We start from the raw sequence: 57,671 nt of genomic DNA on the forward strand, positions 1-57,671 counted from the left end.
CGCTCCCGCTCCACCAGCAGCGGCAACGGCTCGGACGTGGTGACCAGGTCCCGCAGCGGATACCGGGCCAGCACCCCGTCCACCTCCGGCGTCAGCGCCGCCGCCAGACGAGCCGCCGCGGGACGGTTCTCGTCCCGCAGGGCGTCGACGGCGGTGAGGATCACGTCGCGCAGTCCCTCCTCCTCGGGCACACCGGCGGCGGCCCGCTCGTACAGACGCGCCCCCTCCTCCAGGACGACGTCCGTGTCCATGCCGGCGGGGATCTTGATCCGGGCGTGGTGGCGCCAGGTAGAGACCGGGTCCCCCCATGCCTCCACCGTGAACGTCCACAGGCCGGGCTCTCCGGCGGTGACGGTGGCGCCCCACCGGTCCGTCCCCGGGGCCAGCTCACGCAGGGGCGTCCACGGGCCGGGGCGGCCCTCGGGGTCCCTCAGGACGACATTGGCGGCCACCGCGTCGTGCCCCTCCCGGAACACGGTCGCCGAGATCTCGAAGCTCTCGCCGGTGACGGCCTTGGCGGGCCGGCGGCCGCGCTGGACGACCGGGCGGACATCCAGGACGGGTATGCGCCCGACCGCGGTCTCGTCGCCCGGGGGTGGTGGCGGGGCCTGTGGGCCGGCGCCGGCCGGCGGGCGCGTGGGGCGTGCTTCGCCGCCGGGTGCGCGCGCCCCGGTGGTGCGGTGGTCGGGGGGTGCTGGCGAGTGGTGCTTGGCGGGCATGACCGCTCCTGTCCGCGTCAACGTGGGTAGGCGGATGTCTGTGGGGAGGTGGGTCCTGCTTGGTGCTCCTGAGAGGGGTACCCGCAGGAGCCTTCCCACCCTATTCGGGTGAGCAATCCGGCACTTTGTTAACTACTCACGCGTATGTCGACACACAAGACCGGCCTCGTCCGCGACGGACGGGGCCGGTCCCGGGCATGGGTGCTTCTTCGCCCTACCCGGGCGGCACCCGCAGTAATTTGTCCGGCGAACCGGCGCCCCGGCCGGAGACCTTCCCGGTCGTCGCCGAGGCGGTCAAAGCCCTCCCGACCTGCGCCGGAGCAGCTTTTGGATGATCGGCCAAATAGAGGGCGGCCGCTCCCGCGGCATGCGGGGACGCCATCGAGGTACCCGAAGAGACGGCCCGTGCGGTGTCGCTCGCGGCCCAGGCCGAGGTGATAGCGACGCCCGGTGCGAACAGATCGAGGGCCGGACCGTGGTTGGAGAAGGCCGGTTTCTTATCCTCCCGGTCGGTCGCGCCGACCGTGAGTGCCTCTTCGACGCCGCCCGGGGAGGTCAGGCCGGCCGGCGCTCCGTCGTTGCCCGCGGCGACCGTGTAGGTGACGCCGGAGGCGATGGAGGCGCGGACCGCGGCGTCCAGCCGGTCGTTGCGCGGCCCGCCGAGGCTGAGGTTGGCCACCGCGGGTTTCCTCGCGTGCCGGGTCACCCAGTCGATCCCGGCGATCACCCGGGCCGTAGTGCCCCCGCCCGCGGCGTCCAGGACACGTACCGAGACGACCCTCGCCTTCTTGGCGATGCCGTAGGACGTCCCGGCGACCGTGCCCGCGACATGGGTGCCGTGACCGTTGGCGTCGGAGGCGACCGGGTCGTTCCCGACGAAGTCCCAGCCGTGGCTTGCCCGGCCGGCGAAGTCCTCGTGGGTGGTCCGCACGCCGGTGTCGATCACGTACACCGTCACCCCGGACCCGCCCCGCCGCGGCCAGGTGTAACTCCGGTCCAGTGGCAGTCGCGGCTGGTCGACGCGGTCCAGCCCCCAGGACGGCGGGTCGCGCCGGGTGCCCTCGAGCCGCACACGGGTGTCCTGGACGACCGAGGCGACCTGGGGGTCGGCGGCCAGCCGCCCCGCCTGTCGCGCGTCGGCCCGGACCGCGTAGCCGTTCAGGACCGTGCCGTAGATGTGGCTGATCTTCACCCCGTACGTTCGGGCGAGGCCCTGTCCGGCCGCCGACCGGGACCCCGTGCCCTCCTTCAGCGTCACCAGGTAACTCCCGTGCACGGAGCCGGGTGATCCGGCGCCGAGTATCCGCCCCTCCGGTACGGCGTGCGCGGGCAGGGTGGTGGCCGAAAACGCCGCGGCGCAGATCGCCGCCGCCAGGCCCCCCGCCCGGCGCAGACGCCGCTGGCGCGTCCGAGCCATGGTCCGAGTTCCCCTCCTCGACTCGGCGTACGGCCGCCGTGCGGTGCCGCGAGCGGCGGGCACGGGCCGGTACGCCAGAGGCAGCCTCTCGTGACGTGTGAAGCACCACAAGGACGCCTATGGGGGTGGAATCGGCCATATCCGCCGATGGTGCCGTTCCGGCCGATCGAGGGCACCGGCCCTGAGCTCCAGCGGAGGGGACGCCGGCGCCGGTACTGTCGTAGGAGACGTCGTCGAAGCCCTGCGAAATCCAGCGAACGCGCCGAGGTGGAACCCGTGAAGGCGATCCGTCGATTCACCGTCCGACCCGTTCTCCCCGACCCCCTCCGGCCCCTCAGTGATCTGGCCCGCAACCTGCGCTGGTCGTGGCACGCGGAGACCCGTGACCTGTTCCGGTCCGTCGACCCCGAGCGCTGGGCGGCCTCGGGCGGCGATCCCGTCCGGCTGCTGGGCAGCGTGCCGCCCGCACGGCTGGCGGAGCTGGCCGGGGACCGCCCGTTCCTGCGCCGCCTCGCCGCGGTCGCGGGCGATCTGCACGACTACACGAGCGGCGACCGCTGGTACCAGACCCAGCCCGAGGACCTGCCCGCGGCGATCGCCTACTTCTCACCCGAGTTCGGCATCACGGCCGCCCTGCCCCAGTACTCCGGCGGCCTCGGCATCCTGGCCGGCGACCACCTCAAGGCCGCCAGCGACCTCGGCGTCCCGCTGATCGGCGTCGGCCTGCTCTACCGGCACGGCTACTTCCGCCAGACCCTGTCCCGGGACGGCTGGCAGCAGGAGCACTACCCGGTCCTCGACCCCAACGAGCTGCCCGTCGTCCAGCTGGAGGAGCCCGACGGCACCCCCGCGCAGGTCGCCCTCGCCCTGCCCGGCGGCAGGCGGCTGCACGCCCGGATCTGGCTGGCGCAGGTCGGCCGGGTCCCGCTGCTGATGCTGGACTCCGACGTCGAGGAGAACGACCTCGGCGAGCGCGGCGTGACCGACCGGCTCTACGGCGGCGGCAGCGAGCACCGGCTGCTCCAGGAGATGCTCCTCGGCATAGGAGGGGTCCGGGCGGTACGCACGTACTGCCGGCTGACCGGCCACCCCGAGCCGGAGGTGTTCCACACCAACGAGGGGCACGCCGGGTTCCTCGGTCTGGAGCGCATCGCCGAACTCTGCGCCCAGGGCCTCGACTTCGACTCCGCGCTGGAGTCGGTGCGTGCCGGGACGGTCTTCACCACCCACACGCCCGTCCCGGCCGGCATCGACCGCTTCGACCGCGAGCTGGTCGCCCGCCACTTCGGTCCCGACGCCGAGCTGCCCCGCATCGACGTCGAGCGCGTCCTCAGGCTCGGCATGGAGACCTATCCCGGCGGGCAGACCAACCTGTTCAACATGGCCGTCATGGGGCTGCGCCTGGCCCAGCGCGCCAACGGCGTCTCCCTGCTGCACGGCAAGGTCAGCCGGGAGATGTTCGCCGGGCTGTGGCCCGGCTTCGACGCCGAAGAGGTGCCGATCACCTCGGTGACCAACGGGGTGCACGCGCCCACCTGGGTCGCCCCCGAGGTGTTCCGGCTCGGCGCCCGGCAGATCGGCGCCCAGCGCGCCGAGGACGCCCTGACCGTCGGCGGCTCGGACCGCTGGGACGCGGTCGCCGACATCCCCGACCAGGACATCTTCGACCTGCGGCGGGTGCTGCGCGAGCAGCTCGTCGAGGAGGTGCGCGAGCGGCTGCGGGCCTCCTGGCGGCAGCGCGGCGCCCACACGGCCGAGCTGGGCTGGATCGACGACGTGCTCGACCCGGACGTCCTCACCATCGGCTTCGCCCGGCGCGTCCCGTCGTACAAGCGCCTGACGCTGATGCTGCGCGACCGGGACCGGCTGATGGACCTGCTGCTGCACCCCGAGCGGCCGGTCCAGATCGTCGTGGCGGGCAAGGCGCACCCCGCGGACGACGGTGGGAAGCGGCTGGTGCAGGAGCTGGTGCGGTTCGCGGACGACCCGCGGGTGCGGCACCGGATCGTGTTCCTGCCGGACTACGGCATGGCGATGGCGCAGAAGCTCTACCCCGGCTGCGACATCTGGCTGAACAACCCGCTCAGGCCGCTGGAGGCCTGCGGCACGTCCGGGATGAAGGCCGCGCTCAACGGCTGCCTCAATCTGTCGGTTCTGGACGGCTGGTGGGACGAGTGGTTCCAGCCCGACTTCGGCTGGGCCATCCCCACGGCGGACGGCGTGGGGACCGACCCGGACCACCGGGACGACATAGAGGCCGCGGCGCTGTACGACCTGCTGGAGCAGCGGGTGACGCCCCGCTTCTACGAGCGGGGGCGCAGCGGCCTGCCCGACCGGTGGATCGAGATGGTCCGGCACACGCTCAGCCTGCTCGGGCCGAAGGTGCTGGCCGGGCGGATGGTCCGCGAGTACGTCGAGCGGCTCTACGCGCCGGCCGCGCTCTCCCACCGGGCCGTGGGCCCGGACGCGGCGCGGGATCTCGCCGAGTGGAAGACGAGGGTGCGGGCGGCGTGGCCGGGCGTCACCGTCGACCATGTGGAGACGTCGGCGTCGGAGGTGCTGGCCGAGCTGGGGACGACGCTGGGGCTTCGGGTGCGGGTCGGGCTCGGTGAGCTCGGGCCGGACGACGTGGAGGTGCAGGTCGTGTCCGGGCGGGTGGACGAGGAGGATCGCATCGCCGACGCGACTGTCGTGCCGTTGAAGCCGGTGGGGTCTCCCGACCAGGACGGGCGCTGGGTGTATGAAGGGCCTTTGTCGCTGGATCGCACCGGGCCTTTCGGGTACACGGTGCGGATCCTTCCCGCGCATCGGCTGTTGGCGTCCAGCGCGGAGTTGGGTCTGGTCGCCGGGCCGTCCGAGGAGATGGTGGCGGCCGCGGGGTTGCTGATGCGGTGAGTCGGCTGCGGGTGCGTGGGGGCTGAGCGCGCCCACGCGGCGGAGCCGCACATCGATACAGCCCCGCGCCCCTCAGGGTGCCTCGCCACTCCGCGTCGCGAGGTTCCGCAGGACTGTGCCGCACCGTCGCGCATACGCGTGCTGGAAACCCCTGGTCGCCGGGCCGCCCGCCTTGGCGTACCACTTGGCGGGCCGGCTGAAGGCGTCCACCGTCAGCCAGACCGTGCCGTCTCCCGTGCGGTCGACCACGAAGGACTCCTCGCCGGTCTCCGGGTGGCCGGGCAGGGTGCCGTAGGCCCAGCCCGCCCGGCGGGGCTCCTCGAGCGTCCAGACCACACGGCAGGGGGCCTTGATCATCCCGGCCAGGGTGACCGTGACGTCCACGCCGGGGGCGGCGCGGTCCGCGGTCGTGTCGATGCCCACGCCCATGGCCCGGTGCATCTCCCAGGTCAGGACCGCCTCCGACGCCCGGCGGAAGACCTCCTCGCCCTCGCCCAGGCGCGTGCGCACGGTCATGGGGTGGAAGCCGGGCGGGCAGAAACCCCGGTCACGGGTGGCGCCGACATCGGCGTAGGTGAAGTCCTGCGAATCCGTAGAAGACACGGTCCCCAAGAGTAGGGCGGTACCCGGACCCGCCGGGGTCCGGGTACCGCCCGTGGTCGTGCTTCGGTCAGCCGACGTTCACGGCCGACCAGGCGGACGCGACCGCCTTGTACTCGGTGCTGGACGCGCCGTACAGCGCCGAGGCCGCGTTCAGGGTCGCCGTGCGGGCCTGCGCGTACTTGGTCGTCGACGTCATGTACGTCGTCAGCGCCTTGTACCAGATCTGCAGCGCCTTGGTCCGGCCGATGCCGGTGACCGTGGAGCCGTTGGAGGTGGGCGAGTTGTAGGTCACGCCGTTGATCGTCTTCGAGCCGCTGCCCTCGGACAGCAGGTAGAAGAAGTGGTTGGCGGGACCGGAGGAGTAGTGGACGTCCACGCTGCCCAGGCTGGAGGACCAGCTGTCCTTGGACGCGCCGTCCTTGCTGGGCTTGTCCATGTAGCGCAGCGGGCTGCCGTCGCCGTTGATGTCGATCTCCTCGCCGATGAGGTAGTCACCGACGTCGGAGGAGTTGTTCGCGAAGAACTCGGCGCCCGCGCCGAAGATGTCGCTGGTGGCCTCGTTCAGGCCGCCGGACTCCCCGCTGTAGTTCAGTTTCGCCGTGACCGAGGTCAGGCCGTGGCTCATCTCGTGCGCGGCCACGTCGAGCGAGGTCAGCGGGTGGGTGTTGCCCGAGCCGTCGCCGTAGGTCATGCAGAAGCAGCTGTCCGACCAGAAGGCGTTGACGTAGCTGTTGCCGTAGTGGACGCGGGAGTAGGCGGCCTTGCCGTCGTTGCGGATGCCGTTGCGGCCGAAGGTGTTCTTGTAGAAGTCCCAGGTGACCTGGGCGCCGTAGTGCGCGTCGGCGGCGGCGGTCTCGGCGTTGGACGGGCTGCCGGTGCCCCAGATGTCGTCGGCGCCGGAGAAGAGGGTGCCGGTGCCGGAGGTGCCGCGGTTGAGGTTGTAGGTCTTGTGGCCGCCGCGGGTGCCGTCCGTCAGGTTGTACGTGGACCCCGACTTGGTGGTGCTGAGGGTGACCTGGCCGCTGTAGGTGGTGTTGCCGGTGCCGGTCTCGACGCCCTGGTACTCGTAGAGCTTCTTGCCGGTGGCGGCGTCGGTGATGACGTGCAGCTCGTTCGGGGTGCCGTCCTCCTGGAGGCCGCCGACGACGGTCTCGTAGGCGAGGACCGGCTTGCCGCTCGCGGCCCAGATCACCTTGCGGGGAGCGGAGCTCGCCTCGGTCCTGTCCGAGCCGGCGGCCTTGGCGAGGGTCACCGCCTGCTTCTCCGCCTTGGCGGCGGTGACGGCGGGCTTGAGCGAGTCGACCTTGAGGGTCGCCTTGGTGGCTCTGGTGACGCCCTTCGTCGCGCCCGACTTCGACGCGTGCACCACGAGGTCGCCGCCGAGGACCGGCAGGCCCGCGTAGGTGCGCTCGTAGCGGGTGTGGACGGATCCGTCGGCGTCTTTCACGACGTCCTTGACGACCAGCTTCTCCTGGGCGCCGAGGCCTATCTCGCGGGCGGTCCGGGTGGCGTCCGCCTGCTGCTCCTGGATGAGCGCGGTGCGGGCCGGCGCCGACAGCAGGACGGGAGCGGCGGCGAGGGCCGGCTTGCTCGCGGCGTCCGCGGCGACGCTGCTGCCGGAGGTGAGTCCGGTGGTGAGCAGGGCACCGGCGGCGACGGCGGTGGCGATGGCGAGCGTGGCGCGCTTTTGACGCGCGTAGAGAGACGTGGACACACGAGCTCCTCGTTGTGGGGGAAGTGCTGCGGTGCTGTGCGGCGTGGGGGAAGAGTGGCACCGAGGGCGCGTACATGTCAGGAGTGCGGCGTGATGTTGGCCGGAAAACGACGACCAGATGTACGCGAGGGCAGGTGAAACGGACGCCGCCCCGGGGGATTCGAACCCACCGGGGCGACGCCCTGACTCGAGGGCCTACGGGCGGCCTACGGGAACGTCAGCTTCCAGCTGTTGATGTAGCCGGTGTCGGCGGCCGCGTTGTCCTGCACCCGCAGCTTCCACTCACCGTTGGCCACCTCGGAGGAGGCGTTCACCGTGTAGGTGGTGTCGATGTTGTCGGCGCTTCCGCCGGTGCCGTACCCCTTCAGCGTGTACGCCGTGCCGTCGGGGGCGACCAGCTCCACCTTGAGGTCACCGATGTAGGTGTGGACGATGTTCACCGCGACCTGGAGGTTGGACGGGGCGTTGCCGGTCCGGCCGGAGACGGTGATCGAGGACGTCACCGCCGATCCGCGGTCCGGGATCGCCACGTCGGCGGTGTTCTCGAAGGACGTGCCACCGCCGCCTCCACCGCCGGAGCGGGTGCCGACGTTGACGCCCGCCCAGGCGTCCTGGACCGCCTTGTACTCGGCGCTGTCCGTGCCGTAGAGCTCACCCGCGGCCGCGAGGGTGCCGGTGCGGGCGCCCGCGTAGTTGGTGTTCGAGGTGAACTTCGTGGTGAGCGCGCGGAACCAGATCTTCTCCGCCTTGTCCCGGCCGATGCCGGTGACCGGAAGGCCGTCCGAGGTCGCCGAGTTGTACGTGACACCGTTGATGGTCTTGGTGCCGCTGCCCTCGGAGAGCAGGTAGAAGAAGTGGTTGGCGGGGCCCGACGAGTAGTGCACGTCGACCGAGCCGATGCCCGAGTACCAGCTGTCCTTGGACGCGCCGTCCTTGCTGGGCTTGTCCATGTAGCGCAGCGGGCTGCCGTCGCCGTTGATGTCGATCTCCTCGCCGATGAGGTAGTCACCGACGTCGGAGGCGTTGTTGGCGTAGAACTCGACCGTCGATCCGAAGATGTCGGAGGTGGCCTCGTTCAGGCCGCCGGACTCGCCGCTGTAGACGAGACCCGCGGTGTTGGACGTGACGCCGTGGGTCATCTCGTGCGCGGCCACGTCGATCGACGTCAGCGGGTGGGTGTTGCCCGAGCCGTCGCCGTAGGTCATGCAGAAGCAGCTGTCCGACCAGAAGGCGTTGACGTAGTTGTTGCCGTAGTGGACGCGGGAGTAGGCGCCGACGCCGTCGCCCTTGATGCCCGAACGCCCGTGCACGTTCTTGTAGTAGTCCCACGTCAGCGCGGCGCCGTAGTGGGCGTCGGCGCCCGCGGTCTCCGCGTTGGAGGCGCTGCCGTTGCCCCACACGTCGTCGGGACCGGAGAACAGCGTGCCGGTGCCGGAGGTGCCGCGGTTGAGGTTGTACGTCTTGTGGCCGCCGCGCGCGCCGTCCGTCAGGTTGTACGCCGACCCCGACTGCGTGGTGCCGAGCGTCACCGTGCCGCTGTACATGGTGTTGCCGGTGCCGTTCTCGATGCCCTGGTACTCGTAGAGCTTGGCACCCGTGGCGGCGTCGGTGACGACGTGCAGCTCGTTCGGGGTGCCGTCCTTCTGGAGGCCGCCCACGACGGTCTCGTAGGCGAGGACCGGCTTGCCGCTCGCGGCCCAGATCACCTTGCGCGGCGCCTTGTCGACGTCGGCGCTCCTGGCGGCGTCCGCCTTGGCGGCGGCCAGCGCCTGCTTCTTTGCCTTGGCGGCGGGGAGGGCGGCGGTGGTGGTGGCCGGCTCGATGGCGGCGCGGGTCGCCCTGACGACCGACTTCGTCGCACCGGACGCGGCGGTCTTGACGACGAGGTCGCCGCCGAGGACGGGCAGTCCGTCGTAGGTGCGCTCGTAGCGGGTGTGGACCGTGCCGTCGGCGTCCTTCACGACGTCACGGACGACCAGCTTCTCCTTGGCGCCGAGACCCAGGTCCCGGGCCGTCCGCGCCTTGTCCGCCTCTGCCTCGCGGATCAGCGCGGCGCGCTGGGCGGGGCTGAGCCTGACCGATTGCGCGCCGGGGTTCGCCTTGCTCGCGGCCGACGGTGCCTTCTCCGGGGCCGCGACGGCGGAGCCGCTCTGGACGGCGGCGGCTATCAGCGCGGCGACGCCGGCGAGGGCCACGGCCGCGGTGCGGCGGGGAGTGCGTCTGTGGGAGGTGCCTCTTCGCGAGGAACTGCTTCTCAACACTGGCTCCTTCTGCGGGACCGGGGGTCGCCCGGCCTGGGGAGGTGGAGGTGTTGCTGTGGGGTTCCTGTGGAGCAGTCGTGGGAAGCGTGGCAGGGGACCGCGCTTTCTGTCAGGACCGCGTCAAAACTATGGCCGGAAACGGTTCGTTGTCCGGAAGTTCATGTTCGCTATACGGACATGTCGTCAGGAGGACGTGTCGCTCTCCCCGGGCCGGTCCCCGTGCCAGGAGTGCCACAGCGCCGCATAGGCCCCACCGGCCGCCACCAGTTCGTCGTGCGTGCCGAGTTCGGACAGCCGGCCGTCCTCCATCACCGCCACCCGGTCCGCGTCGTGCGCGGTGTGCAGCCGGTGGGCGACGGCGATGACGGTGCGCCCTTCGAGCACCGCGGCCAGGGCCCGCTCGGTGTGCCGGGCGGTCGCCGGATCGAGCAGCGCGGTCGCCTCGTCGAGGATCAGCGTGTGCGGGTCGGCCAGCACCACCCGGGCCAGCGCCAGTTGCTGGGCCTGTGAGCCGTCGGTGCGGTGACCGCCCTGGCCGAGCGGGGTGTCCAGGCCCTGCGGCAGCTCCCGCACCCACCCCTCGGCGCCGACCACGGCCAGCGCGTCCCGCAACTCCTCGTCGCGCGCGGCCGGTTCGGCGATCCGCAGATTGTCGCGGACGGACCCGAGGAACACATGGTGCTCCTGGGTGACCAGGACGACCTGGCGGCGCAGCCGCTCCGGCCCCAGCCCGGCGACCGGCACACCGCCGACCGTCACCGAACCGGCGGTCGGCGCGTCGATGCCCGCCATCAGCCGGCTCAGCGTGGTCTTGCCGGCCCCGGACGGCCCGACCACCGCCAGCCGCTCCCCGGGCCGCACCGTCAGATCGACGCCGCGCAGCACCTCGACGCCCCCGTCGTAGGCGTAGCGCACCCCGCAGACGTCGATGCGGTCACCGTCCGGATCCGGACACTCGCCCTCACCGGCCGCGCGCGGAGCCCGGGCCAGCCCCTCCACCCGGGCGAAGGACGGACACCAGCTGGCCCACGGTGATGTCGCCCTGCGCGGCGAGCCGGGCCGCAGGCCAGGTCACCACCGCGAGGAACAGGGTCGGCAGCCCCAGGCCCAGAGCCTGCACCCAGCTGGTCACCGCCCCCACCCGGTACCCCTGCTCGCACAGGCGTCGCGAGTCCCGACGGAACGCGTCCGCCACCAGCCGCTTGCCGCCCAGACCGGCCAGGACCCGCAGCCCGCCCGCCAGATCACCGATCCGCGCGGTCAGCACGCCCTGCCGCTCGCGGTACTCCGCCTCCGAGCCCTGCAACCGGCCGAGCAGCGGCCCCATCACCACGGCGAGCACCGGCATGCCGAGCAGCACGATCGCGGCGACGAAGCCCGAGACCGACACCAGCAGCACGGCGACCACCAGATAGCCCAGGACCGCGCCGACCCCCGGCCCCACCACGGTCAGCGACTGGCTGATCGTCTGCACATCGCCCACGCCGATGGTGACGACCTCACCGGCGCCCGCCTGCCGCCGCAGCGAGGCACCCAGCCGCACCGCCTGGTCCACGACGACCTTCACCGTGCGGAAGTTGGCGTCCATGCGGACCCGCGTCATGGTGCGGTGCCGCATGACGCTCAGCCAGGCGTTGAAGGCCCCCACCGCGAACAGCGCGCCGCTCCAGAGCACCAGCGCGCCCATGTCGCCGGGCTCCAGACCCTCGTCGATCGCCCGGGACATCAGAAACGGGGTCGCCGCCAGCAGCACCATCCACACACTGGCGAACATCGCCCCGGCGGCACACCGCCCCGGCTGCCGAGTGACCAGCCACCACAGGTACCGGGCGCCGCCGCGCCGGTCGGGTGTGCCGGGGTCCTCGTACGCGTCGATCATCCGCCCGTCCCCTCGCCGGCCCTACGCCAGACTGTCCCGCCAGGCCCGGTGCAGGTCGGCGAACCTGCCGGTGCCCGCGATGAGTTCGCCCGGCTCCCCGTCCTCCACGATCCGGCCGTGCTCCATCACCAGCACCCGGTCCGCGATCTCGACGGTCGACAGCCGGTGCGCGATGACCACGGCCGTACGGCCCTTCAGCACCGTCGTCATGGCCCGCTGCACCGCGCGCTCGCCCGGGACGTCCAGCGAGCTGGTCGCCTCGTCCAGGATCAGCACGGCCGGGTCGGCGAGCAACGCCCGGGCGAAGGCGACCAGTTGGCGCTGGCCGGCGGAGATGCGACCGCCCCGCTTGCGCACGTCGGTGTCGTAGCCGTCGGGCAGGGCGGTGATGAAGTCGTGCGCGCCGATCTCCTTCGCCGCCTGCTCGATCTCCGCGCGGGTGGCGTCCGGGCGGCCGATCGCGATGTTGTCGGCGACCGTGCCGGAGAACAGGAACGCCTCCTGCGTCACCATGACCACCCCGCGCCGCAGCTCCGGCACGGGGAGGTCGCGCAGGTCGACGCCATCCAGCAGCACCCGCCCGTCGGAGGGGTCGTAGAACCGGGCCAGCAGCTTGGCCAGCGTCGACTTGCCGGCGCCCGTGGACCCCACGACCGCGACCGTCTGCCCCGCCGGCAGGGTGAGGTCGAACGTGGGCAGCACCTCGCCACCGGTGCGGTAGCCGAAGCGGACCCCGTCGAAGACCACCCGGCGGCCGGGGTGTTCGCCCTCCAGCGGCGGGAGCTGCCGGGGCGTGGCCGGCTCGGGAACCGACGGGGTCTGGGCCAGCAGACCGGCGATCTTCTCCAGGGAGGCCGCCGCCGACTGGTAGGAGTTCAGGAACATCCCGAGCCGGTCGATGGGGTCGTACAGCCGCCGCAGGTAGAGCACGGCCGCGGCCAGCACACCGAGGGCCAGGGTGCCGTCCGCGACCCGGTAGGCGCCCCACAGCACGATCGCCGCGACCGCCGTGTTGGCGACCAGCCGCGAGCCGGTGACGTAACGGGCCATCTCCAGCAGCGCGTCGCCGTTGACCCGCTCGTGCCGCCCGTTCAGCACGCCGAAGTCCGCGTCGTTGGCGGCCTCGCGGCGGAAGGCCCGCACTGGGCGGATGCCGTTCATGGTCTCTACGAACTTGACGATGACGGCCGCGATGGCCGTCGACCGCGCCCGGTACACCCGGCCCGCCCGCCGCTGGTACCACCGCACGAGCGCGTACAGCGGCACCAGGGACGCCACCGCCACACCCCCGAGGCCCAGGTCGAGCCAGAGCAGCATGACCGAGATGTAGACGAAGGAGAGGACGACCGTCACGAGTTCCTGGAGGCCCTCGTCCAGCAGTTCGCGCAGCGACTCCACGTCGGTCGTGGAGCGGGAGATGAGCCGGCCCGAGGTGTAGCGCTCGTGGAAGTCGACGCTGAGCGCCTGCGCGTGCCGGAAGATCCGGCCCCGCAGGTCGAGCAGCACGTCCTGACTGACCCGGGCGGCGGCGCCCACGAACGCGAACTGGAGCCCGCCCGCGGTCAGCGCGCACACCAGGTAACCGGCACCCACCGCGATCAGCGGCCCGTGGTCCTGCGCCCGGAACGCCGGCACGGCACGGTCGATGGCGTACGCCACGAGCAGCGGGCCGGCCTGCACCACCGCCTGCTGGAGCAGCAGCAGGAGGGTGGTGACCGCGACCCTGGCCCTCAGCGGCGCGAGCAGGGAGCGGAGCAGTGCCCCGGTGGCACCCGGCGGGGTGGGCAGCACGTCCCGGTCGAAGGGGTCGCCGGTGGCGGCGGGCCGGTCCTCGCGAGGGTCGCCGGGCTGGCTGCCGGCCGGTGCGCTGGTGGCCGCCGTCATCGTGCGCCCTCCTCTTCCCCTGACATCAGATGCGCGTACTCCGCGTTGGTGCGCAGCAGTTCGTGGTGGGTGCCGACGGCGGCGATCCGGCCGCCGGACAGCAGGGCGACGCGGTCGGCGAGCAGCACGGTGGACGGGCGGTGCGCCACGATCAGGGCCGTGGTGTCGGCGAGGACCTGCCGCAGGGCGGCCTCGACGGCGGCCTCGGTGTGCACGTCCAGGGCCGACAGCGGATCGTCCAGGACGAGGAACTCCGGCTGCCCGACGACGGCCCGGGCGAGCGCGAGGCGCTGGCGCTGACCGCCGGAGAGGCTGAGGCCCTGTTCGCCCACCCGGGTGTCCGTCCCCTGGGGCAGGGCGTGCACGAAGTCGGCCTGGGCGACGGCGAGGGCACGCTCCAGCTCGGCCGTTCCGGCGTTGTCCCGCGCGCCCATGAGAACGTTGTCGCCGACCGCCGCCGAGAACAGCGTGGGCTCCTCGAAGGCCACGGCGACCTTGGCGCGCAGGGCCTGTCGGGAGAGGTCCGTGATGTCGACGCCGTCCAGGGTGATGCGGCCCGAGGTCAGCTCGTAGAGGCGGGGGATCAGCGCGGTGAGGGTGGTCTTGCCGCTGCCGGTGGCGCCGACCAGGGCCATGGACTCGCCCGGGCGGATGTGCAGGTCGATGTGCTGGAGAACGGGCGCGGTGCCGGGCGGGGCGTCGGGGTAGCGGAACCGCACCCCGTGGAAGCGGAGGCCCCGGTCCCGGGGGTCTGCCGGGCAGGGGCGGGCGCCGCTGCCGTTACCGGGGGCGGCGGTGGTCGTGGAGTCGGCTTTGGTTGTGGCGGTGGCGGTGGCGGTGATCGTGGGGGTGGCTTCGGCTGTGGGGCCGGCGGTGGCCCTCTCCGCCTCCCCCTCCGTGTCCTCGTCCATCACCTCGAAGTACCGCTCGGTCGCCGTCGCCGCCTCCTGGCTCATCGCCAGCAGGAACCCGATCGACTCCACCGGCCACCGCAGCGCCAGCGCGGTCGACAGGAACGCCACCAGCGTCCCCGCCGACAGGGCGCCGTCGGCCACCTGGACGACCCCCACCACCAGCGCCGCCCCGATCGCCACCTCCGGCAGCGTCACGATGACGCCCCAGATCGTGGCCAGCAGCCGCGCCTTGCGCAGTTCCGTGCCGCGCAGCCTCCTCGACAGGTCGCGGAAGGCCAGCGCCTGGCTCCGGTGGCGGCCGAAGCCCTTGATGATGCGGATGCCGAGCACGCTCTCCTCGACGACCGTCGTCAGGTCGCCGACCTGGTCCTGGGCGCGCCGCGCCACCTCGGCGTACCGCTTCTCGAAGATGACGCAGGTGACCATGACGGGCACGGCCGGTCCGAGGATCACCAGCCCCAGGGTCCAGTCCTGGAGCAGCATGATGACCACGCCGACGAGGATCGTCACCCCGTTGACGAGCAGGAACGTCAGCGGGAAGGCGAGGAACTGGCGCAGCAGCATCAGGTCCGTCGTCGCCCGGGACAGCAGCTGCCCCGAGGCCCACCGGTCGTGGAAGGCCACCGGCAGCCGCTGGAGATGCCGGTACAGACCCGCCCGCATCGACGCCTCGACGCGGGAGAGCGGACGGGCCACCAGCCACCGCCGCAGCCCGAACAGCAGGGCTTCCGCGAAGCCGAGCAGCAGCAGGTACAGGGCGCCGAGCCACACCCCTGCCGGATCCCGGTCGGCGATCGGCCCGTCCACCATCCACTTCAGGACGAGCGGGATCACCAGGCCCACACAGGAGGCGACTATCGCGACGGACGCGGCGCTGAACAGCCGCGCCCGCACGGGCCGCACATACGGCCACAGGCGCAGCAGCGCACGCACGGCGGAACGGTCCTGGGCGGGGGCGGGTGTCGTGGCCATCAGCAGCGAGCCTACGGATCGCCACTGACACTGCCCACCGAGTTTCCGCCGGACCCGGACCGGCCGTCGGTCCCGCGACCTGCCTGTTCGACGAGTCGCAGGGCGTCAGCGGCCGGGTCGTACCGCCGCATCAGCCGATCGGCTGATGCCCGTTCGAGCGGGACGGCCGATGCCGCGGGCCCCGCCCCGCCGGGACCCGTCGACGGTGTCTCCTTCGCCGTGCAGGAGGGCGAGATCTTCGGGATCCCCGGATCACCCCGCCACCCGCAGCAGCAGCACCGCCCGCGCCGGCATCGTGATCTCCGTGCCCGCCCGGTGCTCCACCCCGGGCGCCTCCCCCTGCTCCTCCAGGCTGGTGTCGACGACGACCTCGTACCGCTCGGCCCACGGCGGTCCCGGCAGCCGGAAGGACACCGGCTCCTCGCCCGCGTGCAGCACGGCGAGGAAGCTGTCGTCCAGGATCTGCTCCCCGCGCTCGTCCCGCCCGGGGATGTCCCGGCCGGACAGGTACATGCCCAGCGTGGCGGCGGGCGCGAACCAGTCCTGCTCCGTCATCTCCGTGCCCCGGGACGTGAACCAGGCCAGGTCGCGCAGCCCGTCCGCGGTCTGCGCCCGGCCCGAGAAGAACGCCCGGCGCCGGAGCACCGGATGGTGGTGGCGCAGCGCGATCAGCCGGGAGGTCAGCTCGCACAGGGCCTTCCAGCCGGGGTCCTCCAGCAGCTCCCAGTCCACCCAGCTGATCTCGTTGTCCTGGCAGTAGGCGTTGTTGTTGCCGCGCTGGGTGCGGCCCAGTTCGTCGCCCGCGACCAGCATGGGCACGCCCGTGGACAGCAGCAGGGTGGTCAGCAGGTTCCTGAGCTGGCGCCGCCGGAGCGCCCGTACGCCCTCGTCGTCGCTCTCGCCCTCGACGCCGCCGTTCCAGGCCCGGTTGTCGTCCGTGCCGTCCCGGTTGCCCTCGCCGTTGGCCTCGTTGTGCTTGCGCTCGTAGGACACCAGGTCGCGCAGGGTGAACCCGTCGTGCGCGGTGACGAAGTTGACCGACGCGTACGGCCTGCGCCCGCCCCAGGCGTACAGGTCGCTGGAGCCCGACAGGCGGTAGCCCATCTCGCGGACGTCGGGCAGCGCGTGCCGCCAGAAGTCCCGCACGGTGTTGCGGTACCGGTCGTTCCACTCCGTCCACAGCGGCGGGAACGCCCCCACCTGGTAGCCGCCCGACCCCACGTCCCACGGCTCGGCGATCAGCTTCACCCGGCGCAGCACCGGGTCCTGGGCGATGACCGCGAGGAACGGGGAGAGCATGTCGACGTCGTGCATGGAGCGGGCCAGCGCCGCCGCCAGGTCGAAGCGGAAGCCGTCGACGCCCATCTCGGTGACCCAGTAGCGCAACGAGTCCGTGATCAGGCGCAGGACCTGGGGCTGGACCACGTGCAGGGTGTTGCCGCAGCCGGTGTAGTCGGCGTAGCGGCGGGCGTCGTCCTGGAGGCGGTAGTAGCCGCGGTTGTCGATGCCCTTCAGGGACAGGGTCGGGCCGAGCTCGCCGGCCTCGGCGGTGTGGTTGTAGACCACGTCGAGGATGACCTCGATGCCGGCCGCGTGCAGGGAGCGCACCATCCGCTTGAACTCGCCGACCTGCTGCCCGGTCGTGCCGGAGGCCGCGTAGGCAGCGTGCGGGGCGAAGTAGCCGATGGAGTTGTAGCCCCAGTAGTTCCGCAGGCCCCTGCGCAGCAGGTGGTCCTCGTGCGCGAACTGGTGCACCGGCAGCAGCTCCACCGCCGTCACGCCCAGCTTCACCAGGTGCTCGACCGCCGCGGGGTGGGCGAGGCCGGCGTAGGTGCCGCGCAGCTCCTCGGGGATGCCCGGGTGCAGCCGGGTGAAGCCCTTGACGTGCAGTTCGTAGATCACCGAGTCGGCCCACGGGGTCTTCGGGCGGCGGTCGTCGGCCCAGTCGTCGTCGTCGTGCACGACCACGCCCTTCGGCACGAACGGCGCCGAGTCCCGGTCGTCGCGTACGGTGTCGGCGACGTGCTGCTGCGGCCAGTCGCGGACGTGCCCGTACACCTCGGGAGGCAGCGAGAAGTCCCCGTCGACCGCCCGCGCGTAGGGGTCGAGGAGCAGTTTCGCCGGGTTCCAGCGGGCGCCCGTCCACGGGTCCCAGCGGCCGTGCACCCGGTAGCCGTAGCGCTGCCCGGGCAGCACGCCCGGGACGAAGCCGTGCCAGATCTCGTGGGTCAGCTCGCCGAGCCGGACCCGTGACTCCTTGCCCGCCTCGTCGAAGAGGCACAGCTCGACACCCTCCGCCCCGCCCGCCCACAACGCGAAGTTGGTGCCCGCCACCCCGTCCGGGCCAACCCGGAACCGGGCCCCCAGCGGGGTCGGCGCGCCGGGCCACGCGGGCACGGTGGGCGGCGGCGCGGCCCGCCGCGCGCCGTTCACGGCGGCCTGGCGCCCGTTCCCGGTGGCCCGATGGCCGGCCACCGCCTCCTGCTCGGCTGCGCTGGACACCTGTCAGCCTCCCGCGGCTCGTGGAACGACGGGGGACAGAGGGGTGCGGCCTGTGCTGCGGCCCGGGTCGCGGCTCCCCTGCGCGTCGTCCTCCCCACTGTTCTGCCCAGAGCGTGGGTCGCACTCACGTTTCCCCGGGGGCGGGCATGGTCGTTTCCCGGGGACGCGGCCGGTCGTTGGGCACCTCGTGAGGCACGTACAAGGGCGCGCGCGGCGCGCGAGGGCCGCGCTGGCCGCCGTAGTGACATGGGCAGGGCTCCTCGCCGGGGCCACCGGCTGTACCTCGGACGACGGCGGCGGGATCGCCGGTGCCTTCGGCGCGCCCCCGGCGCCCGAGGACGTCATCAAGGTCTCGCCCGGCGACGGCAGCAGGGGAGTGCGCCCCGGCAGCACGCTGCGGGTGCACGTGCCCGACGGCCGGCTGGAGACGGTGAGGGTCGTCAGGTCGCAGGACGCGCAGGAGTCCCCGGTGCCCGGGCACCTCTCCGCCGACCGCCTGACCTGGGAACCCGACGACCAGCGCCTGGCGCTGGCCGCCAAGTACACGATCGACGCGGTGGCCGTGGACGGCGACGGACACCGCTCGGCCCGGCACACCACCTTCACCACCTACGTCCCCGAGGAACGCTTCATCGGCTACGTCGCCCCGGAGAACCGCGCCACGGTCGGCACCGGCATGATCGTCTCCCTGCAGTTCAACCGGGAGATCGCCGACCGCGCCGCCGTCGAGCGCGCGGTGCGGGTCACCGCCCGTCCGGCCGTCGAGATCCGCCCGCACTGGTTCGGCAGGTCCCGCCTCGACTTCCGCCCCGAGGACTACTGGAAACCCGGTACCCGGGTCACCGTCGCCCTGCGCCTGCGCGACGTCCAGGGGGCGCCCGGCGTCTACGGCCTCCAGCACAAGACGCTCTCCTTCACCGTCGGCCGCAGCCAGGTCTCCGTGGTCGACGCCGCCGCCCACTCCATGGAGGTCCGGCGCGACGGCGAGCCCCTCGCCACCGTGCCCATCACGGCGGGCGCCCCCCGCACCACCACGTACAACGGCAAGATGGTGGTGACCGAGATGCTCGACGTCACCCGCATGAACGGCGCGACGGTCGGCTTCAAGAAGCGCGACGGCAAGGGCGAGTACGACATCCCCGACGTCCCGCACGCCATGCGCCTGACCGACTCCGGCACCTTCCTGCACGGCAACTACTGGGCGCACCGCACCGTCTTCGGCCGCACCAACGTCAGCCACGGCTGCATCGGACTGCGCGATGTGAAGGGCGGCGGCTCGGACACCCCGGCCGGCTGGTTCTTCGACCGCAGCCTCATCGGGGACGTCGTCGAAGTCGTCAACAGCAAGGACAAAAAGGTCTCTCCGGACAACGGGCTCGGAGGCTGGAATATGGGCTGGAACGCATGGAAGGCGGGCAGCGCGGTGAAGTGACCGGGCAGGGGGGCGGGTTGAGCCGGTGATCGGTTGGGACCGAACAGTGACAATCGCGGGCCGCCGGTGCCGTGCACCCTGTGGTTACTATTCGCCGACGCGCGGGGGACGCGCGGGGTGCGGGCCTGACCAGGCCCTGGGAGGGGAGAACCACGTGAACGGGCGACCGATATCGGGGGCGTCGGTTGGGCGCAGGAACGGACTGCTCGCGTCGGCGGTCGGCGTGCTGCTGCTCGCCGTCACGGCGTGCGGCGGCGGGGGGACCGGCTCCGGCGGGGGCGACGGCGAGGGCAAGGACTCGGGCGCCGCGCAGAGCAAGCAGTCGGAGGCGGTCGTCGGCATCACCCCGAAGGACGGCGCCAAGGCCGTCGACACGAGCGGTGCGCTGAAGGTCACCGCCACGAAGGGGAAGCTGACCGAGGTCGAGGTCAAGGACGCCAAGGGCGAGAAGGTCGAGGGCGAGATATCCGGGGACGGCGCCAGCTGGACGCCGTCCACCCATCTGGCCGGTGCCACCAAGTACACGGTCCACGCGGTCGCCAAGGACTCCGAGGGCCGCACGGCCGCGGAGGACGCCGGCTTCACCACGCTGACCCCCGAGAACACCTTCACCGGCACCTTCACCCCCGAGGACGGCTCGAAGGTCGGCGTCGGGATGCCGTTCTCCATCCGCTTCTCGCGGGGCATCACAAACCCCGAGGACGTCGAGAAGGCCATCCGCATCACCACGGAGCCCGCCGTCGACGTCGAGGGCCACTGGTTCGGCAACGACCGCCTCGACTTCCGCCCCGAGAAGTACTGGAAGCCCGGCACCAAGGTGACCGTGAACCTGAACCTCGACGGCGTCGAAGGCCGCTCCGGCGTCTACGGCGAGCAGGACAAGACGGTGAAGTTCACCATCGGCCGCAGCCAGGTCTCCGTCGTCGACGCCAAGAAGCTCACGATGAAGGTCATGCGCGACGGCAAGACCATCAAGACCATCCCGGTCACCACCGGCCAGCCCGGCATGGAGACCTGGAACGGCCAGATGGTCATCAGCGAGATGCTCACGGTGACCCGGATGAACGGCGAGACCGTCGGGTACGGCGGCGAGTACGACATCAAGGACGTGCCGCACGCCGTCCGCCTGACCACCTCCGGCACCTTCCTGCACGGCAACTACTGGGCGAGCGGCGCCTTCGGCAACTACAACGCCAGCCACGGCTGCATCGGCCTGCGGGACGTGCGCGGCGGCTGGGACAAGAAGGTGCCGGCCGCCTGGTTCTTCAACCACTCGATGATCGGCGACGTGGTGGTCGTCAAGAACTCCGAGGACCGCGTCGTCGACCCCGACAACGGGCTCAACGGCTGGAACATGTCCTGGGAGAAGTGGAAGAAGTAGTCCCCCGCAGTCCCCGTACGACGTGAGGGCCCCGGTGTGACCGACCGCACCGGGGCCTCTTGTGTTAGCCCCGGTTAACCTGCTGCCCATGACCGTCTCTCTCGAAGTCGCTGAAGGCGTCGGCACGATCCGCCTCGACCGCCCGCCCATGAACGCGCTGGACATCGCCACGCAGGACCGGCTGAAGGAACTCGCCGAGGAGGCCACGCGCCGCGAGGACGTGCGGGCCGTGGTGATCTACGGCGGCGAGAAGGTGTTCGCGGCCGGCGCGGACATCAAGGAGATGCAGGCGATGGACCACACCGCGATGGTCCTGCGCGCCCGCGCCCTCCAGGACGCGTTCACGGCGGTGGCCCGGATCCCCAAGCCGGTCGTCGCCGCCGTCACCGGCTACGCGCTGGGGGGCGGCTGCGAACTCGCCCTGTGCGCGGACTTCCGCATCGCCGGCGAGAACGCCAAGCTCGGCCAGCCGGAGATCCTGCTCGGCCTGATCCCCGGCGCCGGCGGCACCCAGCGCCTGGCCCGTCTCGTCGGCCCCTCCAAGGCCAAGGACCTGATCTTCACTGGCCGCATGGTGAAGGCCGAGGAGGCCCGCGAGATCGGCCTGGTGGACCGGGTCGTGCCCGCCGACGAGGTGTACACCCAGGCGCACGCCTGGGCCGCGAAGCTGGCGCAGGGCCCGGCGCTCGCGCTGCGCGCCGCGAAGGAGTCGATCGACACGGGTCTGGAGACGGACATCGACACCGGCCTCGCGGTCGAACGCAACTGGTTCGCGGGCCTGTTCGCCACCGAGGACCGTGAGCGCGGCATGCGCAGCTTCGTGGAGGAGGGCCCGGGCAAGGCGAAGTTCCTCTGAACCTCCCTCCAGGGGCTTGCAATTGACGCGGTGTCTGACCCGGGTCCCTCAATGGGGCGGTTTATGTCACCCTTAAGCCAGCCTTAAGCGTGTCTGGCCGAGGAGGCCCGGCTCGTGCTTCGCAACGTGCTGCTCTGGCAGGTCGGACGGGGTGCGGCCGTCTTCCACGTGCCGTTGGCATATGACGGACGGCCGTCGGTTCACCCCCCGTTCCCCGGGGCGTATTCCCCGGGAACGGCCCCGTCGGGCGCCGTGGGCGGCCATGATGGGGGGCATGGCGGGGCTGGAGGGTATGGAACAGCCGCGGGGACACGCACATGCGGCCGCGGCGCGCTGGTCGCCGACCGTCGAGGACGAACACGCGCTCAAGGCGCTCGAGTTGTACGGCAACCCGACGGAGGCAGAGGTTCCACTGCCGTCCCGTCCCGAGTCCGCCGCCACCGCCAGACGGCTCACCCAGGTCGTGGTCCTGCGCCAGTGGGGGCTCACCCCCAAGACCACGGAGGACGCGGTCCTGCTCGTCTCCGAACTCGTCGGCAACGCCGTACGCCACACCGGTGCCCGTGTCTTCGGGCTGCGACTGCACCGGCGCCGCGGCTGGATCCGCGTGGAGGTCCGCGACCCCTCCCGCGGGCTGCCCTGCCTGATGCCGGTCCAGGAGATGGACATCAGCGGCCGGGGCCTGTTCCTCGTGGACAAACTGGCCGACCGCTGGGGGGTCGATCTGCTGCCCCGGGGCAAGACCACCTGGTTCGAGATGCGGGTCGCCGACCGCTGAGCGAGCGCACCACCTCACCCGGCCGCCGGACGGGCGAATCACGCCTTTCGCCACGGGGCGCCCCTTAAATGGTGCAATGCACCGCCATCTCGTCAAGAGCACCCTGGTCGCGGCTGCCGCCCTCGCCGTCCTCGCCGCCTGTGGCACCGGGAGCGGGGAACGGACCTCCGAGGCGCGTGGCACCGAGGCCGCTGTGCCCGCCCCGCCCGAGAAGAGGCCCGTGAAGGGCCTGCCCGGCATGCCGCCCGTCCTGGATCCGGAGGACGTCTACGCGGCCGACCGTCCGAACAAACTGTCCCCGGTGGTCAAGGACTTCCCGTCCCGGGTCTACGTCCCCAACACCGAGTCCGACACGGTCACCGTCATCGACCCGAAGACCTACGAGGTGACCGAGACGATCCGCGTGGGCCGCCAGCCCCAGCACGTCGTGCCCTCCTGGGACCTGAAGACGCTCTGGGTCAACAACAACCGCGGCCACACCCTCACCCCGATCGATCCCAGAACCGGCAAGGCGGGCAAGGACGTCGAGGTCCACGACCCGTACAACCTGTACTTCACGCCCAACGGCAGATACGCCGTCGTCATGGCCTCCCTCGACCGCGAACTGGTCTTCCGCGACCCGCACACCATGGAGATCAGGAAGACCGTCCCGGTCTCCTGCTACGGCGTGAACCACGCCGACTTCTCCCTCGACGGCCGCTACTTCATCGTCTCGTGCGAGTTCAGCGGCGAACTCCTCAAGGTCGACACCGAGAAGATGGAGGTCGTCGGGCAGCAACGGCTGCCGTTCCAGGGCGCCATGCCGCAGGACGTGAAGATCTCGCCCGACGGCAAGAGGTTCTACATCGCCGACATGACGGCCCACGGCATGTGGGTCCTGGACGGCGACCGGTTCACCGAGCCCACCCTGATGCCCACGGGCAAGGGCTGCCACGGCCTCTACGTCAGCCGCGACTCGCGCGAGATGTACGTGACCAACCGCGGCGAGGGCACCGTCTCCGTCTTCGACTTCACCCAGGGCAAGCTCACCAAGAAGTGGAAACTGCCCGACGGCGGCAGCCCCGACATGGGCGGCGTCTCCGCCGACGGCAAGGTGCTGTGGCTGTCCGGCCGCTACGACGCCGAGGTGTACGCCATCGACACCCGCACCGGCGTCCAGCTCGCCCGGATCCCCGTCGGCAGCGGCCCGCACGGCCTGGCGGTCTACCCGCAGCCCGGCCGCTACTCCCTCGGCCACACGGGTGTCTTCCGGTGACGCCGGGGCTCACCCGCGTGTGCGGGAACGACCCCCACCACGCACCCCGGCCCTGAGCAGCACCTCCGAGCCCACCGGCCGGTAGCCGGCCGCCTGGAACGCCCGCAGACTGCGGGCGTTCCCCGCCGACACCTGCGCCCACACCGGCGCGCCCCCGGTCAGCTGCCGCGCCGCCGTCACCAGCCGCCGCCCGAGCCGCGGTGGCGCGCCCCCTCCTCCACCTCGACGGCGACCTCCCACCGCCCGGCGACCCCACGGCCCAGCACCAGCACCCCGCCCTGCGCCGTCCACACCCGCACCCCGTCACGCCGCCCGCGGGCCGACACCACACGCGGATGGCCCGGATCACCGAGATCCACCAGCCCGGCCGGCGGCTCTCCGGGCAGCGCGGCACCCGTCAGCAGCACGTCGACCGTGTCCGACGCACGCCCCGTCCGCTCCATGAGGGCCGTCAGGAAACGGGCGTTCATCGTGGCCGCGAGGGCGTCGCAGTCGGTGCGGGCCAGGACGTCGCGCACCCAGCCGGGGTCCTCGTCGGTGAAGACGACCGAGTGCGCCGTGAACGCCAGGACCCCCGCGTCGCGGGGAGAGGGCTGAGGCACGATCGTCGTACCGCCGTCCGGCGGCGGGAAGACACCCCGCGCCGCCGCGTCGAGTATGTCCCCCAGGCTGTCCGTCACCGCCGCGCTCCTTGAGTATCCACCCGCTGGAGGGTCCACACTCGCAGACATGACCGATCACGGCACCGGACTGCTCACCATCGGCGACCTGGCCCGGGCCACGGGACTGACCGTGCGCACCATCCGCTACTGGTCCGACGAGGGCGCCCTGCCCCCGGTGGCCCGCTCCGCGGGCGGCTACCGGCTGTACGACGCGGCGTCCGTGGCGCGGCTGGAGCTGATCCGCACCCTGCGCGAGCTCGGTCTCGGCCTGGGCGACGTCCGCCGGGTCCTGTCCGGCGAGACGACGGTCGCGCGGGTCGCAGCGGCGCACGTGGTCGCGCTGGACGCGCAGATCCGGTCGCTCAAGGTGACCCGTGCGGTGCTGTCGACCGTGGCGAAGCGGGGGTCCGGCGCGGAGGAGATGACGCTCGTGAACAGACTGGCCCGGCTGTCGGCGGCCGAACGGCGCCGGATCCTGGAGGACTTCGTGGACGAGGTGTTCCACGGACTGGACACCGCGGACCCGGTGATCCGCGCCCGCATGCGGAGCACCGCCGCCGACCTGCCCGAGGAGCCCACCCCCGAACAGGTCGACGCCTGGCTGGAGCTGGCCGAGATGCTCCAGGACCCGGACTTCCGGGCGGCGATGCGCAGGGTCGCCGAGTTCAACGCGGCCGACCGGGGGCATGACACGCCCGCCGGAACGTCCCTGTGGTTCTCCCGGCGGCTCGTGCGGCTGGGAGCCGAGGCCCGCGAGCGGGGGATCGCCCCCGGCTCCCCGCAGGCGGCCGGGGTGCTGCGCGACCTGCTGGGCGACGCCGACCCCGCCACCGTGCTCGCCCGGCTGCGGTCGCACGCCACCCACCAGGTCGCCCGCTACCGCGAGTTGCTTGCCGTCGTGAAGGGCGCCGGGCCCGAGGCGGCGTACCGCGAGGAGTTCGCCTGGGTGGTCGCCGCGCTGGAGGCGCACACGGCCGGTTAACCTGACCTCCGTCAGACCTGCGTCACGAAGACGTACAGCACGAGATGAGGGGCGGATCGGTGGCGGACATCGAGGAAGCACGTAAGCAGTTCGAGCGGATCGATACGGACGGTGACGGATTCATCACCGCTGCCGAGTTCAAGACCGCCCTGGCCCGGTCGGGTGACTGGAACGTCACCGAGTCGGTCGCCGAGGTCGTCATCAAGACCCGCGACCTCGACGGCGACAAGCGCCTGAGCTTCGACGAGTTCTGGGCCTACCTGAACAAGTAGGCGCCGGTTCGCCGGAGCGCCGGTTCACCGGGCGAAGGGGCCCGGTCCGTCATGGCGGACCGGGCCCCTCGCCGTGCCCGCGACAGCCCGGAATAGCGGGCCCGACCCGCGGGTTGACCCTTCTCGCGAAGGCTTCACGAGGCGCTGTTCATCTCCGGAAGGGCAAGGCGAGGACATGAAGATCGGCATCATCGGGGCGGGCAACATCGGCGGCAACCTGACCCGGCGGCTCACCGCCCTCGGTCACGACGTCTCCGTCGCCAACTCCCGGGGCCCCGAGACGCTCACGGCCCTGGCGGAGGAGACCGGCGCGACGCCCGTTCCCGTCGGGGAGGCGGCGCGGGGCGCCGAGATCGTCGTGGTCACCATCCCGCTGAAGGCCGTCCCGGACCTTCCCTCCGGTCTGTTCGACGGCGCGGCGGACGGCCTCGTGGTCATCGACACCGGCAATTACTACCCCCGCCAGCGCGACGGCAGGATCGCCGCGATCGAGGACGACGGCCTGACCGAGAGCCGCTGGACGGAGCGCCAGCTCGGTCACCCGGTGGTCAAGGCCTTCAACGGCACCTTCGCCCAGGACATCCTGGACCGCCCGCTCCCGGCCGGCGACCCCGACCGCATGGCCCTGCCGGTGGCCGGCGACGACGAGGCGGCCAAGCGCAAGGTCCGGGACCTGATCGACGCGCTCGGCTTCGACACCGTCGACGCGGGCGGTCTCGACGACTCCTGGCGCCAGCAGCCCGGCACCCCGGTCTACGGCCTGCGCGGCGGCGTGGAAGCGGTCATCAAGGCCCTGGCCGAGGCGTCCCCGGAGCGCACGCCGGACTTCCGCGGCTAGGCCGTGTCGGTAAAGTGCCTCCGTCCGTCCGTCCGGGGAGGGGCAGGAGGGACTTAACGGACACGCCCTAGGTCAGGCGCCCTCGGCCCACTCGCGCAGGGCGGCCCTGCTGCCGAAGTCGGCGACGTTCTTGTCCAGCGGATCGTCGGTGTACTGGTGGAAACGCCAGGGGGCCTTGATCCGGGGCTTGCCCGCGCTCACGTAGTCGGCTATCCACAGCGCGTCGCCCGCATAGGAGGTCGTGTCGACGTTCAGCCAGAAATGCCGGTTGCAGTAGAGCACCACCCGGTTGTCCGGCCGCAGCTCCTTGAGCTTCCGCAGGAACCGGTCCTTCTCGGTGTTGCTCGCGTGCGTGCCCTCGCCGGTCGTCTCCCAGTCGACGGCGAGGACGTCGCCCGCCCGGTCCGGGGCCTTGCTCAGGAAGTACTCGGCCTGGGCGCCGAGGTTGCCGGGCCACAGGAAGTGGTAGAAGCCGACGACCAGCCCGGCGTCGCGCGCCCGCCTGGCCTGGGCGGCGAGTTTTGGATTGACGTAGGAGCGCCCCTCCGTCGCCTTGACGAAGACGAAGGACAGGCCCTCGGTGCCGTAGGCCGAGGACTGGTACGCGCTCACATCGATGCCGCGCAGCATGGCAGCTCCCTGACGTGCTGGTGGGGGAGGGGAGTTGATGCCCACCACCATGGCACGGGCTGCTGCGGCTTGACGGGGAAACGTCAACTCCTGGCCGGCACCTCCGCCGGCCAGGAGCGGCTCAGCACTCGATGATGTTCACCGCCAGCCCGCCGCGGGCCGTCTCCTTGTACTTGACGGACATGTCGGCGCCGGTGTCCTTCATCGTCTTGATGACCTTGTCCAGGGACACCTTGTGGGAGCCGTCGCCGCGCATCGCCATGCGGGCGGCCGTGACGGCCTTGACCGCGGCCATGCCGTTGCGCTCGATGCAGGGGATCTGGACCAGCCCGCCGACCGGGTCGCAGGTGAGGCCGAGGTTGTGCTCCATGCCGATCTCGGCGGCGTTCTCCACCTGCTCGGGCGAGCCGCCGAGGACCTCGGCGAGGGCACCCGCGGCCATGGAGCAGGCGGAGCCGACCTCGCCCTGGCAGCCGACCTCGGCGCCGGAGATCGAGGCGTTCTCCTTGAAGAGCATGCCGATCGCGCCCGCGGCGAGCAGGAAGCGGACCACGCCCTCCTCGTCGGCGCCCGGCACGAAGTTCATGTAGTAGTGCAGGACCGCCGGGATGATGCCGGCGGCGCCGTTCGTCGGGGCGGTGACGACCCGGCCGCCCGCCGCGTTCTCCTCGTTCACCGCCATGGCGTACAGGGTGATCCACTCCATCGACAGGGCCAGCGGATCGCCCTCGGAGCGCAGCTTGCGCGCGGTGTTCGCGGCCCGGCGGCGCACCTTGAGACCGCCCGGCAGGATGCCCTCCTGGGACAGGCCGCGCGCCACGCAGTCCCGCATCACCTGCCAGATCTCCAGCAGGCCCTCGCGGATCTCCTCCTCGGAGCGCCAGGCCCGCTCGTTCTCCAGCATCAGCGCCGAGATGGACAGGCCAGTCTCTTCGGTGAGGCGCAGCAGCTCGTCGCCCGTGCGGAAGGGGTACTTGAGCACGGTGTCGTCGAGCTTGATCCGGTCCGCCCCGACCGCGTCCTCGTCGACGACGAACCCGCCGCCGACCGAGTAGTACGTCTTGGTCAGCAGCTCCGCGCCGGAGGCGTCGTATGCCCACAGCGTCATGCCGTTGGCGTGGTACGGCAGGGTCTTGCGGCGGTGCAGGACCATGTCGTCGTCGAAGGAGAACGCGACCTCGTGCTCGCCCAGCAGGTTCAGCCTGCCGCCGGCCTTGATCGCCTCCACCCGCTCGTCGGCACTCCCCACGTCCACGGTGCGCGGGGAGTCGCCCTCCAGGCCGAGCAGCACGGCCTTGGGCGTTCCGTGGCCGTGCCCGGTCGCGCCGAGCGAACCGTACAGTTCCGCGCGGACCTTGGCCGTAGGTGCCAGCAGCTCCTCGTTGCGCAGCCGCCGGGCGAACATCCGGGCCGCCCGCATCGGGCCGACGGTGTGGGAGCTGGACGGGCCGATGCCGATCGAGAACAGGTCGAAGACCGAGATGGCCACGGGGGGAACTCCTGACTACGGGGGTGGTGCCAAAGGGGTGGGTGCCGCGCCCGCTTGTGGCCGGCGCGGCCCCCGAAAGGTTTCTTCGCGGCCGTTGTGCGCCGCTTGTGGTGCTGTGCCGGTTACTTGTTCAGAGCCGGGTACAGCGGGTGCCGGTCGGCCAGGGCCTTCACCCGGGCCTTGAGGGCATCCGCGTCGTACGACGGCTTCAGCGCCTCGGCGATGACGTCCGCGACCTCGGCGAAGTCCTCGGCCCCGAAGCCGCGGGTGGCCAGGGCCGGGGTGCCGATCCGCAGACCGGACGTCACCATCGGCGGACGCGGGTCGTTCGGGATCGCGTTCCGGTTGACGGTGATGCCCACCTCGTGGAGGCGGTCCTCGGCCTGCTGGCCGTCCAGCTCCGAGTGGCGCAGGTCGACCAGGACGAGGTGCACGTCCGTGCCGCCGGACAGGACGTCCACGCCCACGGCCCGGACGTCGTCCTTCACCAGACGTTCGGCCAGGATGCGGGCACCCTCCAGCGTACGGCGCTGGCGCTCCTTGAAGTCGTCCGAGGCGGCGACCTTGAAGGCGACGGCCTTGGCGGCGATCACATGCTCCAGCGGACCACCCTGCTGACCGGGGAAGACGGCGGAGTTGATCTTCTTGGCCAGTTCGGCCGTGGAGAGGATCACACCGCCGCGCGGGCCGCCGAGGGTCTTGTGGGTCGTGGTGGTGACCACGTGCGCGTGCGGCACCGGGTTGGGGTGCAGCCCGGCCGCGACCAGCCCGGCGAAGTGGGCCATGTCGACCATCAGGTACGCGCCGACCTCGTCCGCGATCCGGCGGAACTCGGCGAAGTCCAGCTGCCGCGGGTACGCCGACCAGCCGGCCACGATCAGCTTCGGCCTGGACTCCTTGGCGAGGCGCTCCACCTCGGCCATGTCGACCCGGCCGTCCTCGCCCACGTGGTAGGCGACCACGTCGTAGAGCTTGCCGGAGAAGTTGATCTTCATGCCGTGGGTCAGGTGACCACCGTGGGCGAGGTTCAGGCCCATGATGGTGTCGCCCGGCTTGAGCAGCGCGAACATCGCGGCCGCGTTGGCCTGGGCGCCCGAGTGCGGCTGCACGTTGGCGTGCTCGGCGCCGAACAGCTCCTTGACCCGGTCGATCGCGATCTGCTCGACCACGTCGACGTGCTCGCAGCCGCCGTAGTAGCGGCGGCCCGGGTAACCCTCGGCGTACTTGTTGGTGAGGACCGAGCCCTGCGCCTCCATGACCGCGACCGGGGCGAAGTTCTCCGAGGCGATCATCTCCAGCGTGGACTGCTGGCGGTGCAGCTCGGCGTCGACCGCGGCGGCCACGGCCGGGTCGAGCTCGTGCAGGGGTGTGTTCAGGACGGACATACGGCTACGACTCCTCAGCCCGCGGAGAACGCGGTGTACTCGTCGGCGGAGAGCAGGTCGCCCGGCTCGTCCGTGACCCGCACCTTGAACAGCCAGCCGCCCTCGAAGGGGGCCGAGTTCACCAGCGACGGGTCGTTGACGACGTCCTCGTTGACCTCGGTGACCTCACCGGAGACCGGCGAGTACAGGTCGGACACCGACTTGGTCGACTCCAGCTCGCCGCAGGTCTCACCGGCGGACACGGAGTCACCGACCTCGGGAAGCTGGACGAACACGACATCGCCGAGCGCGTTGGCCGCGTGCTCCGTGATGCCGACCGTCGACACGCCGTCCTCGGCGGCCGACAGCCACTCGTGCTCCTTGCTGTAGCGCAGCTCAGTGGGGTTGCTCATGGCCTGAATTCTCCTGTACGCGCGGGAGTGCTGTGGAAGGGGGGACTGCTGATGAGCCGGTGCGACGGTGGCCGGGCCGCGGGTGGCGGCCCCCTGGCCAGTGTCTACTTCTGCCGCTTGTAGAACGGCAGCGCCACGACCTCGTACGGCTCGTGACTGCCCCGGATGTCCACGCCCACGCCGGCCGTGCCGGGCGCGGCGTGCGCGGCGTCGACGTACGCCATCGCGATCGGCTTGCCGAGGGTGGGGGAGGGGGCGCCGGAGGTGACCTCGCCGATCACCTCGCCGCCGGCGACGACCGCGTACCCGGCGCGCGGGACGCGGCGGCCCTCGGCGACCAGGCCGACCAGCACGCGCGGCGGCCGGGACTCGGCCCGGGCGGCGGCCTCGCGCAGGGCCTCGCGCCCGACGAAGTCGCCCTCCTTCTCGAACTTCACCACGCGGCCGAGACCGGCGTCGAAGGGCGTCAGGGAGGTGGTCAGCTCATGCCCGTACAGCGGCATGCCGGCCTCCAGGCGCAGCGTGTCGCGGCAGGACAGCCCGCACGGGACCAGCCCGGCGCCCTCGCCGGCCTTGGTCAGGGCCTGCCACAGCTCGACGGCGTGCTCCGGCTTCACGAACAGCTCGAAGCCGTCCTCACCGGTGTAACCGGTACGGGCGATCAGGGCCGGGACACCCGCGACCGTGCCGGGCAGCCCGGCGTAGTACTTCAGCCCGTCGAGGTCGGCGTCGGTCAGGGACTTCAGGATCCCGGGCGACTCGGGTCCCTGGACGGCGATGAGCGCGTAGGCGTCCCGGTCGTCGCGCACCTCGGCGTCGAAGCCGGCGGCGCGCTCGGCCAGCGCGTCCAGGACGACCTGGGCGTTGGAGGCGTTGGCGACGACCATGTACTCGGTCTCGCCCAGGCGGTAGACGATCAGATCGTCCAGGATGCCGCCGTCTGCCCGGCAGATCATGGTGTAGCGGGCGCGGCCCGGCTTCACACCGCCGATGTTGCCCACCAGGGCGTAGTCCAGCAGGGCGGCGGCCTGCGGCCCGGTGACGGTGATCTCGCCCATGTGGGAGAGGTCGAACAGCCCGGCCCTCGTGCGCACGGCGGTGTGCTCGTCGCGCTCGGAGCCGTAGCGCAGGGGCATGTCCCAGCCGGCGAAGTCGGTCATCGTCGCGCCGAGCGAACGATGCAGGGCATCGAGCGCGGTGTGACGGAGTTCTCCTGTACTGCTCACGGTCGGTCGTCTCCCAGGGCGATGACGGGGCGAGGTCGTTCCTCCCCATCTGTCATCGGAACCTGAGAGGTTCGCCATGACCGCACGGGTCCATGGCTTGCACCTTGGGTGGAGCCGCTGTCGCAGCGGCCCGCTTTTCAGATGTGCCTCGCCCGCGCGGTAACGGGGCCTGAGAGATTCAAGGGAGGGACTTGCTCCTTCGGCGCCCCAGCGTCAGCGGTGCTGGGAACTCTCCCGCGCGGATTCAAACGGCCGGTATGCAGTTGGCGGGCACATCATTGCACGCATCCTTCCGGCGCGGCAGGGGGACCTTTCACAGGGAGTGCACGAGTCCCGCCCCCGCGGTGCCGCGACCTGTAGCAGCCCTGTTGCAGGACGCGAACGTAAATGAGAGGCCTGCGGCATTACCTTCTCTTTACACTCGGCGGGGATGGGACTCCGTACCTGGCCCCAGGGGAGGACATCACGGTGAACAGGACCACCGCGTACGCGACGACGGGCATCGCGCTGCCCGAGCAGCCGGCCGGCGCTCCGGTCCGGGCGGTCCGCGCCCCGGCTCCGGCGCCGGCACCGGTCGTCCGCGATCTGCGCGGCCGTGCCGGGCGCGGCCCGCGCGCGTTGCTGTTCGGCCCCCGCGACCTCGTCGTGGTCACGGGTCTGCCCGGCAGCGGCAAGTCCACGCTGATGCGGCGCACGGTGCCGGGCCGGCGCATCGACTCCCAGGACGCCCGCGACCGCTGGGAGCGCCGCGTGCCGCGCGCCCTGCCCTACGCGCTCTACCGCCCGCTCGTCCGGCTCGCCCACTACGCCGGGCTGCGGCGCGCCCTGCGCACGGGTGAGGGCGTCGTCGTGCACGACTGCGGCACCCAGGCCTGGGTCCGCCGCTGGCTGGCCCGCGAGGCCCGCCGCCGGGGCGGCACACTGCACCTGCTGATCCTCGACGTCACCCCCGAGCAGGCCCTGGCCGGCCAGCGCGACCGGGGGCGCGGCGTCACGCGGTACGCGTTCCTGCGCCACCGCGCGGCGAGCACCCGGCTGCTGCGCGCGGTGGAGCGCGGGGAGCTCCCCGCGGGCTGCGGCTCGGCCGTCCTCGCCGACCGCGACACGGCGAACGCCCTGCACCGAATCGGCTTCACCGGCCGCTGAGGACACAGAACCGGCTCACCGGCCGGGGCCATCGGGCCGCCGACAACGACCCCCGCCGCCCCAGCCGCGCCGGCCCGACCTGCCGACCGGATCGCGCCCGCCACCGCACGCCGAGCTCACCCGGAAGGCCGGGCCCGAACAGCGGGCCGCGTCGCATTGGCGCGGGGGGAAAGGGGAGCGGCTCGCTCCGGACCGTTGATCGGGTCCGGATCGCTGATCCGCCCCGGACGGCCGACGCGGCCCGGTCCGCCGTCTACTGCCGGGCCTCCTGGCCGAAGCTCGGGTCGGCTGTGGGTCCGACCGGAACGGGCGTCCAGGGCGAGGTCTGCCGACTGGCTCCGGCCCGCTGACCCGATCCGGCCCGGTCCGCCGTCGACCGCCGGGCCTCCCGGCCGAACCCCCGGGTCGGCTGTGGGTCCGACCGGGAACGGCGTCCGGGGCGAGGTCTGCCGACTGGCTCCGGGCCGGCGTGGGCCCCGGCCCGCTGGCCCGGACCGGCCCGCTGGCCCGGACCGGCCCGCTGGCCCGGACCGGCCCGCTGGCCCGGACCGGCCCGCTGACCCGATCCGGCCCGGTCCGCCGTCCACTGCCGGGCCTCCTGGCCGAAGCTCGGGTCGGCTGTGGGTCCGACCGGGACCGGCGTCCGGGGTGCGGTCTGCCGATTGCTCTTGGCCGGCGTCGGCCCCGGCCCGCTGATCCGGACCGGCCCGCTGACTCGTTCCCGCCCGGCCCGCCGTCCACTGCCGGGCCTCCCGGCCGAACCTCGGGTCGGCTGTGGGCCAGACCGGGACCGGCGTCCACGGCCAGGTCCGCCGACTCGCTCCGGCCCGCTGACCCGATACGGCCCGGCCCGCTGACCCGGCCCGGCCGGTTCGAGGACCGGCCCGGCCCGCGGCCGGGCCCTCGCTTCTTCGAGCCGTTAGCCTTTTGAGCCACAGCAGTGGTTCCAGGCAGGCGGTAGGCAGATGGACTTCCCGGCGGACTTCTCCGCGGACTTTCCGGCGCAGACGCAGACCCACCCGCACGGCGGTTGGCCCGGCAACGAGCTGGAGGAGGTGCTCTCGGCTTCCCTCGGCGCCGGTCCGGCGGCCGGTGGGCGGATCGTGGAGGTGCTCGGCCGGAGCTTCGTGTGGGTCCCGCTGCCCAACGGCGGCGGTCCGCACAGCGGCCCCCTCGACCTGCCCGGCATCGAGATCGAGGGTCAGGCCTTCGTGCCGGTGTTCAGCTCCGAGGAGCAGTTCCGCCAGGTCGTCGGCTCGCACATGTCGTACACCATCGCGCCCGCCGTGGAGTTCGCCCGCGGCCTGCCCCCGCACGCGGGGATGGTGATCAACCCGGGCGGTGTGGTGGGCATCCCGCTCCCGCCGGCCGCCGTGGCGGAGGTGTGCCGGGCCGGGCGGACCCCGCTGGACGGCCCCGCGAGCGGCGGCCGGGTCCGCCTCTTCGAGCCCGACTGGAAGGACGACCCGGTGGACTTCCTGGCCGCCGCGTCCGCCGAGTTCGAGGCCACCGGCGTCGTCGTCACGGCCCGACGCTGCCTAGCCGTCATCGAGACCGCCGAGCCCGTGATGTTCGTGGGTGTCGAACTCTCCCAGTGGGAGGGCGACCTGCGCGCGCTCCCACTGGAGGCCCTCACCCGGGCCGTCACCGCCGTCCCGGCCCCCTGGCAGGTCAACCTGGTGCTCCTGGACGTGACGGAGGACCCGGTGGGCGCCTGGATGAGGGAACGGGTCCGGCCCTTCTACCAGCGGTAGCCCGGCCGTCCGAGGCGCGCCGGGCCGTGTCGTCGTGCGACCGCGCCGCCCGGGCGCGCTCCACCACCCGCCACCCGCGGGCCGCACCGCCTGACGGCACCAGTCCCGGGGGCCGGTCACGGGCTTAAGCTAGGGCACCGTCGAGGTGTTGTACGAAGGGGCGGTAAAGGTGAGCGCGAGCGGCACGGCCGCGGCCGGACAGGTCGAGCACATGCTGCGCCAGGTCACGCCCGGGCGTTACGACGCCTACGAGGCACTCCTGCGCGCGCTCGCGACCCCGCACAGCGGCCAGGTCTGGATGCTCCTGTGGCACGGGCAGGCCGGCTCGCCCGACGCCCAGTACGGGAACATGGACGTCGACGGCTTCGGCTACGCCCCGTGTGTGACCTCCGCCCAGGAGCTCTCCGCCAGCGGCTGGAACCGCTCGTACGAGGTGGTCGACGGGATCGACGTCGCCCGCGCCCTCTATCCCGACCACTTCGGCCTCTGGCTCAACCCGCACGCGCCCGGCGGCGGCGTCGGCATCCCCTGGCTCGACCTGCGCAGAATCGCCACGGGTCTGGACCGCCAGCCCGCCGGCCCGCTGCGGCTGTCCGAACCCGCCATCGAGATCCCGCAGTTCTACGCCCTGCTCGCGCAGAACGCCCACCGCACCCCGGCCGTCCGCTCCCTGCGCCGCGCCTGGGTGCAGCCCGCGCTCGGAGCGCCGTACCTCGCCATCGGACTGGACGTGTACGACACGTCTCCGCCGGCGGTGGACTCCGTGCGCGCGATGATGCAGCAGTCCCTCGGCGCCGTGCCCGACGGGCTGCCCGTGTCGACCGTCGCCATGTCCGACGAGCACGACCCGGTCGCCATGTGGCTGCGGGCGAAGGCCCGCCCCTTCTACGACCGCGAGGCGCACGCCACGGCCCCCGTCCAGGCCCCGGCCTCGGGCTACGGATACCCTCCGGCCCCGGGCAGGTACTGACACCTCGCCCTCCCGCCCGCCTCCCCCTTCGAGGGGGACCCGGGCGCGTCTCCGCGCGTAGATAGAGGATGAAACGCCTAGTCTGCGTAAAGTGCCCCGATTCATCCGCGACCGTTCCTCGCTACCCGCCGTCCGGATAACGGAACCCCGCAGACAGCATCACGTTTACGCATCCATTCATCGCCAAGTCTGGCAACGAAACGCTGAAGCGTTGAAGACTCCCGGCACCAGGGGAGTTTCGCCCCTGTGTACGACGGACTGATCACGCCGCCACAGCGGAAATGCGCGGGCCGGCCACCGCCGGTTGAGAAGAGGGGTCCCTGCCTGATGACGGCACCACTGCACGAGCCGACCGCGGAAGCCGCTCCGAGTGCGGCCGAAGAGGCGGCAGTCGTCGGCGTCGATGCGAAAGCCGTACAGGGTCGTTCTCTGGGCCGCATCGCCTGGGAGCGCCTGAAGCGGGACAAGCTCGCGCTGGCGGGCGGAATCATGGTGCTCGTGCTCATCGCGATCGCCCTGCTCGCGCCGGTCATCACGAGCCTGGTGGGCCAGGACCCCGAGGCGCACCACGAAGATCTGATCGACCCGCTGTTCGGCACCCCCACAGGGGCACTGGGCGGCATCAGCGGCGAGCACCTGCTGGGCGTCGAGCCGGTGAGTGGTCGCGACATCTTCGCCCGCATCATCTACGGCGCCCAGATCTCGCTCCTCGTCGGCTTCCTGTCGGCGATCGTCGCCGTCGTGATCGGCACCGTCGTGGGCGTCCTGGCCGGCTTCTTCGGCGGCTGGGTCGACTCCGTCATCAGCCGTGTGATGGACGGCCTGCTGGCCTTCCCGCAGCTGCTGTTCATCATCGCCCTGGTCTCCGTCATGCCGAACCAGATGCTGGGTCTGACCGGCACCGGCGTGCGCCTGTTCGTGATGATCCTGGTCATCGGCTTCTTCGGCTGGCCCTACATCGGACGCGTGGTGCGCGGCCAGACCCTCTCGCTGCGCGAGCGGGAGTACGTCGAGGCGGCCCGGTCGCTCGGCGCCGGGCGGTTCTACATCCTCTTCAAGGAACTGCTGCCCAACCTGGTCGCGCCGATCATCGTGTACACGACGATGATGATCCCCACCAACATCCTCACCGAGGCGGCACTCAGCTTCCTGGGCGTGGGCGTCAAACCGCCCACGGCCTCCTGGGGGCAGATGCTTTCGAGCGCGATCGACTACTACGACTCGGACCCCATGTACATGGTGGTCCCGGGCGTGGCGATCTTCATCACCGTTCTCGCCTTCAATCTCTTCGGCGACGGCGTGCGTGACGCGCTCGACCCGAAGGGCTCCCGCTGAACTGCCGTACGAACAGCGACCCGTGGCACCTGGCACGGCGTCTCTCATCTAATCCGGAGGATCCGAGATCGTGACTACCCAACGCACCTCAGGGCGGCGCAAGCAGGCCATGGCCGCTGCGGCCGTGGTCGCCGCACTGCTGACCACGGCGGCGTGCGGCGGCGGCAAGGACAACGAGGGGTCGAAGGGCGGGGCGGCCGGCTTCGACGCCGCGAACAACAAGGTCGCCCAGGCCTCCCTCGCCAAGAAGGGCGGCACGCTGAAGTTCGCCGGTGCCCAGGACGCCGACTCGTGGGACACCACGCGCGGCTACTACGGCTTCATGTGGAACTTCTCCCGCTACTACAGCCGTCAGCTCGTGACGAGCAAGACGGAGCCGGGCAAGGCGGGCACCGAGCTGACCCCCGACCTCGCCAGCGGGCTCGCCAAGATCTCGGACGACGGCAAGACCTACACGTACACCCTGCGTGACGGCATCACCTGGGAGGACGGCAAGCCGATCACCTCCAAGGACGTCAAGTACGGCATCGAGCGGGTCTGGGCGCAGGACGTGCTGTCCGGTGGCCCGGTCTACCTGAAGGACGTGCTCGACCCCAAGGGCGAGTACAAGGGTCCCTACAAGGACAAGTCCGCGGACAAGCTGGGCCTGAAGGCCATCGAGACGCCGGACGACAAGACCATCGTCTTCAAGCTGCCCCAGGCCAACTCGGACTTCGAGGAGATGCTGGCCCTGACCTCGGCGTCCCCGGTCCGCCAGGACAAGGACACCAAGTCCAAGTACGGCCTGCACCCGTTCTCCTCCGGTCCGTACAAGTTCGAGTCGTACAACCCGGGCAAGGACCTGACGCTGGTCCGCAACACCGAGTGGAAGCAGGCCTCGGACCCGATCCGCAAGGCGTACCCGGACAAGATCACGGTCAAGTTCTTCTCCAACGCCAACGACATGGACGCGCGCCTGATCGCGGGCGACTACGACCTGGACATCAACCAGACCGGCATGTCGCCGCAGGGCCGCACCACCGCCCTGAAGCAGCACAAGGGCAACCTGGACAACCCGGTCTCCGGCTACATCCGTTACGCGGTCTTCCCGCAGACGGTGAAGCCGTTCGACAACATCGAGTGCCGCAAGGCCGTGATCTACGGCGCCGACCACGTGTCGCTGCAGACCGCGCGCGGCGGCCCGGTCGCCGGTGGTGACATCGGCACCAACATGCTGCCGCCGGCCGTCCCGGGCTCCGAGGGCCAGAAGTACGACCCGTACGAGCTCGCGGGTGCCAACAAGAAGGGCAACATCGCCAAGGCCAAGGAAGCGCTCAAGGCCTGCGGTCAGCCCAACGGCTTCAAGACCACCATCGCGGTCCGCAACAACAAGCCGGCCGAGGTGGCCACCGCCGAGTCCCTCCAGGCGTCGCTGAAGAAGGTCGGCATCACCGTCGACATCGACCAGTACGACGGCTCGCAGAGCTCCGGCATCATCGGCAGCCCCTCGAACGTGAAGAAGAAGGGCTACGGCATCATCATCATGGGCTGGGGCCCGGACTTCCCGTCCGTGCAGGGCTACGGCCTCCCGCTGTGGGACAGCAGCTACATCCTCGAGAGTGGCAACAACAACTTCGCCATGATCAAGGACAAGACGATCGACGGTCTGTTCGACAAGTACGTCACCACGCTGGACGACGCGGGTAAGACCAAGATCGCCTCGGAGATCAACCACAAGGTCATGGAGGGCGGCTACTACCTGCCCTTCGTCTTCGAGAAGTTCATCAACTGGCGTTCCAACCGACTGGCCAACGTCTACACGACGGACGCGTACAGCGGCATGTACGACTTCGTCAACCTCGGCCTGAAGTCCGCGAAGTAACCGGCACACCCGCCGTACGGCACGAAAGGCAGGTGAAGGCCGGCGCGGCGTGACCTCGGGCCATCGGAAGACCTCCGGTGGCCCGAGGTCCGCGGCGGGCCGAGATCTGTGCTCGCTTACCTGATCAGGCGGCTGTTCGCCGCCGTAGTGATGCTCGCAGTCATCATCATGGTGGTCTTCGGCATCTTCTTCCTCGTCCCCAAGTGGGCGGGCGTCGACATCGCCAGCAGCTTCGTGGGCAAGCAGGCCGACCCGGCTGCCGTCGAGGCGGTGCGGCAGAAGCTGGGGCTGGGCGACCCGATCTACGCCCAGGTCTGGGAGTTCTTCAAGGGCATCTTCGTGGGCCGTACGTACGCGGGCGGCGGCGACGTCACCCACTGCGCCGCGCCGTGCTTCGGTTACTCCTTCCGCAGCGAACAGGCCATCTGGCCGGTGCTGACCGACCGTTTCCCGGTGACCCTGGGTCTCGCGCTCGGCGCGGCCGTGCTGTGGCTGGTGCTCGGTGTCACGGCGGGTGTCCTGTCCGCGCTCAAGCGGGGAACGCTGTGGGACCGCAGTGCGATGGTCGTCGCCCTCGCGGGTGTCTCGCTCCCCATCTACTTCACCGGTCTGCTGAGCCTGGCGATCTTCTCCTACGGTCTCGGCTGGATCAACGCGGAGTACGTGCCCCTCGACGAGAGCTTCACCGGCTGGCTCGGCGGCATGATCCTCCCGTGGGTCACCCTGGCGTTCCTGTACGCCGCGATGTACGCCCGGATCACCCGCGCCACCATGCTGGAGATCCTCGGCGAGGACTACATCCGCACCGCCCGTGCCAAGGGCATGCGCGAACAGGTCGTCATCCGCAAGCACGCCATGCGCTCGACGATGACGCCCATCCTGACCATGCTCGGCATGGACCTCGGCGCCCTCATCGGCGGCGCCATCCTGACCGAGACCACGTTCAGCCTGCCCGGTCTGGGCCAGGCCGTGCTCAACGCGATCAAGAATCAGGACCTGCCCATCATTCTGGGCGTCACCCTGATCACCTCCGTCGCGGTGCTCATCGCCAACCTCGTGGTGGACGTGCTGTACGCCGTGATCGACCCCCGGGTGAGGCTCGCATGACCGAACTCAACAAGACCTCAGCGGCCGTGGGCGAGCCCACGGGCGACTCGTCGGCGCCGACCTCCTTCCTGGACGTGCGCGACCTGAAGGTGCACTTCCCGACCGACGACGGCCTCGTGAAGTCCGTGGACGGACTGAGCTTCCGGCTGGAGAAGGGCAAGACCCTCGGCATCGTGGGCGAGTCCGGCTCCGGCAAGTCGGTGACCTCGCTCGGCATCATGGGCCTGCACACCGCCGGCCAGTACGGCAAGCGCAAGGCGCAGATCTCCGGCGAGATCTGGCTGGACGGCACCGAGCTGCTGTCCGCGGACCCCGATCACGTCCGCCGGCTGCGCGGGCGCGAGATGGCGATGATCTTCCAGGACCCGCTGTCCGCGCTGCACCCGTACTACACGATCGGCCAGCAGATCGTGGAGGCGTACCGGATCCACAACGACGTCAGCAAGAAGATCGCCCGCCGCCGGGCGGTCGAGATGCTCGACCGTGTGGGGATCCCGCAGCCGGACAAGCGCGTCGACAGCTACCCGCACGAGTTCTCCGGCGGTATGCGTCAGCGCGCGATGATCGCGATGTCGCTCGTCAACAACCCCGAGCTGCTCATCGCGGACGAGCCGACGACCGCCCTGGACGTGACCGTCCAGGCGCAGATCCTCGACCTGATCCGGGATCTGCAGAAGGAGTTCGGCTCCGCGGTCATCATCATCACCCACGACTTGGGGGTCGTCGCCGAGCTCGCCGACGACATCCTCGTGATGTACGGGGGCCGCTGCGTCGAACGGGGACCGGCCGAGCAGGTGTTCTATGAGCCCCGCCACCCCTACACCTGGGGTCTGCTCGGCTCGATGCCGCGTCTCGACCGCGATCAGCAGGAGCGCCTCATCCCGGTCAAGGGTTCGCCGCCCTCCCTGATCAACATCCCGTCCGGCTGCGCCTTCAACCCGCGCTGCCCGTACGCCGACGTCCCCAAGGACAACGTCACCCGCACGGTCCGCCCCGAGCTGACCGAGGTCGAAAGCCAGCACTGGGCCGCCTGCCACATGACCAGGGAGCAGCGGGAGCGCATCTGGACCGAAGAGATTGCGCCGAAGCTGTGAGCGAGAACTCCAAGGACACCGCTGTGACCACTCCCGCCGCAAGCGACGACACCGAGGCGACCGCGTCCGGCACGGCCACCCTCACCAAGGACGCCGCCGCCGGCGACATCCTGCTGAAGGTGACCGGGCTGCAGAAGCACTTCCCGATCCGCAAGGGCCTGCTCCAGCGGCAGGTCGGCGCGGTGCGCGCGGTCGACGGCGTCGACTTCGAGGTCAGGGCCGGTGAAACCCTCGGCGTCGTGGGCGAGTCGGGCTGTGGCAAGTCGACGATGGGCCGGCTGATCACCCGGTTGCTCGAGCCGACCGCCGGCCAGGTCGAGTTCGAGGGCCGGGACATCACGCACCTCGGTGTGGGCGGCATGCGCCCGCTCCGCAAGGACGTGCAGATGATCTTCCAGGACCCGTACTCCTCGCTGAACCCGCGCCACACCATCGGCACGATCGTCGGCGCCCCGTTCAAGCTCCAGGGGGTCACGCCCGAGGGCGGCGTCAAGAAGGAAGTGCAGCGGCTGCTTCAGGTCGTGGGCCTCAACCCCGAGCACTACAACCGCTACCCGCACGAGTTCTCCGGCGGCCAGCGCCAGCGCATCGGCATCGCCCGCGCGCTCGCGCTCAACCCGAAGCTCGTGGTGGCCGACGAGCCGGTCTCCGCGCTCGACGTGTCGATCCAGGCCCAGGTCGTCAACCTGCTCGACGACCTCCAGCAGGAACTCGGCCTGACGTATGTGATCATCGCGCACGACCTGTCGGTCGTCCGGCACGTCTCGGACCGGATCGCGGTGATGTACCTCGGCAAGATCGTGGAGCTGGCCGACCGCGACCTGCTCTACAAGACGCCGATGCACCCGTACACCAAGGCGCTGATGTCGGCGGTGCCGATCCCGGACCCGAGGCGGAAGAACGCCAAGAGCGAGCGGATCCTGCTCAAGGGCGACGTGCCCTCGCCGATCGCCCCGCCGAGCGGCTGCCGCTTCCACACCCGGTGCTGGAAGGCCACGCAGATCTGCAAGACGACCGAGCCGCCGCTGAAGGAACTGCGTCCCGGTCAGCGGGTGGCCTGCCACCACCCGGAGAACTTCGAGGACCAGGCCCCGCAGGACACGGTGCTGCTGACGGCCGCCAAGGAAGCGGCGGAGCTGGTGGCCGACGAGGTGCTGGCCGAGTCGGCGCAGACGTCGGCGGCGGTGGCCGGGGCGGTCGAGGGCAAGCCCGCGGACGGGACCTCGTCGGGTGCCGCCGCGGCGAAGGAAACGGGCGAACCGGCCTCGGGGGACAAGCCGGCCTCGGGAGACAAGCCGGCCTGACAGCCGAGCCATACCCGCGGACCATGCCGGACAGACGGGAGGACCCCGCCTGTCCGGCATTCGCGTGCCGTTCCCTTGCCCGGGAGCGCGTCCGACCCCGCTGTGCCGCGGCCCGGGTGGGCCGCCCGTGAGCGGTGAGCGAGTATGTCCGGGTGCTCCAGCAACTCTTCAGCCCGTCCGTCCAGCACACGCTCGACCTGATCGGCATCTTCGTCTTCGCCATCTCCGGTGCCCTGCTGGCCGTGCGCAAGAACTTCGACGTGTTCGGCATGGCCGTCCTCGCCGAGGTCACCGCACTGGGCGGAGGCCTGTTCCGCGACCTGGTCATCGGTGCCGTGCCGCCCGCCGCGTTCACGGACCTGGGGTACTTCCTCACCCCGCTGCTCGCCACCCTCCTGGTCTTCTTCCTGCACCCCCAGGTGGAGCGCATCCAGGTCGCGGTGAACGTCTTCGACGCGGCGGGCCTCGGCCTGTTCTGCGTGGCCGGCACGACCAAGGCCTACGAGTACGGGCTCGGTCTGACCGCCTCCGCCGGGCTCGGGCTGACCACGGCCGTGGGCGGCGGTGTGCTGCGGGACGTCCTCGCCAACGAGGTGCCCTCTCTGCTGCGCTGGGACCGCGACCTGTACGCCGTCCCGGCGATCGTCGGCTCCGCCCTGGCCGCCCTGTGCATCCGCTACGACGCCCTGAACCCGCTCACCAGCTCCCTCGCGGTGGTCACCGCCTTCGTACTGCGGCTGCTCGCGATGCGGTACCACTGGCGAGCTCCGCGGGCGTGGCACCGGCGGTCGACGGTGAGCGAGGAGGAGCAGCCGGTCCTGCCGTGACGCGGGCGCCCATCTCCTCGGTCAGCCAGCGGAACGCGGGGACGACCTGCGGCCGCCACAGCGCCATGTTGTGGCCGCCCGCGCTCTTGGGGATGTACACCACGTGCACGGTCGTCGGCGCCTTCGCGCTCTGTTCCAACGCCACGGCCGCCTCGTAGCCGTCGTGCGGCTGGCCGGAGAGGTACAGCGCGATCCGCGGCGGGACCGGCGCCCTGCGCAGCATCAGATACGGGTTGTTCTCGGAGCGCAGGGTCCGGCTCTGCGCGGTGAGCGAGTCGCGTTCGCCGATCGGGTCGTTGTAGCCGGACATGCTGACGGCGGCCCGGTAGCGGTCCGGGTGGGCGATGGCGAGCCGGGTCGCGCAGTGCGCCCCGGCCGAGTAGCCGGCGACGGCCCAGCCCCGCGGGGCCGCCTGGGCACGGAAGTTGTCCATGACCATCTTCGGCACGTCGACGCTCAGCCAGGTGTCGGCGTTCACCGTGCCCGGGATGTTGGCGCAGCCGGTGTCGACCCCGGCCAGCAGGTTGGTGCGGGGCGCGACCAGGATGAACGGGGCCACCTGCCCGTCGCGCATCAGCGGCTCCAGCTGCTCGTGCGCGTGCAGCGAACCGAACCAGGCCTTCGCTGAGCCGGGGTAGCCGGGCAGCAGTTCCACGACCGGGAACGTCCGGTGGCGGTAGGCCGGTTCGCCGTACTGCGGGGGCAGCCAGACGTAGACCTCGGCGTTCACACCCGACACCCGGCCCTTGAGCTGGGTCACCCGCACCCCGCCGGCCGCGCCCATCCCGGGCCCGGTGGCGGGCTCGAAGGTCTGGCGCACCTTGGGCAGCCGCTTGAGCGAGATGCCGCCGGTGCCGTCGGCGCCCAGATTCGCCGCCTGCTGCACATGGTCGCCGGTGCCGAGCAGGTCGGCCCAGTTGTCGTACAGGTTGTTGGCGTTGTTGACCAGTGTAAAGACCAGGGCCACGGCCGTCCCTTGCGCGAACAGCAGCATCGACGCCCGGGCGACGGCCCGCAGGAGACGGGGCCCGCGGACGCGCGACCACAGCAGCAGCGGCACCACGAGCGCGGCGACGGACAGTACGACCAGCGTGCAGAGGAACGGTGTCCCGGTGAGGCTCATGCCCCTACAGAGGACGGAAAGGGTCCGGGGGTTTACGGACGAGTCGGACACTTACCGAGAAATTGCCCGCGTCTCACCCAGGTCTGACCCGGGGCAGGGTGTCAGGAGACGTGCAAAGCTACCGCTTAGTAGCTAGTTCTTGTACTGTTTCAGCCATGCCAGAAGCAGCCACCGCCCCGGCCGCCCGGGCCACGATCGGCGACAGCGAGTTCGACCGCGACACCGCGCTCACCCGCCGCGCGCCGGGCGTCTACGACATCGACCTCTCCGCCGGCTGGACGATCATCAGCGCCGTCAACGGCGGCTACCTGCTGGCCGTCCTCGGCCGCGCCCTCGCGGACGCCCTGCCGCACGCCGACCCCTTCACGATCTCGGCGCACTACCTGACCGCGTCCCAGCCCGGCCCCGCGGTCGTCCGCACGGACGTCGTCCGCACCGGCCGCACCCTGTCGACCGGCCAGGCCTCCCTCTTCCAGTACGACGACGAGGGCCGCGAGGTGGAACGCATCCGCGTCCTCGCCTCCTACGGCGACCTGGCCGCCCTGCCCGACGACGTCCGTACGACGGCCCGCCCGCCCGCGATCCCGCCGCTGGAGCACTGCTTCGGCCCGGAGGACGGGCCCGCCCCCGTCGACGGCAGCTCCGCGATCACCGAGCGCCTGATGCTCAAGCTCGACCCGTCCACGCTCGGCTGGGCCCTAGGGCAGCCCTCGGGCAAGGGTGAGATGCGGGCCTGGTTCGGCCTGAAGGACGGGCGCGACCCGGACCCGCTCTCCCTGCTGCTCGCGGTCGACGCCCTGCCGCCCACCGCCTTCGAGCTCGGGCTCAAGGGCTGGGTGCCGACCATCGAGCTGACCGTGCACGTCCGCTGCCGCCCGGCGCCGGGCCCGCTGCGGGTGTCGATCACCACGCGCAACCTCGCCGGCGGCTTCCTGGAGGAGGACGCCGAGGTGTGGGACAGCGAGGACCGGCTGGTGGCGCAGTCCCGGCAGTTGGCGCGGGTCCGGCTGAGCTGAACTCCGCCTGACTGACAGGCAGGTCACAGGGCGGCCCCAAGGAAGGCCCAGGCGGCGTTGGTTGAGTACGCGCCTCAGGACTCCCTCATCTTCCCTGGAGCTGTCTCTCATGAAGCGTGCGCGTCTCGTTCCCGCCGTGGCCCTGCTGGTGCTGTCCCCGCTGGCTCTGACGGCCTGCGGGTCGGGTGACTCGTCGTCGTCCTCGGGCGGCGGGGGCGGTTCCGGGCAGCGGCAGGCATGCCAGGCGCCGTCGGGGGCGGCCTCGGGTGCTCCTTCCGGGGCTCCCTCGGGTGTTCCGTCGGGTGCTCCTTCCGGGGCTCCCTCGGGCGTTCCGTCAGGGGCGCCTTCGGGCGCCGCCTCCTCGGGCGCCAAGCCGACGGGGGCGCCGTCCGGGGCCCCTTCGGGCATGCCCGGTGGCGCGCCCGGCGGCGCGCAGGGCGGCCAGGGCGGTCCCGGCGGCGGTTGCGGCGGCCCCGGGGGTGCCGGTCAGGCCGCCGACGGGACGGGGCAGCAGCCCCAGCAGTCGCAGAAGGGGCAGTAGGCGCATCCGGCCGACCTGGGACCGACCAGGACCGGCCCGAATCCGGCCGGGGCGCGGCAGCACGGCAGGGGCGGCGTGTCCGGCGTACGGCCGCGCCGCCCCCGCGCGTTGCCGCACGAGGGTGTCAATCCAGCCAGTGGCCGCGGCCGAGGCCGATCAGCCGCATCTGGCGGGTCGCGAGCTGTGTGACGTGCCGGGTCCGGGCCGGGCGTTCCTCCTCCGGGCCCTCCAGGGCCTCCAGGAACAGCGACGCCGTGCTCAGCATCTGGTCCACGTAGAGGTGCGCGAGCATCAGCAGGTCGTCCTCGCTCCAGCCCTCGGACACCGGGTCCTTGGCCAGCTCGTCCTTGACCTCCTGGGCGAACCGGGCCAGTTGCTCCCGTATCGCCTCCCGTACCGGCAGAACTCCGCCATGTCGTTCACGGGCGATGAAGCGGACATGGGCGGGGTACCCGTCGACGTGACGGGCGATCAGTTCGATGGTGCGCGTGATGCGTTCCTCGTGGTCGCCCGTGGTGGACACCGTCGTCCGGATCATCGGGTGCAGGCTGCCCAGCGCCTCTTCGACCAGGGCCACGCCCAGATCCGCCGTGGAGCGGAAGTGGCGGTAGAAGGCGGTCGGGGCGACACCGACGGCGCGGGTGACCTCGCGCAGACCCAGGCTGCTCAGGCTCTGCTCCTCCAGCAGCCCGAGGGCCGCGTCCAGGAGTGCCTGCCGGGTCTTCTGCTTCTGGGCCTGCCGGATCCCGAGGGTGTGACTCATACCATGCAGTTAACAACTGTTCTCTGGAATTGGAAAGTCATGGGAGGCGTTAGGCTGGGAAGTCAGTGAACAACTGTAACCACAACCGTTCACCGAAACCCTGGGGGCTGTTTCCCGTGCTGTTCATCGTCGCCGCACTCCTGCTGCTCGGTGTCGTCCTGGGCACCGTGGCCCACGCGCCGCTCACCTTCTCCGTCGCCGTCGGTGTCGTCATCGCCGTCTGGCTCGGCATCTTCGCGCTCCGCGAGCGCGGCCGCCGCCGCCACACCCAGGCCCACTGACACCGACCACCATCCCTTCGATCACCCCTTCGATCCGACTTCGGGAGTCGATCACCATGCAGCTCACCGCTCCGGCCTCGCGCCGCACCGGCATCCGCGACACCGACGGCATGGCCGTCGCGTCCTTCATCCTCGGCCTGCTGGGCCTGCTCGTGCTCAACCTCTTCCTCGGCCCGATCGCCATCGTGCTGGCGAGCGTCGCCCTGTGGCGCGGCACCGAGCGCCGCGGCCGCGCCTGGCTGGGTCTGTCCCTGGGCATCGCCGACCTGCTGGTGCTGGCGGCCTTCATGGAGTTCGACAGCACCATCTCGTGGAGCTTCTGAGCCGTCGTCGGACAGCCGTCCGCCGGCACGCCGCGGCCGGGCCCGGGGGCGACGGGCCGTCGCCGCGCCGCCCGGCGGTTCATGTTCGGCCAGCCTTGATCTGAGGCCGGTCGAAGGGGAGCCGTAGAATCGGGCTCACCATGGCTTACCTCGACCACGCCGCGACCACCCCGATGCTCCCGGAGGCGGTTGAGGCGTTCACCGCCCAGCTGGGTGCCACCGGCAACGCGTCCTCCCTCCACGCATCCGGCAGGCAGGCCCGACGCACCGTCGAGGAGGCCCGCGAGACCCTCGCCGAAGCCCTCGGCGCCCGCCCCAGCGAGGTCGTCTTCACCTCGGGCGGCACAGAGGCCGACAACCTCGCCGTCAAGGGCCTGTACTGGTCACGCCGCGACGCCGATCCCGCCCGCACCCGCGTCCTCGCCAGCCCCGTCGAGCACCACGCCGTCCTCGACGCCGTGCACTGGCTCGGTGAACACGAGGGCGCCACCGTCGAGTACCTGCCGGTCGACTCCCACGGCCGCGTCCACCCCGGCGCCTTGCGCGAGGCGATCGCCCGCGACCCCGACGACGTGGCCCTCGCCACCGTCATGTGGGCGAACAACGAGATCGGGACGATCCTGCCGATCCGCGAACTCGCCGACGCCGCCGCCGAGTTCGGAGTGCCGCTGCACTCGGACGCCGTCCAGGCCTTCGGTCAGATCCCCGTGGACTTCGCCGCCTCCGGCCTCGCCGCGATGACGGTCTCCGGCCACAAGATCGGCGGCCCCTACGGCATCGGCGCCCTGATCCTGGGCCGCGAGCACACGCCCGTGCCGGTCCTGCACGGCGGCGGACAGGAACGCCATGTGCGCTCCGGCACCCTCGACGTGCCCGCCATCGCCTCCTTCGCCGTCGCCGGACGCCTCGCCGCCGAGCAGCGCGCGTGGTTCGCCCGCGAGATCGGCGCCCTGCGCGACGCCCTGGTCACCGCGGTCCGCTCGGCCGTGCCGGACGCGATCCTCGGCGGCGACCCGGACCCTGAGGGCCGCCTCCCGGCCAACGCGCACTTCACCTTCCCCGGCTGCGAGGGCGACTCCCTGCTGCTCCTGCTCGACGCCCAGGGCATCGAGTGCTCCACCGGCTCCGCCTGCACCGCCGGCGTCGCCCAGCCCAGCCATGTCCTCCTCGCCACCGGCACCGATCCCGACCTGGCCCGCGGCACCCTGCGCTTCTCCCTCGGCCATACCTCCACGGAGGCCGACATCGAGGCCCTGGCGAAGGCCATCGGCCCGGCGGTGGAACGGGCGAGGGCGGCGGGACTGACCTAGGACACGGCCTACACCGGACCGCGACCGAGGCCGGTGATCAGGCCGGTGTCGTGCGTGCCCGCCGTACCAGGCGCAGGTACGTGTCCCAGTCCCAGTGGCGCCCCGGGTCGGTGTGGTCCGTGCCCGGGACCTCCACGTGGCCGATGATGTGCTCCCGGTCGACGGGTATGTCGTAGCGGGCGCAGATCCGGGCCGTGAGCCGCGCCGAGGCCTCGTACATCTCGTCCGTGAAGTCCTGCGGGCGGTCCACGAAGCCCTCGTGCTCGATGCCGACACTGCGCTCGTTGTAGTCGCGGTTGCCCGCGTGGTAGGCCACGTCCAGCTCGCGGATCATCTGGGCGACCCGTCCGTCCTGCCCGACGATGTAGTGCGCCGCGGCCTTGTGCCCCGGGTCCTGGAAGGCCTTCACCGCGCTGTCGAAGCTGCCCTGCGTGACATGGACGACGACCAGGTCTATGCCGTAGTCGTCGGGGCGGTCCGCGCGGCGCCAGTTCGCGTCCGACGCCGCCACCCAGCGCGCGCCCGCGTAGTCGACCTCGCCCTCCTTGCGCGGCTTCTCCACACCCGGGGTACGCCACCACAGGCGCGCCAGCTCGTCCCGGGCGAGGACGGCGGAGCCCGCGGCGGCCGCGGTGCCGCCGATCAGCAGCGCGCGGCGGCCGACCTTCCGGTCGCCGTCCCTCGAAGCCTTCCGCTCTCCCATGTGATCGTCAACGGATACCCGGCGGTCCTGGTTCCCGCGTCCCCGTACCCTGGAGGGGTTATGACTGAGACCTCGCAGCGCTCCCGCCCCCTCCGCGTCCTGGCCGCCATGTCCGGCGGCGTCGACTCCGCCGTCGCCGCCGCCCGCGCGGCCGAAGCGGGCCACGACGTGACCGGCGTGCACCTCGCGCTCTCCGCCAACCCCCAGTCCTTCCGGACCGGCGCGCGGGGCTGCTGCACCATCGAGGACTCCCGCGACGCCCGCCGCGCCGCGGACGTCATCGGCATCCCGTTCTACGTGTGGGACCTCGCCGACCGCTTCCGGGAGGACGTCGTCGAGGACTTCGTCGCCGAGTACGAGGCCGGCCGCACCCCCAACCCGTGCCTGCGCTGCAACGAGAAGATCAAGTTCGCGGCCCTCCTCGACAAGGCCCTCGCCCTCGGCTTCGACGCGGTCTGCACCGGCCACTACGCCCAGGTGATCGTCCGCGAGGACGGCACCCGCGAGCTGCACCGCGCCTCCGACATGGCCAAGGACCAGTCCTACGTCCTCGGGGTGCTCGACGACCGGCAGCTCGCCCACGCCATGTTCCCGCTCGGCGACACCGTCACCACCAAGGAAGAGATCCGCGCCGAGGCCGAGCGCCGCGGCCTGGCGGTGGCCAAGAAGCCCGACTCGCACGACATCTGCTTCATCGCCGACGGCGACACCCAGGGCTTCCTCGCCCGGCGCCTCGGCCGCTCCGAGGGCGACATCGTCGACGAGTCCGGCGCGAAGATCGGCACGCACGAGGGGGCGTACGGCTTCACCATCGGCCAGCGCAAGGGCCTGCGCATCGGCACCCCGGCGCCCGACGGCAAGCCGCGCTACGTCCTCGACATCTCGCCGGTGGACAACACCGTGACCGTCGGCCCGGCGTCCGCCCTGGACGTCGGCGCCCTCACCGCGATCAAGCCCCGCTGGTGCGGCGCCGCCCCTGCCGGCCCCGGCACCTACACGGCCCAGCTGCGCGCCCACGGCGGCGAGACCGAGGTGAGGGCCGAGGTCGTCGACGGCCGCCTGGAGGTCACCTTCGCCGAGCCGGTCCGCGGCGTCGCCCCCGGGCAGGCGATCGTGCTGTACGACGGCACGCGCGTGGTGGGCTCGGCGACGATCGCCTCGACGACCCGCGCGGCGGCGGGCGTGGCCTGACCCCGCCCGCGGTACCCGGGGCCCGGCTCCACGCGCGCGTGGAGCCGTACCGCCCCTCTCAGCCCCGGCTGAAGAACTCCGTCAGCACCGGCGCCAGCACGTTCGGCTCCACCATGTGCGTCTGACCCTGGAGCGTGCGGTAGGTGCCCTCGGGGACGGAGTCCGCGATCGCCCGGGCCGCCTCGCGCAGCCACTCGGGGCTCGCGTCGCCCGCCACCGCCAGGACGGGGACGCCGACCGAGCCCAGCCGGGAGCGGGGGACGGTGCCGTCGCCCATCACGGCGTCGTCGTAGGCGAGGCTCGGGGCCATCGCCTCCATCCCGGCCCACATGGGGGACTGGCGGGCGCCCTGGATCATGCCCTCGGCGAGACCCGTCAGCCGCAGGAACAGCTCGACCGCGTCCCCGCGCCGCCCCTCGCCGAGCGCCTGTGTCAGCCGCTCGGTGTACCGCGCCCGTTCCCCCGCGCCCTCCTCGGACATCGCGAAGGGCGCCTCGTAGACGGCCACGCGCCGCACCGGCAGTCCGCTCGCCGCCGCCTCCAGCGCCAGCGCCCCGCCCGAGGAGATGCCGTACAGATGGGCCTCGCCGCCCACCGCCTCGATCACCGCGGCCAGGTCCTCGACCTCACGCTCCACGGCGTACGGAGCCGTGTCCGCACTCGCGCCGCGGCCCCGGCGGTCGTACACCACGGCCTGGAAACGCTCCGAGAGGGACACGGCCAGCGGCGCCAGCGTGCCGCCGGTCGACATCGCGCCGCTCACGAGGACGACCGCGGGGCCCTGCCCGGTGCTCTCGTAGGCGATGCGGGTGCCGTCGCGCGAAAGAGTCTTCTTGTCCATGCTCATGCAGACTGCCGCACGCCGGGGTGTTCATCGATGAGGCGGGCGGCGCGTCAGCCGATCAGAACACTTCCACTTCGTAGAAGCACAGGTGGTCCCTGATCTCGGCCACGTCCGGCTTGGGGTCCGGATACGCCCAGACGAGGTCCGCCGCGTCCGGCAGCGACCAGTAGGAGGCGGTGCCCTTGAACGGGCAGTACGTCTGCGTGCCGGACGGCGTCAGCAGATCCAGGCGCACGTCCTCGGGGGGGATGTAGTACCGCTCGGGACAGCCCGTCTCGCGCAGCACCAGCGCCCGGTCGCTCTCGGCCAGCACCTGCCCGCCGTGCACCACCCGCACGTGCCCGCCGCTGCGCTCGATGGTGATGCGATGCCCTCTGGTCACGATCGCCCCTCCCCGGGTAGCCGACTCCTGAGGTACAGCGCACGCTGAAGCGGAGTTCTTCCCTCGCCGCAGGAGGCCCCCATGCGCGCCACGGAACCGGCCGGAAACCGCTCCCGCCTGCTGCACCAGGTCCGGTACGCCCTGCGCCACCCGGAACGGGTGCCCGCGCACGCCCGGCGCGCGGTGCGGGACGCCTGGCTCCGGCTGCGCCACCCCGACCACATCGCCTACTACCGGGCCGTGATGGCCTCGGACGCGGCCCGCAGCACCGAGGCGGCGGTCGGGCACAACCCCTCGCGCGCACAGTGGGCACGCATCGGGCGCATGCAGTTCGACTACCTGGTGGGCCACGGCCTCCGGCCGCACCACCGGATGCTGGAGATCGGCTGCGGCAACCTGCGCGCCGGGCGGCTGTTCATCGACCACCTCGACACCGGGCACTACTACGGCATCGACATCTCGCCGCACATCCTGCTCGCCGCCCAGGACACCCTCGTGGCCGAGAAGCTCCAGCCCAAACTGCCCTACCTGGTGCTCGCCGACGACCTCACCTTCGCCTTCCTGCCGGACGCGCACTTCGACGTCGTGCACGCGCACAGCGTCTTCTCGCACTCACCGCTGCACGTCATCGAGGAGTGCTTCGCGCACGTGGGCCGGATCCTCGCGCCCGGCGGGTTCTTCGACTTCACCTTCGACCGCACCGAGGGCGAGGAGCACCAGGTCCTGCACGAGGACTTCTACTACCGGACGCGGACCCTGACCGACCTCGCCGCGCGGCACGGCCTGTCCGCCCGGTTCATGGACGACTGGGAGCGCCTCCCGCACCGGCAGTCCAAAATGCGGCTCACCGTCTCGGCGGACCGGGCCCGTACGGTGGGCTCATGAACATCTGTGTCTTCCTGTCCGCCGCCGACCTCGACGAGCGCTACACCCGCCCCGCGCGGGAGTTCGCCGAACTGCTGGGCAAGGGCGGTCACACGCTGGTGTGGGGCGGCTCCGACGTCGGCCTCATGAAGGTGGTCGCCGACGGGGTGCAGGAGGCCGGCGGCCGGCTGGCCGGCGTCTCCGTGCAGTTCCTGGCGGCCAAGGCCCGCCCGGGCGTCGACGAGATGGTGATCGCCAAGGACCTCGCCGAGCGCAAGAAGCTGCTCCTGGAGCGCGCCGACGCCGTGGTGATCATGGTCGGCGGCACGGGCACGCTCGACGAGGCGACCGAGATCCTGGAACTGAAGAAGCACGGCCACACCGACAAGCCGGTGGTGCTGCTCAACACCGCGGGCTTCTACGACGGCCTGAAGGAGCAGTTCCGCCGCATGGACGCCGAGGGCTTCCTGCCCCGGCCGCTCACCGACCTGGTGTTCTTCGCCGAGGAGCCGGTGGGGGCGCTGGCGTATCTGGAGGAGAGCCGGGGCATCGCGTGACCCGGCGCTGATGCGAGCATGGCCGCATGGCAACTCATGTGATCACCGGAGCCGGTTCCGGCATCGGCGCGGCCGTGGCCCGCCGCCTGCACGCGCGCGGGGACGACCTCGTGCTGCACGCGCGCGACGCGGGCCGCGCGAAGGAGCTGGCGGCCGAGTTCCCCGGGGCGAGGACCCTGGTCGGCGACCTCGCCGAACCCGACAGGCTGTCCTGGGCCTTCTCCCACCAGTCGCTGCCGGACCGCGTGGACTCGCTGCTGCACATCGCCGGCGTCGTCGACCTCGGCCCGGTCGGCGAGCTCACCCCGAAGGCCTGGCGCCACCAGCTCAACGTCAACCTGATCGCCCCCGCCGAGCTGACCCGGCACTTCCTGCCCCAACTGCGCGCCGCCCGCGGCCACGTGCTGTTCGTCAACTCCGGCGCCGGGCTCAACGCGCACGCCGGCTGGTCCGCCTACGCGGCCTCCAAGCACGGCCTGAAGGCCCTCGCCGACTCCCTGCGCCACGAGGAGCACGCGGCCGGGGTCCGCGTCACCTCGGTCTACCCCGGCCGCACGGCCAGCCCCATGCAGGCCAAGGTCCACCAGCAGGAGGGCAAGGAGTACGACGCCTCGAAGTGGATCGACCCGGAGTCGGTCGCCACGACGATCGTCATGGCCCTGGATCTGCCGCGGGACGCGGAGGTCAACGACCTCACGGTGCGACCGGGAGGCTGACCCCGCCCAAGGGGCTGCGTAGGCTTCTCCGGTGAGCGAAAACAGCCAGTTCAGGTTCGGCGCCGCCACCGGCGTGGGCTCCATGCCGGGCGGCGACGCCCGTGAGGCCGCCAAGACCGTCACCGGCACCTTCGAGGACTTCCCCTTCCTGCCCGAACTGCCCGCCCGGGGCCCCGGCGCGGACATGATCGGACGGACCGCCGGCCTGCTCGTCGAGCTGTACGCGCGCGTGGAGCCCAGCGGATGGCGCCTCGGGGACCGGCCGGGCCGCGACACCAAGCGGGCCCGCTCCTGGCTCGGCGAGGACCTCGACGCCCTGGAGGAGTTCACGCAGGGCTACGAGGGACCGCTGAAGGTCCAGGCCGTCGGCCCGTGGACCCTCGCGGCCAACCTGGAGCTGCGGGGCGGGGAGGCCGCCCTGTCCGACCCCGGTGCCTGCCGCGACCTCGCCGCCTCCCTCGCCGAGGGACTGCGCCAGCACCTGGCCGAACTGCGGCGGCGGATCCCCGGCGCGCAGCTCGTCCTCCAGCTCGACGAGCCCTCCCTCACCGCCGTGCTGCGCGGCCAGGTGAAGACCGCCAGCGGCTACCGCACGCACCGGGCCGTCGACCGGCAGGTCGTCGAGCAGACGCTGCGCGACCTCGTCGCGACGCACACCGACGGCCCGGTCGTGGTCCACTCCTGCGCCCCCGACGTGCCGTTCGCCCTGCTGCGCCGGGCCGGGGCGGCCGCCGTCTCCTTCGACTTCTCGCTGCTCACCGAGCGTGACGACGACGCGATCGGGGAGGCCGTGGAGGCCGGGACCCGGCTGTTCACCGGTGTCGTCCCCGGCACCGAGGTCCCATTGTCAGACCCTGCCGGTAGCGTCATGGGTGTCAGGACGCTGTGGCGCAGGCTGGGGCTGTCTCCGGGGCTTCTCGCGGAGGCGGTCACGGTCACCCCGGCGTGCGGACTCGCGGGGGCCTCCCCGGGGTACGCGCGCACGGCTCTCGCGCACTGCGCCAGGGCGGCGAGATCCCTCGCGGACAACCCAGAGTAACGGGAGGACGACACGGTGGCCGGCGACAAGCAAGCGGAGACGACGACGGTGCCCGCCGAGGCACGGGAGAAGCACGCGCGCCTCGCGGAGCAGATCGAGGAGCACCGCTTCCGCTACTACGTGAAGGACGCTCCCGTCGTCAGCGACGCGGAGTTCGACCAGCTGCTGCGCTCCCTGGAGGCACTGGAGGAGGAGTACCCGGAGCTGCGCACCCCGGACTCGCCGACCCAGAAGGTCTCCGGCTCCTACGAGACGGAGTTCACGGCGGTCAAGCACCGCGAGCGCATGCTCTCGTTGGACAACACGTTCAACGACGAGGAGATGGCCGCCTGGACCGAGCGCATCGCGAGGGAACTGGGCGAGCAGACGTACCACTTCCTGTGCGAGCTCAAGGTCGACGGCCTCGCCGTGAACCTCACCTACGAGCACGGCCGCCTCACCCGCGCGGCCACCCGCGGCGACGGCCGCACCGGTGAGGACATCACCCCGAACGTGCGCACGATCGCCGAGATCCCCGAGCGCCTCAAGGGCGATGCCGTCCCCGACCTCGTGGAGATCCGCGGCGAGGTCTACTTCCCGATGGAGAAGTTCCAGGAGCTCAACGCCCGCCTGGTGGAGGCCGGGGACAAGCCCTTCGCCAACCCGCGCAACGCGGCGGCCGGTTCACTGCGCCAGAAGGACCCGCGCGTGACGGCCACCCGCCCCCTGCACATGGTGGTGCACGGCATCGGCGCCCTGGAGGGCTACACCGGCCTGACCCGCCTCTCCCAGGCCTACGACCTCCTCAAGACCTGGGGCCTGCCCACCTCCCGGCACAACAAGGTGGTCGACGACCTGGAGGGCGTCCGGGAGTTCATCGCCTACTTCGGCGAGAACCGCCACTCCGTGGAGCACGAGATCGACGGCGTGGTCGTCAAGCTCGACCAGATCCCCCTCCAGGGCCGCCTCGGCTCCACCTCGCGCGCCCCGCGCTGGGCGATCGCCTACAAGTACGCGCCGGAGGAGGTCAACACCAAGCTCGTCAACATCCGCGTGGGCGTGGGCCGCACCGGCCGCGTCACCCCGTACGCCCAGGTCGAGCCGGTCACGGTCGCGGGCTCCGAGGTCGAGTTCGCCACGCTGCACAACCAGGACGTCGTCAAGGCCAAGGGCGTCCTCATCGGGGACACGGTCGTGCTGCGCAAGGCCGGTGACGTCATCCCGGAGATCCTCGGCCCCGTCGCCGATCTGCGCGACGGCAGCGAGCGCGAGTTCGTGATGCCGGGCGAGTGCCCCGAGTGCGGCACACCGCTGCGGCCGATGAAGGAGGGCGACGTCGACCTGCGCTGCCCCAACGCCCGCACCTGCCCCGCCCAGTTGCGCGAGCGCCTGTTCTACCTCGCCGGCCGCAAGGCCCTAGACATCGAGCACTTCGGCTACGTCGCCGCCGCCGCTCTCACCGCCCCCCTGGAGCCCGAGACCCCGCCCCTGGTCGACGAGGGCGACCTGTTCGACCTCACCATCGAACAGCTGCTGCCCATCAAGGCGTACGTCCTCGACCCGGACAGCGGACTGCCCAAGCGCGACCCCAAGACCGGCGAGGAGAAGGTCGCCACGATCTTCGCCAACCAGCAGGGCGAGCCCCGCAAGAACGCGGTCGCCATGCTGGAGAACATCGCCGCGGCCAAGGAGCGCCCCCTCGCCCGCGTCATCACGAGCCTGTCGATCCGTCACGTCGGGCCCGTCGCGGCCGAGGCGCTGGCCCGCGAGTTCCGCTCGATCGAGCGGATCGACCAGGCGACCGAGGAGGAACTGGCGGTCACCGAGGGCGTCGGACCGACCATCGCCGCCTCCCTCAAGCAGTGGTTCGCCGAGGACTGGCACCGCGACATCATCCGCAAGTGGAAGGCCGCCGGCGTCCGCATGGAGGAGGAGAGCACCGGCGAGGACGAGGGGCCGCGCCCCCTCGAAGGCCTCACCGTCGTCGTCACCGGCACCCTCGAACACTTCACGCGGGACGGCGCCAAGGAGGCGCTGCAGAGCCGCGGAGCGAAGGTGACCGGCTCGGTTTCGAAGAAGACCTCGTTCGTCGTGGTGGGGGACAGCCCCGGGTCGAAGTACGACAAGGCGATGCAGCTGAAGGTTCCGGTTCTGAACGAGGACGGTTTCGGGGTCCTGCTGGAGCAGGGACCGGACGCGGCGGCCGAAGTCGCTCTTTCGGCCGAGGAGTAGCGGTTGAAGGCCACCCGTTCGGCGCATACCAGATGCATACGGGTGGCCGGGGCGCATTCGGGCAACCGTCGGCGACCGCTGCCCCTGGAAGCCTTCTGCGGCCTAGTGTTGAGATGTGCGCCTGCCGTGCCCAGCTGCGGTCGGGGCATCGTCGTGCTCGCGCGGAGCGCGGGGAAGGGTTTTCGGGCGCGGACCGTTGAGGGTTGTCGGGCACCGGGCCGCGGGGCGTGGGCACCGCCGGCTGTGAGAGGGACGGGAATGGAACCGACCGAGAGCGCCGTGCCGGGCTCACGGCTGCGTCTGCGCCGCATGGCGGTCGCATGGCGTGCAGTCCGTGGGACCGGGCGGCCGGTGGGACGTCCGGGTGCACAGGCGCGCGCCGTCGGACAGTACACCCCGCGGGAGCGGCCAGGCGCCGGGCGCGCCGCCGACGGTCCCGGCGCACAGCCGGCCTCCGAGCACCCGCCCGGACCGGCCGGTGCCGAGGCGGACGGCGAACGGCACCACTCCTGGCCCGCGTTGCCCGCGGCCGTCGTCGCGGCGGCCGGGTTCGTCCTGGGCGCCGGTTTCTACCGCGCCTTCACGGACGGTCACGCGCTGTTCCCGTCCGGCACGGCGGGCTGGGCACTGGCCGTGCTGACCGGCGTCATCGTCGGCCACCTCGTGATGCTGGGCCGCTCCCGCTGGTGGGGCGGCACCGGCTCGGGCGCCGCCCTCACCCTCGCCGTGCTGCTGCTCTACGGCTGGGTTCCGGCCGGCCTCGTCAGCCTGACGGTCGTGGTGCTCGTCGGGATAGCCCGCCGCAACCGCTGGCGCCAGGGTGTGCTGCACGGCGCGGCCGACCTCCTCGGCATCGGCGCCGGCGCACTGGTGCTGCGCGCGTTCGGGAACGTGCCGTCCGTCGAGTCCCCGGCCGAGCCCGCCGCCTGGACCCTCGCCACCGCGCTCCAGGTCGCCCTGGTCGCCGCCGCCTATCTGACGGTCACCCGCGTCCTGCTCTGGTACCTGCACGCCCCGCGTCCCGGCCTGCCCACCGTCGCCCGCACCGCCCTGGTCCGACACGGCCTGGTC

At 71.7% G+C, this 57,671-nt stretch carries 47 protein-coding genes, 2 pseudogenes and 2 riboswitches (1 of these 51 running past the window's edge); of the genes and pseudogenes, 29 read left to right on the forward strand and 20 right to left on the reverse strand.

Annotated elements, in window-relative coordinates; translation table 11 throughout:
- The coding region (locus tag AC0665_RS32675; RefSeq protein WP_478706427.1) for a maltotransferase domain-containing protein at positions 1-719 on the reverse strand (719 nt) is incomplete at its 3' end.
- 214 nt (positions 720-933) lie between these two features.
- A complete protein-coding gene (locus AC0665_RS32680; RefSeq protein WP_478706428.1) occupies positions 934-2,136 on the reverse strand; it encodes a S8 family peptidase in 1,203 nt (400 codons plus the stop codon).
- Between the two features lie 276 nt (positions 2,137-2,412).
- On the opposite strand from AC0665_RS32680, the gene AC0665_RS32685 reads away from it, so the two are divergent.
- Positions 2,413-5,031, forward strand: a complete 2,619-nt coding sequence (locus AC0665_RS32685) for a glycosyltransferase family 1 protein (protein WP_478706429.1) — start codon at positions 2,413-2,415, stop codon at positions 5,029-5,031.
- 72 nt (positions 5,032-5,103) lie between these two features.
- Here AC0665_RS32685 and AC0665_RS32690 read toward each other — a convergent pair whose 3' ends face one another.
- From AC0665_RS32690 to glgX, 7 genes and pseudogenes are all read right to left on the reverse strand, one after another.
- A complete protein-coding gene (locus tag AC0665_RS32690) occupies positions 5,104-5,643 on the reverse strand; it encodes a DUF1990 family protein (RefSeq protein WP_478706430.1) in 540 nt (179 codons plus the stop codon).
- 58 nt (positions 5,644-5,701) lie between these two features.
- On the reverse strand, positions 5,702-7,348 hold the full coding sequence (locus AC0665_RS32695; RefSeq protein WP_478507129.1) for a M4 family metallopeptidase: 1,647 nt from the start codon (positions 7,346-7,348) through the stop codon (positions 5,702-5,704).
- Positions 7,349-7,554: 206 nt separating this feature from the next.
- Complete coding sequence (locus tag AC0665_RS32700) at positions 7,555-9,606, reverse strand: M4 family metallopeptidase (protein WP_478608911.1); 2,052 nt, start codon at positions 9,604-9,606, stop codon at positions 7,555-7,557.
- A gap of 186 nt (positions 9,607-9,792) precedes the next feature.
- Positions 9,793-11,488, reverse strand: a pseudogene (locus AC0665_RS32705) (ABC transporter ATP-binding protein).
- Positions 11,489-11,509: 21 nt separating this feature from the next.
- Positions 11,510-13,372, reverse strand: coding sequence for an ABC transporter ATP-binding protein (locus AC0665_RS32710; protein ID WP_468413195.1), 1,863 nt, complete (start codon positions 13,370-13,372; stop codon positions 11,510-11,512).
- Positions 13,369-15,258: an ABC transporter ATP-binding protein gene (locus tag AC0665_RS32715; protein WP_478706431.1), complete on the reverse strand. Its 1,890-nt coding sequence runs from the start codon at positions 15,256-15,258 to the stop codon at positions 13,369-13,371. Before AC0665_RS32715 ends, AC0665_RS32710 begins: the two co-directional genes overlap by 4 nt.
- Before the next feature lie 252 nt (positions 15,259-15,510).
- Positions 15,511-17,760 (reverse strand): glycogen debranching protein GlgX, encoded by a 2,250-nt coding sequence (gene glgX / locus AC0665_RS32720; RefSeq protein WP_468413183.1) that lies wholly within the window; start codon positions 17,758-17,760, stop codon positions 15,511-15,513.
- 187 nt (positions 17,761-17,947) lie between these two features.
- On the opposite strand from glgX, the gene AC0665_RS32725 reads away from it, so the two are divergent.
- The 5 genes from AC0665_RS32725 to AC0665_RS32745 all read left to right on the forward strand — a co-directional run bounded on the left by AC0665_RS32725 (position 17,948) and on the right by AC0665_RS32745 (position 23,462).
- Complete coding sequence (locus AC0665_RS32725) at positions 17,948-19,192, forward strand: L,D-transpeptidase (RefSeq protein ID WP_478706432.1); 1,245 nt, start codon at positions 17,948-17,950, stop codon at positions 19,190-19,192.
- Positions 19,193-19,346: 154 nt separating this feature from the next.
- Positions 19,347-20,573 (forward strand): L,D-transpeptidase, encoded by a 1,227-nt coding sequence (locus AC0665_RS32730; RefSeq protein WP_478706433.1) that lies wholly within the window; start codon positions 19,347-19,349, stop codon positions 20,571-20,573.
- 88 nt (positions 20,574-20,661) lie between these two features.
- Complete coding sequence (locus AC0665_RS32735; RefSeq protein WP_468634197.1) at positions 20,662-21,429, forward strand: enoyl-CoA hydratase/isomerase family protein; 768 nt, start codon at positions 20,662-20,664, stop codon at positions 21,427-21,429.
- Between the two features lie 274 nt (positions 21,430-21,703).
- Entirely contained in the window at positions 21,704-22,207 is a 504-nt protein-coding gene (locus tag AC0665_RS32740) for an ATP-binding protein (protein WP_468413175.1), read from the forward strand.
- A gap of 76 nt (positions 22,208-22,283) precedes the next feature.
- Positions 22,284-23,462 (forward strand): YncE family protein, encoded by a 1,179-nt coding sequence (locus AC0665_RS32745; RefSeq protein ID WP_468634196.1) that lies wholly within the window; start codon positions 22,284-22,286, stop codon positions 23,460-23,462.
- Between the two features lie 9 nt (positions 23,463-23,471).
- Here AC0665_RS32745 and AC0665_RS32750 read toward each other — a convergent pair.
- Positions 23,472-24,193 (reverse strand): annotated as a pseudogene (locus tag AC0665_RS32750) (GNAT family N-acetyltransferase).
- On the opposite strand from AC0665_RS32750, the gene AC0665_RS32755 reads away from it, so the two are divergent.
- The 3 genes from AC0665_RS32755 to AC0665_RS32765 all read left to right on the forward strand — a co-directional run bounded on the left by AC0665_RS32755 (position 24,192) and on the right by AC0665_RS32765 (position 26,216).
- Positions 24,192-25,106, forward strand: coding sequence for a MerR family transcriptional regulator (locus AC0665_RS32755; RefSeq protein WP_478706434.1), 915 nt, complete (start codon positions 24,192-24,194; stop codon positions 25,104-25,106). The pseudogene AC0665_RS32750 and the gene AC0665_RS32755 sit on opposite strands and share 2 nt — an antisense overlap.
- A 59-nt stretch (positions 25,107-25,165) precedes the next feature.
- On the forward strand, positions 25,166-25,378 hold the full coding sequence (locus AC0665_RS32760) for an EF-hand domain-containing protein (protein WP_010041731.1): 213 nt from the start codon (positions 25,166-25,168) through the stop codon (positions 25,376-25,378).
- A gap of 175 nt (positions 25,379-25,553) precedes the next feature.
- Complete coding sequence (locus tag AC0665_RS32765; protein ID WP_478706435.1) at positions 25,554-26,216, forward strand: NADPH-dependent F420 reductase; 663 nt, start codon at positions 25,554-25,556, stop codon at positions 26,214-26,216.
- Between the two features lie 72 nt (positions 26,217-26,288).
- Here the strand turns inward: AC0665_RS32765 and AC0665_RS32770 are convergent, their stop codons facing one another.
- The 5 genes from AC0665_RS32770 to gcvT form a co-directional block, all read right to left on the reverse strand.
- Positions 26,289-26,846 carry a GH25 family lysozyme gene (locus AC0665_RS32770; protein ID WP_478706436.1) on the reverse strand — a complete coding sequence of 186 codons (558 nt, stop codon included), beginning with the start codon at positions 26,844-26,846 and terminating at the stop codon, positions 26,289-26,291.
- Between the two features lie 121 nt (positions 26,847-26,967).
- A complete protein-coding gene (locus AC0665_RS32775; protein WP_468413154.1) occupies positions 26,968-28,335 on the reverse strand; it encodes an L-serine ammonia-lyase in 1,368 nt (455 codons plus the stop codon).
- Between the two features lie 122 nt (positions 28,336-28,457).
- Positions 28,458-29,720: a serine hydroxymethyltransferase gene (glyA, locus tag AC0665_RS32780; RefSeq protein WP_468413152.1), complete on the reverse strand. Its 1,263-nt coding sequence runs from the start codon at positions 29,718-29,720 to the stop codon at positions 28,458-28,460.
- Between the two features lie 14 nt (positions 29,721-29,734).
- Positions 29,735-30,112 carry a glycine cleavage system protein GcvH gene (gene gcvH / locus AC0665_RS32785; RefSeq protein ID WP_468413151.1) on the reverse strand — a complete coding sequence of 126 codons (378 nt, stop codon included), beginning with the start codon at positions 30,110-30,112 and terminating at the stop codon, positions 29,735-29,737.
- Positions 30,113-30,216: 104 nt separating this feature from the next.
- On the reverse strand, positions 30,217-31,338 hold the full coding sequence (gene gcvT, locus AC0665_RS32790) for a glycine cleavage system aminomethyltransferase GcvT (RefSeq protein WP_468413149.1): 1,122 nt from the start codon (positions 31,336-31,338) through the stop codon (positions 30,217-30,219).
- A 39-nt stretch (positions 31,339-31,377) separates the two neighbouring features.
- Positions 31,378-31,485, reverse strand: a riboswitch (glycine riboswitch).
- A riboswitch (glycine riboswitch) is annotated at positions 31,486-31,585 on the reverse strand.
- 221 nt (positions 31,586-31,806) lie between these two features.
- Here gcvT and AC0665_RS32795 point away from each other — a divergent pair.
- From AC0665_RS32795 to AC0665_RS32835, 9 genes are all read left to right on the forward strand, one after another.
- On the forward strand, positions 31,807-32,484 hold the full coding sequence (locus AC0665_RS32795; protein WP_478706437.1) for an AAA family ATPase: 678 nt from the start codon (positions 31,807-31,809) through the stop codon (positions 32,482-32,484).
- A gap of 965 nt (positions 32,485-33,449) precedes the next feature.
- On the forward strand, positions 33,450-34,238 hold the full coding sequence (locus AC0665_RS32800) for an enhanced serine sensitivity protein SseB (protein WP_478608933.1): 789 nt from the start codon (positions 33,450-33,452) through the stop codon (positions 34,236-34,238).
- A 169-nt stretch (positions 34,239-34,407) separates the two neighbouring features.
- A complete protein-coding gene (locus tag AC0665_RS32805) occupies positions 34,408-35,208 on the forward strand; it encodes an enhanced serine sensitivity protein SseB C-terminal domain-containing protein (RefSeq protein WP_363118259.1) in 801 nt (266 codons plus the stop codon).
- Between the two features lie 327 nt (positions 35,209-35,535).
- Positions 35,536-36,543, forward strand: coding sequence for an ABC transporter permease (locus tag AC0665_RS32810; RefSeq protein ID WP_363118258.1), 1,008 nt, complete (start codon positions 35,536-35,538; stop codon positions 36,541-36,543).
- A gap of 70 nt (positions 36,544-36,613) precedes the next feature.
- The gene (locus tag AC0665_RS32815) at positions 36,614-38,404 is read left to right on the forward strand and encodes an ABC transporter substrate-binding protein (protein ID WP_363118257.1); all 1,791 of its coding nucleotides are present in this window, start codon (positions 36,614-36,616) and stop codon (positions 38,402-38,404) included.
- A gap of 108 nt (positions 38,405-38,512) precedes the next feature.
- Entirely contained in the window at positions 38,513-39,511 is a 999-nt protein-coding gene (locus AC0665_RS32820; protein WP_363118256.1) for an ABC transporter permease, read from the forward strand.
- The gene (locus tag AC0665_RS32825; protein WP_468413142.1) at positions 39,508-40,605 is read left to right on the forward strand and encodes an ABC transporter ATP-binding protein; all 1,098 of its coding nucleotides are present in this window, start codon (positions 39,508-39,510) and stop codon (positions 40,603-40,605) included. The genes AC0665_RS32820 and AC0665_RS32825 overlap by 4 nt, the downstream gene beginning before the upstream one ends.
- A gap of 23 nt (positions 40,606-40,628) precedes the next feature.
- On the forward strand, positions 40,629-41,909 hold the full coding sequence (locus AC0665_RS32830) for an ABC transporter ATP-binding protein (protein WP_468413140.1): 1,281 nt from the start codon (positions 40,629-40,631) through the stop codon (positions 41,907-41,909).
- 152 nt (positions 41,910-42,061) lie between these two features.
- On the forward strand, positions 42,062-42,736 hold the full coding sequence (locus tag AC0665_RS32835; RefSeq protein WP_468413229.1) for a trimeric intracellular cation channel family protein: 675 nt from the start codon (positions 42,062-42,064) through the stop codon (positions 42,734-42,736).
- On the opposite strand, the gene AC0665_RS32840 is transcribed toward AC0665_RS32835, so the two are convergent.
- Positions 42,627-43,859 carry an alpha/beta hydrolase gene (locus AC0665_RS32840; RefSeq protein WP_468413138.1) on the reverse strand — a complete coding sequence of 411 codons (1,233 nt, stop codon included), beginning with the start codon at positions 43,857-43,859 and terminating at the stop codon, positions 42,627-42,629. The two genes, AC0665_RS32835 and AC0665_RS32840, sit on opposite strands and share 110 nt — an antisense overlap.
- Positions 43,860-44,014: 155 nt before the next feature.
- Between AC0665_RS32840 and AC0665_RS32845 the strand changes: the two genes are divergently transcribed.
- Positions 44,015-44,875: a thioesterase family protein gene (locus AC0665_RS32845; protein ID WP_478608936.1), complete on the forward strand. Its 861-nt coding sequence runs from the start codon at positions 44,015-44,017 to the stop codon at positions 44,873-44,875.
- 665 nt (positions 44,876-45,540) lie between these two features.
- On the opposite strand, the gene AC0665_RS32850 is transcribed toward AC0665_RS32845, so the two are convergent.
- Positions 45,541-46,179 carry a TetR family transcriptional regulator gene (locus AC0665_RS32850; protein ID WP_468413135.1) on the reverse strand — a complete coding sequence of 213 codons (639 nt, stop codon included), beginning with the start codon at positions 46,177-46,179 and terminating at the stop codon, positions 45,541-45,543.
- A 116-nt stretch (positions 46,180-46,295) separates the two neighbouring features.
- On the opposite strand from AC0665_RS32850, the gene AC0665_RS32855 reads away from it, so the two are divergent.
- The 3 genes from AC0665_RS32855 to AC0665_RS32865 all read left to right on the forward strand — a co-directional run bounded on the left by AC0665_RS32855 (position 46,296) and on the right by AC0665_RS32865 (position 48,093).
- Complete coding sequence (locus AC0665_RS32855) at positions 46,296-46,460, forward strand: hypothetical protein (protein WP_363118249.1); 165 nt, start codon at positions 46,296-46,298, stop codon at positions 46,458-46,460.
- Positions 46,461-46,516: 56 nt separating this feature from the next.
- Positions 46,517-46,783, forward strand: a complete 267-nt coding sequence (locus AC0665_RS32860) for a DUF4190 domain-containing protein (protein ID WP_363118248.1) — start codon at positions 46,517-46,519, stop codon at positions 46,781-46,783.
- A 140-nt stretch (positions 46,784-46,923) separates the two neighbouring features.
- Positions 46,924-48,093 carry a cysteine desulfurase family protein gene (locus AC0665_RS32865; protein WP_478608942.1) on the forward strand — a complete coding sequence of 390 codons (1,170 nt, stop codon included), beginning with the start codon at positions 46,924-46,926 and terminating at the stop codon, positions 48,091-48,093.
- Positions 48,094-48,130: 37 nt separating this feature from the next.
- On the opposite strand, the gene AC0665_RS32870 is transcribed toward AC0665_RS32865, so the two are convergent.
- Complete coding sequence (locus AC0665_RS32870; protein WP_363118246.1) at positions 48,131-48,796, reverse strand: N-acetylmuramoyl-L-alanine amidase; 666 nt, start codon at positions 48,794-48,796, stop codon at positions 48,131-48,133.
- A gap of 60 nt (positions 48,797-48,856) precedes the next feature.
- Here AC0665_RS32870 and mnmA point away from each other — a divergent pair, with 60 nt between their 5' ends.
- Positions 48,857-49,987, forward strand: a complete 1,131-nt coding sequence (gene mnmA, locus AC0665_RS32875; RefSeq protein WP_478608945.1) for a tRNA 2-thiouridine(34) synthase MnmA — start codon at positions 48,857-48,859, stop codon at positions 49,985-49,987.
- A 58-nt stretch (positions 49,988-50,045) separates the two neighbouring features.
- Here the strand turns inward: mnmA and AC0665_RS32880 are convergent, their stop codons facing one another.
- Entirely contained in the window at positions 50,046-50,828 is a 783-nt protein-coding gene (locus AC0665_RS32880) for an alpha/beta fold hydrolase (RefSeq protein WP_478507109.1), read from the reverse strand.
- A gap of 61 nt (positions 50,829-50,889) precedes the next feature.
- Positions 50,890-51,213 (reverse strand): DUF427 domain-containing protein, encoded by a 324-nt coding sequence (locus tag AC0665_RS32885; protein ID WP_468413126.1) that lies wholly within the window; start codon positions 51,211-51,213, stop codon positions 50,890-50,892.
- Positions 51,214-51,294: 81 nt separating this feature from the next.
- Between AC0665_RS32885 and AC0665_RS32890 the strand changes: the two genes are divergently transcribed.
- From AC0665_RS32890 to AC0665_RS32915, 6 genes are all read left to right on the forward strand, one after another.
- The gene (locus AC0665_RS32890) at positions 51,295-52,098 is read left to right on the forward strand and encodes a class I SAM-dependent methyltransferase (RefSeq protein WP_468634158.1); all 804 of its coding nucleotides are present in this window, start codon (positions 51,295-51,297) and stop codon (positions 52,096-52,098) included.
- Positions 52,095-52,634 (forward strand): LOG family protein, encoded by a 540-nt coding sequence (locus AC0665_RS32895; protein WP_363118242.1) that lies wholly within the window; start codon positions 52,095-52,097, stop codon positions 52,632-52,634. The genes AC0665_RS32890 and AC0665_RS32895 overlap by 4 nt, the downstream gene beginning before the upstream one ends.
- A gap of 26 nt (positions 52,635-52,660) precedes the next feature.
- On the forward strand, positions 52,661-53,350 hold the full coding sequence (locus AC0665_RS32900; RefSeq protein ID WP_468413122.1) for an SDR family oxidoreductase: 690 nt from the start codon (positions 52,661-52,663) through the stop codon (positions 53,348-53,350).
- A 31-nt stretch (positions 53,351-53,381) separates the two neighbouring features.
- Entirely contained in the window at positions 53,382-54,389 is a 1,008-nt protein-coding gene (locus AC0665_RS32905; RefSeq protein WP_468413121.1) for a methionine synthase, read from the forward strand.
- 15 nt (positions 54,390-54,404) lie between these two features.
- Entirely contained in the window at positions 54,405-56,600 is a 2,196-nt protein-coding gene (gene ligA / locus AC0665_RS32910; RefSeq protein WP_478706438.1) for an NAD-dependent DNA ligase LigA, read from the forward strand.
- A 258-nt stretch (positions 56,601-56,858) separates the two neighbouring features.
- On the forward strand, positions 56,859-57,671 hold the 5' portion of the coding sequence (locus AC0665_RS32915) for a putative bifunctional diguanylate cyclase/phosphodiesterase (protein WP_478706439.1). It continues 1,464 nt past the right edge of the window; only the first 813 of its 2,277 coding nucleotides appear in the window; the start codon lies at positions 56,859-56,861; its stop codon lies off the right edge, out of view.

It is taken from the genome of Streptomyces sp. NPDC043685 (genome assembly GCF_056436585.1).

Bases quoted from the DNA above. Each gene is read 5' to 3' on its own strand.
- AC0665_RS32680 (WP_478706428.1), bottom strand. From the start codon at position 2,136: ATGGCTCGGACGCGCCAGCGGCGTCTGCGCCGGGCGGGGGGCCTGGCG.
- AC0665_RS32710 (WP_468413195.1), bottom strand. From the start codon at position 13,372: ATGACGGCGGCCACCAGCGCACCGGCCGGCAGCCAGCCCGGCGACCCT.
- AC0665_RS32715 (WP_478706431.1), bottom strand. From the start codon at position 15,258: ATGGCCACGACACCCGCCCCCGCCCAGGACCGTTCCGCCGTGCGTGCG.
- AC0665_RS32735 (WP_468634197.1), top strand. From the start codon at position 20,662: ATGACCGTCTCTCTCGAAGTCGCTGAAGGCGTCGGCACGATCCGCCTC.
- AC0665_RS32740 (WP_468413175.1), top strand. From the start codon at position 21,704: ATGGCGGGGCTGGAGGGTATGGAACAGCCGCGGGGACACGCACATGCG.
- AC0665_RS32745 (WP_468634196.1), top strand. From the start codon at position 22,284: ATGCACCGCCATCTCGTCAAGAGCACCCTGGTCGCGGCTGCCGCCCTC.
- AC0665_RS32755 (WP_478706434.1), top strand. From the start codon at position 24,192: ATGACCGATCACGGCACCGGACTGCTCACCATCGGCGACCTGGCCCGG.
- AC0665_RS32765 (WP_478706435.1), top strand. From the start codon at position 25,554: ATGAAGATCGGCATCATCGGGGCGGGCAACATCGGCGGCAACCTGACC.
- AC0665_RS32770 (WP_478706436.1), bottom strand. From the start codon at position 26,846: ATGCTGCGCGGCATCGATGTGAGCGCGTACCAGTCCTCGGCCTACGGC.
- glyA (WP_468413152.1), bottom strand. From the start codon at position 29,720: ATGTCCGTCCTGAACACACCCCTGCACGAGCTCGACCCGGCCGTGGCC.
- gcvH (WP_468413151.1), bottom strand. From the start codon at position 30,112: ATGAGCAACCCCACTGAGCTGCGCTACAGCAAGGAGCACGAGTGGCTG.
- AC0665_RS32800 (WP_478608933.1), top strand. From the start codon at position 33,450: ATGGACTTCCCGGCGGACTTCTCCGCGGACTTTCCGGCGCAGACGCAG.
- AC0665_RS32810 (WP_363118258.1), top strand. From the start codon at position 35,536: ATGACGGCACCACTGCACGAGCCGACCGCGGAAGCCGCTCCGAGTGCG.
- AC0665_RS32825 (WP_468413142.1), top strand. From the start codon at position 39,508: ATGACCGAACTCAACAAGACCTCAGCGGCCGTGGGCGAGCCCACGGGC.
- AC0665_RS32840 (WP_468413138.1), bottom strand. From the start codon at position 43,859: ATGAGCCTCACCGGGACACCGTTCCTCTGCACGCTGGTCGTACTGTCC.
- AC0665_RS32845 (WP_478608936.1), top strand. From the start codon at position 44,015: ATGCCAGAAGCAGCCACCGCCCCGGCCGCCCGGGCCACGATCGGCGAC.
- AC0665_RS32850 (WP_468413135.1), bottom strand. From the start codon at position 46,179: ATGAGTCACACCCTCGGGATCCGGCAGGCCCAGAAGCAGAAGACCCGG.
- AC0665_RS32860 (WP_363118248.1), top strand. From the start codon at position 46,517: ATGCAGCTCACCGCTCCGGCCTCGCGCCGCACCGGCATCCGCGACACC.
- AC0665_RS32865 (WP_478608942.1), top strand. From the start codon at position 46,924: ATGGCTTACCTCGACCACGCCGCGACCACCCCGATGCTCCCGGAGGCG.
- AC0665_RS32870 (WP_363118246.1), bottom strand. From the start codon at position 48,796: ATGGGAGAGCGGAAGGCTTCGAGGGACGGCGACCGGAAGGTCGGCCGC.
- mnmA (WP_478608945.1), top strand. From the start codon at position 48,857: ATGACTGAGACCTCGCAGCGCTCCCGCCCCCTCCGCGTCCTGGCCGCC.
- AC0665_RS32880 (WP_478507109.1), bottom strand. From the start codon at position 50,828: ATGGACAAGAAGACTCTTTCGCGCGACGGCACCCGCATCGCCTACGAG.
- AC0665_RS32890 (WP_468634158.1), top strand. From the start codon at position 51,295: ATGCGCGCCACGGAACCGGCCGGAAACCGCTCCCGCCTGCTGCACCAG.
- AC0665_RS32895 (WP_363118242.1), top strand. From the start codon at position 52,095: ATGAACATCTGTGTCTTCCTGTCCGCCGCCGACCTCGACGAGCGCTAC.
- AC0665_RS32900 (WP_468413122.1), top strand. From the start codon at position 52,661: ATGGCAACTCATGTGATCACCGGAGCCGGTTCCGGCATCGGCGCGGCC.